The organism is Arthrobacter sp. CG_A4, assembly GCF_035985125.1.
Classification (GTDB): Bacteria; Actinomycetota; Actinomycetes; order Actinomycetales; family Micrococcaceae; genus Arthrobacter.
Genome location: NZ_JAXCID010000038.1, coordinates 1 through 41,939 on the forward strand (window position 1 = coordinate 1; position 41,939 = coordinate 41,939).

The following is a 41,939-nucleotide window of genomic DNA, read 5'->3' on the forward strand; positions in this document are numbered from 1 at the left end:
ACTGCTCCCTCTGGCGACGAAAACACCAACACCGCGCCCAGCAATGCCATTACAAGGCCCGCGGTCACGTCCCACAAACGCGACTGTAGTACTAGGCGACCGGTGCCGGGCCCCGGGACGGGTCAGGCCGGGGCGGGGTCAGTGCAGCTCGTCGTGGTGGATCCGCTCGCCTGAGCTGCCGCAGGGGTTCCCCGCTCCCGCTCCATTGTTTGGCGATGATCTCGGCGGCTATGGAGATGGCGGTTTCCTCGGGCGTACGGGCACCCAGGTCCAGCCCCACCGGACTATGCAGCCGGGACAGCTCATCGACGCCGAGTCCTGCCGCTCGCAGGCGGGCGATCCGGTCCTCGTGGGTCCGCCGGGATCCCATGGCCCCGATGAATGCCATGGGGCTGCCGCGCAGAGCTACTTCCAGCAACGGGATATCGAACTTCGGATCATGCGTCAGGACACACAGCACGGTCCGCTCGTCCACGAGACCCTTCTCGAACTGCCCGGACAGATAGCGGTGCGGCCACGCGTTGACGACGTCGGCCACGTCCGGGAAGCGCGCGGGAGTGGCGAAGATCGCCCTGGCATCGCACACCGTGACGCGGTAACCCAGGAACGTTCCCAGCCGGGCCAGTGCCGAGGCGAAGTCGATCGCCCCGAAGACCAGCATCCGCGGCGGCGGGGCGTAGCTGGCGAAGAAGACGCGCATCCCGGAGTCCGCCGGCGACGTGGTCCCTGACGGCGTCCAGTTCCGCGAAACTCTGCCGGGGGACCGGCTCGACGAAGATGTCGATGATCCCGCCGCAGGTCAAGCCGACGGCGTAGGCATCGTCGTCGCTGATCCCGTAGCGCACCAGGACCGGTGTGCCTTCCGCTTTGACCCGGGTGGCCAGCTCGAACACGGCGCCCTCAACGCAGCCGCCGGAAACCGAACCGACGGCTTCGCCCTCCGCGGTGACAACCATGGCTGCCCCGGGGAGCCGCGGGGCGGACATGAACGTGCTCACAACGGTGGCCAGGCCGGCGGTGCTGCCCTTCTGCCAGCCCGGCATTATTGCCGCGAGCACATCACGCACTGGCGGCCCTAAGCTTCCCGTACATTTTGATCACCCGGAAGGCCGACCGCCGGCCCGCCCAATAGGCCACGCAGGCCACCACCGCCACGATGGCCAGGACCTTCCCGGGGCTGGCGAGCTGGTCCGCGGCGATGCCTTTCGCGAGGCTCAGCGCGTCCAGGCTGCCGGCGGCGCCGGGTGCGGTGGACGGCGTCGTCGTGGTTGGCGTCGCGGAAGAGGCAGAGGCAGAGACGGGCTCAGCGGCGGCGGCCGCGGCCTCTGCAGCGGAAGCGGACGCCGCGACATCGGCAGGGGCGGGCGGGGATGCCGGCGCTGCCGCTGCCACCGGGGCCGGCTCCGCGAGCATGGCCTGCAGGTTGCTGGCGAAAAGTGCCATCATCTGTTCGGTGACGCTGCCGATCACGCCCTTGCCCATCGCGGCAGCCTTGCCGGAGAGCGCGATGTCGGCGTTGACCGTTCCCTTCGTGGTGCCGCCGGCCTCTTCGGCCAGGGACAGCGTCACCGTAGCCTCGGCGGTGCCCTGGCCGCGGGTCTCCTGCGCCTTCCCACCGAGGACGGCCCGGTGCTCGGCGGCGTTGCGCTCGACGACGTTCAGGAGGCCTTTGTACTGCATGTTCACCGGGCCCAGCTTCACGGTCATGCCGGCCTGATAGGCGTCGTCGGAGAGTTTGTTGAGGATCCGGGCGCCGGGCACGCAGCCCGCCACGCGTTCGAAGTCCATCAGGGTGTCCCAGACCTTGTCGATCGGTGCCACTACCGAGAATGTGCTGTCAATCTGCATTAGCCCGTCCTTTTCTCAAGTGCTATCTGGCCGTCGCCGCGGATTGCGGCTGCCACCTCCGTCAATGCCGAGTAGCTGTGTCCGCTCACGAAGGCATCGCAGTGCGGCAGCGCCGCCGCCATGCCGCCCACCAACGGCTCGTAGCCGGGAGCCGCCTTGCGCGGGTTCACCCAGACGATCCGGTATGCCAGACGCCGGAGCCGGGCCATCTGCGCCGCGACCTGGTCCGGATCCTCCTGGGCCCAGCCGTCCGAGAAGATCACCACCACCGCACCGCGCGCCAGTCCGCGGCGGCCGTGGTCGTCCACGAAGCGGCGGAGACTCTCGGCGATCCGGGTGCCTCCGGCCCAGTCGGGGGCGGCAGCGGCGGCCCGGGCCAGGGCCTCGTCCGGGTCGCGCAGCGACAGTTGCCGGGTGAGCCGGGTCAGGCGCGTGGAGAACACGAACGCCTCGGCTCCGGCAGTGGCCACCGCGCCCTGCACCAGCGACACGAAGATCCGTGCGTACGGTTCCATCGAGGCCGAGACGTCGCACAGCATCACCAGTTTGCGCCGTTGCTCACGACGTCGGGCGTACAGCAGCCGGGTGGTGCCGGAGCCGGAACGCCGGGCCGCCCGGACCGTGGCGCGGACGTCCAGCCGGGCGCTGCTGTGGGCAGACTTGCGGGTGCGGCGGCTCAGCCGTGTCGGCGTCGCGAGCAGCAGCCGGGAAGCCAGCCGCCTGACCGCGAGGACCTCCTCGGGGGAGAGTTCCGCGAAGGCCGTAGCGTGCAGGTGTTCCTCCGCCGAGGCCATGGCCAGCAGGGCTTCCCGCCCGGCCGGATCCCGGTCCCCGGAGCTGTCCGGCCCGGCCGAGGCAAGCGCCGGAAGGGGCTGCTGCCGGTCGGGGGCGGCCCGGGTAGCGCGGTTGTCGGCGGGGGAGGGCCTCGTGCGGGCTTCGCCGGGACCGGCCGGCGGCGCAGCAGCCGGCGCCCCGGGCCAGGGAAGCTGGGCGGGGGAGGGCCTCGTGCGGGCTTCGCCGGGACCGGCCGGCGGCGCAGCAGCCGGCGCCCCGGGCCAGGGAAGCTGGGCGGCGGGGTCGAAACCGCCGCTGAACACGGCGGAGAAGACGGCGTCGAACACCGGGAGCTGTTCGCGCGCGGACACCAGCACCACCCGGGACGTCCAGTAGAGCTTTTCGACGTCGCTCGGAGGGACTAGCCGGAGGGCCTCCGCCAGCCGGACCGCGCGGTCCGGCGAGCAGGAGAGCCCCGCGCGGCGCAGCGCGGTGATGAAGGCAGCAGAAAGGATGGCTGCCTCCACCGTCGGGAGCACTGTGGCCTCAGCCACCGGTGCCCGCCACGAGCCAGTCCGCCCCGCGGGTGCCCACCAGCTCCAGGTCATCCCTGTTCTTGACAATCGAGCCCCAGGTCCGCTCCGCCGTCGTAGCGTCGATGCGGTCGATGCCCAGCACGGCGAGGGCGGACACCCAGTCGATGGCCTCCGAGATTCCCGGGGGCTTGGCCAGGTCCAGGCCGCGCAGCTTCGTGATGACAGCCGCGGCCTGCAGCGCCAGCGGGCCGCTGCTGGCCGGCACCCGGCGGCGCACGATCTCTGCGATCCGGTCCTGTCCGGGGTAGTCGATCCAGTGGTACAGGCAGCGGCGGGTGAGGGCATCGTGCAGGTCCCGGGTCCGGTTGGAGGTCAGGATCACGATCGGCGGATGGGTGGCCCGGATGGTGCCGAGCTCCGGGATGCTGACCGCGGCCTCGGCCAGCAGCTCGAAGGTGAACGCTTCGAACTCGGCGTCGGCTCGGTCTATCTCATCCAGCAGCAGCACCGCCGGGCGTGGGCCGGGATGCTCGATCGCCTGGAGCAGCGGCCGGCGCAGCAGGTACTCCGGGCCGAACAGATCGGCTTCGGTGACGGAGGCGTCGTGAACCTCGGCCAGCCGGATCCCCAGGAGCTGCCGCTGGTGGTTCCACTCGTAGAGGGCCTCACCGGCGTCGATCCCCTCGTAACACTGCAGCCGAAACAGCGGCGTATCGAGGAGCCCTGCCAGGGCTTTCGCCGCCTCGGTTTTGCCGACGCCGGCCTCACCCTCCAACAGAATGGGCTGTGGCAGCCGGACGGCGAGGAACAGCGCGGTGGCCAGCCCGACGTCGGCGAGGTAGTCGTTCATGTCCAGCGCCGCCATCAGCGCAGGCACATCGGGAACCCTTTCCCGCACGTCCTCCGCCGCGCCGGTGCGCGCCGCCGTGTTCACGGCGCCGTCTCCAGCCCGGCCAGGATCCGGCGGTAGTCCTCTTCCGTATCGACGTCCGGAGGGACGGGGCCGGGCACGGTGAGCTCGACGACGTCGTCCGCCCGCTGCTCCAGCAGCTTCCAGACCGCCTTGTCGCCGTGCAAAGCCGACAGTTCGGGCAGGAACGCCTTGGAAAATGCCAGGGGATGGCCCAGGCCATTGTCGTAGCGGCACACGGCGATGCCCGGCCGGGCCGGCGCCGGCCCGGTGGAGAGCATCTCACGGAGCGCCCGCACGTTGGCGGTCCGGACCCCCGGCTGGTCCCCGAGCAGGAGGACCAGGGTATCGGTGTCCGGGTGCAGCACGGCCATTCCCGCGGCGATCGAGGAGGAACAGCCTTCGCCGAAGTCGGGGTTGACCACAATGTCGCAGCCGTCCGTGTCGACGGTGCGCCGCACCTCCGCGGCCGAGCCGCCCAGCGCCAGTACCGTCTGATCGAAGCCGCAGTCCCGGCGGTGGCAAGGACGGCGTCGAGCAGTACGCCCCGGCCGTAGGGCAGCAACTGCTTGGGCCGGCCGAGGCGACGGGATCCACCGGCCGCCAGGATCAGGCCGGCAGACCTCGGTATCGAGGGTGACCGCTCAGGTGCTGCGGGCATAGCGCTCCGGATCCTTGCGGAAAGCGGCACGGCAGCCGGGCGAACAGAAGTACACGGTGGTCCCGTTGTGCACAACGTGCAGCGAGGACTCCGTGGCGGCGACGGTCATCCCGCAGACCGGGTCGACCGCGGTGGCTGGGGCCGATTCAGCTGGGGCCGATTCAGCTGGGGCCGCTTCAGGCCGGGCAGCGGGTGCAGCGGGCGCAGCGGGTGGTGCGCCGTGCCGGGCCTTGGCCCGTTCCTGGATGAGTTGGGCGAGAATCGACAGCGCGATCTCGCCGGGGGACCGGGCCCCAAGCTGCAGCCCGGCCGGGGTGAAGACACGCGAGCGCTGTTCCGGGTCGATCTCGAGGGACTCCAGCACCGCTGCGCCCCGCGACTCGCTGGCCACCAGCGCAACATAGGGAACACCGGCCCGCAGGGCTGCCTCGAGGGCGACCTCCTCGGCCTTGCCATGGGAGGCAACGATCAGTGCCGCATCATCTGCCCGGGGCGACGCCGATTCCCCGTCGGTGAGTTCCACGGCCAGCCCGACGCCGGTACCGAGTGACTCGAGCGCCTGGGCTACCGGCGTCGTGCCGACCACCACGACCCGGGGCGCGGGGATGCGCGGCTGCAGGAAGATCTCGATCGCCCCGCCGCTGAGGCACGGGTTGGAGACCTCGACGGCGCCCTCCTCAACGTTGCGGGACGGTTCGCCCGGGACCACGCGCAGCAGGAGCGGCTCCCCGGACGCGAGCACCTGGCGGCTGTATTCCCGCACGGATGCTTCGACGCAGTTTCCGCCGACAAATCCCTGGATCTCACCGGAGGGCAGGACCAGGGCCGTATCCCCGGCATGGGCGCTGGTGGGCCGCTGGGCGCGGACCACAGTGGCGTGCACGAACGGCTCACGGCGGGAGGCGAGGTCAGTCGCCCGGGCCGTGAGGGACTCTGCGGTCGGCGTCATGTCAGATCGGCGGCCTGGCGCGGCCCTGCATGGCGGCCCAGACCCGGGCCGGGGTGCACGGCATGTCCATGTGCACCACCCCGTAGGGCGCCAGCGCGTCGACCACCGCGTTCACGATCGCCGGCGGCGAGCCGACTGTGGCGGACTCACCGATGCCTTTCGCGCCGATGGGGTGGTGCGGGGAGGGGGTGACGGTGAACCCGGTCTCCCAGTCCGGCACCTCCATGGCGGTAGGGATCAGGTAGTCCATGAACGACCCGCCGAGGCAGTTGCCGTCGGCGTCGAACTCGATGATCTCCATCAGGGCCATCCCGACGCCGTCGGTCAGCCCGCCGTGCACCTGGCCTTCGATGATCATCGGGTTGATGCGGGTGCCGCAGTCGTCCACCGCGATGAAGCGCCGCACCTTCACATGCCCGGTGCCGGGATCGATGTCGACCACACAGATATAGGCGCCGAACGGGAAGGTCAGGTTCGGTGGATCGTAGGTCACCTCGGCGTCGAGGTTCCCGTCGACCCCCTCGGGCAGGGCCACCGTGCCGTGCGCGCCAAAGGCGATCTCGGCGATGGTCTTCCCCACGCCGGGGTCGCCTTTGACGAACCAGCGGCCCTTCTCCCACTCGAGGTCCTCGGGCCGGGTCTCCAGCATGGCGGCCGCGATCAGCTTCGCCTTTTCGCGGATCTTCCGCGCCACGAGGGCGACGGCGCCGCCGCTGACAGGCGTCGAGCGGCTCCCGTAGGTGCCAAGCCCGAACGGTGTCTGGTCCGTGTCGCCGTGGACGACGTCGATGTCCTCCGGCGGGATGCCGAGCTCCTCGGCGACGATCTGGGCGAAGGTGGTCTCGTGGCCCTGGCCCTGGCTTTGCACCGAGAGCCTGACGACGGCCTTACCGGTGGGGTGGACGCGAAGCTCGGCGCCGTCGGCCATGCCGAGGCCTACGATGTCGAAGTGCTTGCGGGGCCCGGCGCCCACGGTCTCCGTGAAGAAGGCGACGCCGATCCCCATCAGCTCACCGCGCCCGCGCTTCTCTTTCTGTTCGCGCCGGAGCTCGTCGTAGCCGGCCATCTGCATGGACAGCCGCATGGCGGGCTCGTAGTTGCCCGAGTCGTAGACCCAGCCGGTCTTGTTGGCATAGGGGAACTGTTCCGGCTTGATGAAGTTCTTGAGCCTCAGTTCGGCCGGATCCATCTCCAGCTTGCGGGCCAGGATGTCCACCATCCGCTCCACGAGGTAGACGGCCTCGGTAACGCGGAAGGAACAGGCATAGGCGACGCCGCCCGGGGCCTTGTTCGTATAGACGCCCGTGACGCTGCAGTAGGCGGCCAACAAGTCATAGCTGCCGGTAAAGATGGAGAAGAAGCCGGCGGGGTTCTTGGTGGGCTGGGCCGTGGCGTTGAACGCGCCATGGTCGGCCAGCACATTGGTCCGTAACGCGAGGATTTTGCCATCCCTGGTGGCCGCGATCTCGCCCTGCATAATGTAGTCGCGGGCGAAGGACGTGGACATCAGGTTCTCCGAGCGGTCCTCCACCCACTTCACCGGCCGCCCGGTGACGATCGAGCCGACGACGGCGAGGATGTAACCGGGGTAGATGCCAACCTTGTTGCCGAAGCCGCCGCCGATATCGGGGGACACCACGCGGATCTTGTGCTCCGGGATCCCGGCGACGATCGCGAACAGGGTCCGGTGCGCGTGCGGGGCCTGGGTGGTTTCGTAGAGCGTCAGCTTCCCGTCGATCGGGTCGAAGTCCGCGATGGCCCCGCAGGTTTCCATCGGGGCCGGATGGACGCGGGGGTAGACGATCTCCTGGCTGACGACGACGTCGGCGCTCGCGAAGACGGCCTCGGTTTCGGCCTTGTCTCCCATTTCCCAGTCGAAGATGTGGTTGTCCGTCCGGCCCTCGATCTCGTCGCGGATCACGGGGGCGTCGGCGTCGAGAGCCCTGCGGGCATCAATCACCGGGGCCAGGACGTCGTATTCAACCTCGATCAGCTCCAGCGCGTCACGGGCGGCGTAGCGGTCCTCGGCCACGACGAACGCGACCTCCTGCCCCTGGAACCGGACCTTGTCCGTCACCAGCACGGCCTGGACATCCGCGGAGAGGGTGGGGGCCCAGGCGAGTTTGAGGCCAAGCAGGTCCTGTCCGGTGATGACGGCAAGGACTTTCGGATGCGCCAGGGCGTTGGTGGGGTCGATCGAGACGAGCCGGGCGTGCGCCACAGGAGCGCGCAGGATGGCGCCGTGCAGCATGCCGGGCAGGACGATGTCGTCCAGGTAGTGGCCCTTTCCGCGGACGAAACGCGGGTCTTCCTTGCGCTGGATCCGGCCGTAGCCGATGGGGCGGTCCTCGTCGCCGGCCGCCGGGTTGCTCGGCCGTTCATGGAGGACGGTCATGCCTTCACCTCTGCGCTCGCGGTGTCTGCGTCTTCTGTGCTGCCGCCGGCCGGGTGGTTCGCTGCCCACTGCACGGAGCGGACGATCGTGGCGTAGCCGGTGCACCGGCAGATCTGTCCCGAAATGGCCTGCCGGATCTCGGTGGTATCCGGATGCGGATTCTTGTCCAGCAGGGCGCGGGCGGTCAGCATCATGCCGGGGGTGCAGAAGCCGCATTGCAGCCCGTGTTCCTCCATAAAGCCTTGCTGGACGGGGTCCAGCGTTGCCCCGCTGGCGAGCCCTTCGACGGTGCGGATCTCGTGCCCGGCGGCCATGGCGGCGAGCACGGTGCAGGATTTCACCGGCTGCCCGTCCATCAGGACCACACAGATCCCGCAGTTGGTGGTGTCGCAGCCCCAGTGGGTGCCGGTCAGTCCGAGGACCTCGCGGATGCAGTGGACGAGGAGTACGCGGGGTTCAATATCGTTCGTCACATCGTTGCCGTTCACGGTCATACTGATCTGCATCCGCTTCAGCCTTCCTGCGTCTGGGCGGCGCGGATGCAGGCAAGCCGCAATACCCGCCGGGTGAGTTCGTCGGCGAGATGCCGTTTGTAGTCGATCGGGCCGCGCTGGTCGTCCACCGGATCGCAGGCCGCCGCCGCAAGCCGTCCGGCCTCAACGAACAGCTCCTCGGCGGGCCGGTGACCCCGGAGTACTCCGGCGGCCTCCGCAACGGTGTGGTCCAGGCCGAGGGCGGTGAGCCCGACGGCGGCGCCGGAAACCGTGCCGTCCCCGGCGAGGGTGACGGCGGCGCCGGCCGCGCCGACAGCCCAGTCGCCAACACGGCGTTCAACCTTCTCGTAAGCGCTGCCCGAGCGGGACTGGATGGGGAAGCGGAGCTCGCACAGCAGCTCGTCCTGACCAACCGCCGTCTCATAGGGGCCGCGGTGGAACTCGGCCATGGACAAGATGCGCTCGCCGCCTGCTCCGCGGATGACTGCCTCCGCCCCAAGGACGTCGCACACCGTGGACAGGTCCTCGGCCGGGTCAGCCTGGCACAGTGAGCCCTCGATCGTTCCGCGGTTGCGGACCACCGGATCCGCAATGACCTGTTCGGCGTCCCGGACGATGGGGAAGAGCCCGGCGACCTCGTCCGACTCCAGCAGTGTGGTGTGGCGGGTCATGGCACCGATCCGCAGCGTGTCGCCGTCGCGGAGGATGAAGTCAAGTTCATACAGGTCGTTGATGTCGATCAGCCACTCAGGCCGGGCGAGCCGGAGCTTCATCATCGGCAGGAGGCTGTGGCCGCCGGCGACGACCCTGGACTCCGCGCCATGGCGCGAAAGGAGTTCAAGCGCGTTGTCCACAGATGTGGCCCGCACATAGTCGAACGGAGCCGGAATCTGCATTGTCCCTACCTCACTCCAAGGCGCCGGCAACGTCGCGCAGCACCGATTTGACGCAAGTCTTGCGCCGCCTGATGCGGAGTGTCGACATCGTCATAAGCGAAAGGTTATGACGCCGTGTCAATGACACTGAGCCAGCTCCGTACGTTCGCACTGGTGGCCAGGCTGGGTTCTCTTCACGCGGCTGCGGAGGCGCTCGGCGTCAGTGAGCCGGCCGTGTCCTCCGCCCTGGCAGCGCTCCGGCTGGACCTCGGTGACCCGATCTTCGTCCGCGCCGCTGGCGGGATTGCCCTGACGCCCGGCGGCCGGGCCCTGGCCGTCTACGCCCAGGACATCGTCGGGCTGGCGGATCAGGCCCGCTCGGAGGTTGCCAACGCCAAGAACGACGCCGGGCAGCTCAAGATTGCCGCCACCCCGACCTTCGCCGAGCACGCTGCCGGCCGGCTGCTGGACCTCTTCACCACGCGGCTCCCCGGAGTTGTCGTTGACGTCGTCGTCGAGTCTCCGCAGGACCTCGCCTCCCTCCTGCATGAGCGCGCCTACGACATCGAACTGGGCGCGCGGCCGACGACGCCCGCCGGCACTGCCGTGACTGAGTTCCGCCTGGAATCCGCGGCGTTCCTGCGCTACCAGCGTGCTTTCGTCGCGGCGCCGGCCGATCCGCTGGGACGACTGCACGGACCGGTTGCTGTGACGCAACTGCTGGCCCGGCCGTGGTTTGCCGGGCCGGCCGGGATCCAGGACAGCACCGAGGAGGGCCGCTGGCTGGCGTCGATGGCGGTGGCGCCGGACATTATCCGGCTTAGCAGCGAGACCGATGCACTTGCCGCCGTGCGGGCGGGGGAGGGCATCATGCTGGCGCTCGGCCACATTGTCCGCGCAGAAATCCAGAGCGGTACCCTGGTCCGGCTCCCCGTCGTCGGGACACCTGTGTCAGGCCTGTGGTGGGCCAGCACACTGGACCACCGCCGCGCCGCCACAATGGCGCAGACGCTGAAGCGCTTCGTCGGTACCGCCGACGCGACTGCGGCCATGGTCGCCCCGGGAGGCTCGCGCGGACTCCAGCGCCGGGGCTCGAAGTTCCACGTCGCGCTGTGGAGCAAGTGAGGGTATCTGTTTCCTTCTGTCCCGCTGCCCGGTGCCGTGTTGTCCGGTGTCGCGTTGCAGAACGCCCGCGTCGGTGCTACCCCTAGAGTGATAGACGATCGAATAACGCCCCCTACGAAGAGGACTCGCTATGACTTTGCCCCGGGATGAAGACAGCTCGCTGCGGCTCTGGAGCAGCAGACTGATCCAGGCGTTGCAGATTCTTGATCTGGAAGTCGACCATGAGAAGATCGTCCAGGTCGCTGAGGAATCTGTTAAAGCTGTCGGGCCGCACGCGGATGCCATCAGCGCGTTCATCGTCGGCTACGCCGCAGGCACCGCCTCCACGAACGGCCGCAAGGGCACCAAGGAAGCCGTTCACGCCGCGTCCAACAAGGTCCTTGAGCTGTGCGAACACGGCGAATCCGGCGGCCCCGATGAAAAGGGCTGGGCCAAGAGGGCCCAGTAGCAGGCCACGCGGCGCCGGACCGGATCTCGCCGCCCGCAATCTCGCCGCCCGCACGTGGAACTCCGGGGGACATGTCCTGCCTGGGTCGCGGGGATGGACATGGTGGCACAATGTCCGCCGGCCGCGGCCGGGACGGGACATGTCCCCCCGGGGTCTGCGCAGCAATGTGCGCTACCGCAAGTGGGCCGCCCCTGAGGTTGCGGTCGCGGAGCTGTCCGGGGTCTGGTCCGGGCTGGCTTTCAGCCGGACAATGACCGCCTTGGAAACCGGGGTGTTGCTGCCTTCGGCCGTGTGGTTCAGCGGCACCAGCACGTTGGCCTCGGGGTAGTAGGCGGCCGCGCAGCCGCGGGCAGTCGGGTAGGAGACCACCCGGAACTTGCGGAGTACCCGCTCGACGCCGTCCTTGTACTCGCCGAGGATGTCCACGAACAAGCCGTCGGCCAGGCCCAGCTCTGCGATATCCTCCGGATTCACAAACACCACGTGGCGGCCCTTCTTGATGCCCCGGTAGCGGTCGTTGTGGCCGTAGATTGTCGTATTGAACTGGTCGTGGGAGCGCATGCTCTGCAGGATAAGCGTGCCCTCGGGCTTCTCTACATGCTCCAGTTCGTTGACGGTGAGTACGGCCTTGCCGGTGGGGGTCGGGAAAGTACGTGAATCCCGGGGACCGTTCGCCAGGATGAACCCGCCCTCCTGCCGGATCCGTTCGTTGTAGTTTTCACAGCCGCCCACAACCCGTGAGATGTGGTCCCTGATGAGGTCGTAGTTCTTCTCATAGCCGTCCCAATCGGCCTTGATCCTGTTCCCGACGACGGCCTTGCCGAGGCGGCTGACGATCGCCGGCTCGGACAGCAGTTGGTGCGAGACAGGCTCAACGGTGCCCCGGGAGGGGTGGACGGCGCAGACCGTGTCCTCCACGGAGACGAACTGCTCGCCCGACTCCTGGATATCGATCTCGGTCCGGCCCATCGTGGGCAGGATCAGGGCTTCCGTGCCGGTCACCGTGTGGGACCGGTTGAGCTTCGTGGAGATCTGGACGGACAACTCGGTGTTCGGCATCGCAGCCTCGGTGGCGTTGGTGTCCGAAACAGCGCCGACGAAGTTTCCGCCAAGCGCCACGAAGGCCTTGATCCCGCCGTCGCGCATTTTGTTGATGGTCTCCACCGCGTCGACGCCGTGTTCGCGGGGCGGCTCGAAGTCGAATTCCGCGCCGAGGGCCTCCATGAAGGACTGCGGCATCTGCTCCCAGATGCCCATGGTGCGGTCGCCCTGGACGTTGCTGTGGCCGCGGATGGGGGAGGCGCCCGCACCTGGCTTGCCGATGTTGCCGCGCAGCAGGAGCAGGTTGATGATCTCCTTGATGGTGGCCACGCCCTTTTTCTGCTGCGTAATGCCCATGGCCCAGGTGATGATCACCTTGTCGGCCTTAAGATAGCGGGCGGCGAGCTCATCGATGTCCTCGGCGCGCAGCCCCGTCGCTTTCAGCACTGCCTGTTCGTCCAGTTGGCTGAGGTGCTCCTTGAGCTCTGCCAGGCCCTCGCAGTGCTCGGCCAGAAAGGCGTGGTCCAGCACAGTCCCCGGGTTCCGGTCCTCGGCGTCGAGGACGCGCTTGGAGAGGGCCTGCAGCAGGGCCATGTCACCGCCGATGCGGATGTGCAGGAACTGATCTGCGATCTCCGTGCCGCGGCCGATGATGCCCTTGACTTTTTGCGGGTTTTTGTACCGGCGCAGGCCCGCCTCCGGGAGCGGATTGACGGCTACTATCTCGCCGCCGTTCTCTTTGCATGCCTCAAGCTCGGTGAGCATACGCGGGTGGTTGGTGCCGGGGTTCTGGCCCATGACAATAATCAGGTCAGCTTTGGCGTAGTCGTCAAAGGAGACGGTGGCCTTGCCGATGCCGATGGTCTGGCCCATCCCCCAGCCCGAGGATTCGTGGCACATATTGGAGCAGTCCGGGAGATTGTTGGTACCGTAGCCGCGGACCAGCAGCTGGTACAGGAAAGCGGCCTCGTTGGAGGTCCTGCCGCTCGTGTAGAAGGCTGCCTCGTCGGGGGAGTCCAGACCGGCGAGTTTGTCCGCGATGATGCGGATCGCCTCGTCCCAGCTGACCGGCTTGTAGTGGTCCCCGCCTGCGGGCTTGAAGACGGGCTCTGTGAGCCGGCCCTGCATGCCCAGCCAATACTCGGAGCGGGTGCGCAGTTCCGTGACCGAATGCTCCGCCCAGAAAGCCGCGGGGACGAGGACCGGCGTCGCTTCCCAGGTGACGGCCTTGGCTCCGTTCTCGCAGAACTCAAACGCCTTGCGGTGGTCCGGGTCCGGCCACGCACAGCTGGGGCAGTCGAAGCCGTCCTTCTGGTTCATCGCCAGGACGGTCTTGCGCGTGCGGTTCAAGCCCATGTGTTCGATCGCGGGCTTCATGGAGTGCAGGACACCCGGGATGCCGGCGGCCCAGTCCTTTGGGCCGTCTCCCACGACGAGGTCTCTTTCGTCGTTTTCCTCAACCTGCGGATTCTTACGGGTCACGTGAACTTCCCTTCTGCGGACACACGGGGGATGGATGGTGCGCCTATCTGCCACTACGCACTTTACCGTCAGGCCTGATACAGGCCTATCAGCTCCGCCGGAGTGCCGCAAGGAATCCGCCGTCAGCGCCGCCGCCGGACCGCCGTCCGCGTAGGCAGTCCCGGGGACGGCCCCGGGGGAGCGCCCGGCCCTTCAAGTTTTCCCGAAGTGCGTCCCTGCACTCTTGCACCATCATTCACTTCAAGAGGCAGGTGCGTTATGAGTGTGTTTTCATGCACAAAGGCGGAGGGCCAAAGACGTATCTTTAGAACTCCCACCCGCTTGGTCGCGGCAGGGACAGCAATGGCCCTGCTCAGTTTCCTAGGACTCACCACGACGGCGGTGACGGCCAGCGCCGTCGTGGCCCCGACGGGTGCGGGTTTCACCGTTACAGCGTCAGACCTGGCGTTCATCCTCAAGCAGATCAAGATCGCTGAGGCGCACGTTGCTAACACCACGTCCGCAACCGGACCGTGCGGGGCCCTCGTGGGTACCGGCCCCAACCAGATCGCCAGTCCCCTCGTCTCCCAGGGGTTACGGACGGTGGACGGGTCCTGCAACAACCTGCTGCCCGGGCAGGAGATGTTCGGTGCCGCGGACCAGACCTTCCCACGCCTCACCACTCCGGTTTTCAAGAGCGCCGAGAACTCACCTCCTGCGTTCGGCCCTTCCCGGCCGACGTCCTACGCGCAGAAGAAGGGGAGTGTTTTCGACTCCGAGCCCCGCGTCATCAGCAACCTGATCGTGGACCAGACCTCGACCAACCCGGCCGCAGTCGCGGCGGCCGGATTCCCTGTCCGGACGCAGGGCAACACGGGCGTCGTCCCGTGCACCACCGATCCGGATCCGCTGGCAACGCCGCCAGTGGACGCTGCTCCGGTGAACTGCACACCGTCGCACGAGACACTGTTCGTCCCGAACGTGACCACGGACGTCGGGCTCTCGCCGCCCTACAATTCGATGTTCACGCTGTTCGGCCAGTTCTTCGACCATGGCGTGGACCAGACCGTCAAGGGCGGCGGTACTGTGTTCGTTCCGCTAAAGGCCGACGACCCGCTCATCGCCGGTCCGGACCATGTCGTCGGCAACGCCGATGACCTGAACCCGAACCTGCGCTTTATGGTGCTGACCCGCGGCCAGAACCAGGCCGGCCCGGATGGTGTCGCAGGCGACAATCCGGCGACACCTGCAGACGAGAGCGCTGACGATATCCAGAATGCGACCAACACGGACTCACCCTTGGTCGACCAGAGCCAGACTTACACCTCGCACCCGTCACACCAGGTCTTTTTGCGGGAGTACATCAACAACTCCGACAGCAAGCCGGTTTCTACGGGCAAGCTGCTCGGTGGCGTGGCCGGCCCCTCGGCGAACGGCATGGCCACTTGGGCCACCGTCAAGTCCCAGGCCGCCATCTTCCTCGGCCTCAAGCTCGAGGACAAAGATGTCACCAACATCCCGATGATCGCCGCGGACCCTTACGGCAAGTTCATCCCCGGCCTCAACGGCCTACCTCAGTACGTCACCGCGACCGGCCTGGTGGAAGGCAACATTGCCGCCCCCGTGCCTGTGCCGGCCAACGTGCGGTACTTTGACACTCCGTTCCTGACGGACATTGCACACAATGCGGACCCGAGCCCGCAGGACACGGACAACAACCCGGGCACCCCACGGGTTGCTCCGCTTCCGGATGCTGACAACGCGGCCTCCGCCGACTTCGCCAACCAGCCCGCTGGTACGTACGACGACGAGATGCTCAACGTGCATTTCGCCGCAGGCGACGGGCGCGTCAACGAGAACATCGGGCTGACCGCCATCCATCAGGTCTTCCACTCCGAGCACGACCGCCTGATCGGCGACATGAAGAATGTACTGACCAGCGATACTTCCGCGAGCGGCACGGCAGCACTGGCCCAGTGGCAGTCGGCGGCCGGTGCCAACGGCTGGAACGGTGAGCGCCTTTTCCAGGCGGCACGGTTCATCACCGAGATGGAATACCAGCACCTCGTGTTCGAGGAGTTCGCCCGCAAGGTCCAGCCGGCGGTCAACCCCTTCGAGGCGTTTGCCTTCACTCAGACAGAGCTCAACCCGGCGGTCAAGGCTGAGTTTGCCCACGCCGTGTACCGGTTCGGTCACTCCATGCTGACCGATACAATCTCCCGCAGGAACGAGGACAGCCCCGGTCCCGACAGCGAGTTCGGCACCTCCGACGACATCAGGGGGAGCCAGAACGACATCTCCTTGCTCGAGGGGTTCCTCAACCCTCCGGAGTACACCGATGGTGGCCCTGCCGGTCCGCTCACCTCCGAAGAGGCTGCGGGCAGCGTCATCATGGGCATGTCCGACCAGGTCGGCAACGAGCTCGATGAGTTTGTGACCGAGACGCTGCGCAACAACCTGCTCGGCCTGCCGCTGGACCTGGCAACGATCAACATGACCCGGGCCCGGTCCGAGGGCGTCCCGCGGCTGAATGACCTTCGCCGGGAGCTGTTCAAGTCAACGAACGACGGCCAGCTGAAGCCCTACACCAACTGGATCGATTTCGGGGAGGGCATCAAGCACCCGAAGTCGCTCGTCAACTTCGTCGCGGCCTACGGTCAGCACCCGGCCATCCTCACAGACGCTGGTCCGGATGCCATAGTTGGTACTCCCGACGACGGACCGGCGACCCTCGCCTCCCGGCGGGCGGCTGCGCGGGCTATCGTCAGTCCCGACGTCATTGCCGGGGACGTTGCTCCCGCCGACGCTGCTGCGTTTATGAACAGCACGGACGCCTGGGCCGACAACGGCACCCAGTCGAAAACCGGCCTCGACAACGTTGACCTCTGGATCGGCGGGCTCGCGGAGCAGACGGTTGTGTTTGGCGGCCTGCTGGGCAGCACCTTCAACTACGTCTTCGAGAACCAGCTGACCGATCTGCAGAACGGTGACCGCCTCTACTACCTGGCACGCACCCCGGGCATGAACCTGAGGGCGCAGCTGGAGGGCAACTCATTCGCCGAACTGATGATGCGCAACACCAACGCCAGCAGTCTGAAGGCCGACTCATTTGCCACGGCGGATTGTAAATTCGAGCTGAAGAACCTGGCTGGCACCGCTGCCGGTTTCACGTCCTTCGGGAACACTGTCGCGGATGACGCAGCGTCGGAGTGCGACGAGCCGGCCGTGCTGATCCGTATGTCGGACGGCACGATCAAGTACCGTGCGCGGAACACTGTCGATCCGTCGGGGATCAACGGCCAGAGCGTCTACAACGGCACAGCCGGCGTCGACCGGATCTACGGCGGCAACGACAGCGACACCTTCTGGGGCGGTCTCGGCAACGATGTCATCGAAGGCGGTGACGGAGCCGACGTCGCGCTCGGCGGCGAAGGCAATGACATCATCACCGACCTTGCCGGCGACGACGTGCACAAGGGTGGTCCCGGTAACGATGCCATCGACGCCGGACCTGGCCTGGACATCATCATGGGTGGAGACGGCAAGGACTTCACCAACGGTGGGGCCAATGCCAACGAAACCTTCGGCGGAGTCGGTGACGACTTCATCAGCCTCGGTCAAGGCATCGATGCCGCCTTCGGCGACAGCGGCGACGACTGGGAAGAGGGCGGGGACCAGCCGGACCTCATGATCGGGGACAGCAGCAACCTGTTCTTCCTGGACGACTCCCAGAAACCCGGACACGACATTCTGATCGGCCAGGGCGGTGACGACGACTACGACATGGAGGGCGGAGATGACGTCGGTGTTGCCGGTCCCGGCGTGGAGAAGGTCGCCGGAGCCTCGGGTTACGACTGGGAGATCGGGCTTCGGGATCCACAGCCGCAGGACGCCGACCTGGCTCTTCCGATCCCGCCGCTTGACATCCTGACGGTCGGAGTCCGGGACAAGTTCAACGAAGTCGAGTCGCTGTCCGGGTGGGATCTGAACGATACGCTCCGTGGTGACAATGTGGTTCCCAGTGCCGTGGGCGGCGCAGGGTTCATCGGGTGCGACGTGCTGGACCAGGCAGGCCTTGACCGGGTTGCCGGCCTCGACGCTCTTGTGCCGCCGCTGAACACTCCGCTGGCTTCCGTAGTTGCAGCCTCGGCATCGAAGGACTGCCCGCTTCTGAGCGGTCCGAACGTCTGGGGCGATGGCAACATCCTCCTCGGCGGCGGTGGCAGCGACCTGATCGAAGGCCGAGGCGCCGACGACATCATTGACGGTGACGCCTACTTCAACGTCCGTCTGAGTGTCCGCTCCAACGCTGCTGACCCGTCGACGGAAATCGGCAGTGCCGCGGGAATGACTACGCAGTACCTTCGGGACGGCGCCGGAAACCTTACCGGACCGACACTTCAGGAAGCCGTCTTCGCCGGCAAGGTCGACCCCGGAAACATCGTGGCCGTCCGGGAGATCCTGACGGGCTCCGGCGGAACCGACCGGGCAGTCTTCTCCGATGTACAGGCGAACTACACGGTCACGACGACCGGTGGAGACGGCACACTGGGCTCGCCCGGATCCGTCACCACGGTGGTCCACAACGGAGCTGGCATCGATGGCACGGACACGCTCCGCAACATTGAATTTCTGAAGTTCTCCGACACCGTAGCCCCCAACGCACCGGTCATCGGCGTCGCAACGGCCGGCAACGCGCAGGCAACGGTCAACTTCGCGGCTCCGACTGTCGGTACCGCCAGCGGCTTCCTCGTGAAGGTGCTCGACGCGGCCGGCGCACAGGTGGGGGCACTGCGTCCCGCTCCTGCCGGTGCCACCAGCCTGGTGGTCACCGGCCTGGCCAACGGTTCCGCGTTCCGGTTCCAGGTCCAGGCGACCAGCGCCCTCGGAGACAGCCCGTTCTCGGCTGTTTCGAACGCTGTGACCCCGGCTCCGGCTCCGGTGCTGACCGCTCCGGGTGCCCCGACTATCGGTACGGCCACAGCCGGGGATGCTGCGGCAACCCTGACCTGGACCGCTCCCGCTTCCGACGGCGGATCGGCCATCACGGGTTACACCGTGCAGGCCTTCGCCGGGGCTACCCTGGCGCGTACCCAGGCGGTCACCGGAAACGTGGGAACCGTCGTCGTCACCGGGCTCACCAACGGGACTGCGTACACGTTCGACGTGGCCGCAATCAACGCGGTGGGTACGGGGGCAGCCTCGGCCCGCTCGGCTGCTGTGACCCCAGTAGCGTCTGACACCGTGGCTCCCACAGTCACGGCGCGGACACCCGCAACCGGGGCCTTCTCCGCCAGCCGCACCGCCAACCTGACGGCAACGCTCAGCGAAGCGGTAACCGGAGTGACCGGAACGAACTTCCAGCTCCGGCTCGGGACCGCCCCTGGCACCACAGTGGTACCCGCCGCAGTGTCGTACAACCCGCTCACCCGGGTAGCAACACTGAACCCGAACGGCAGCCTGACGGCCGACCGGCTGTACACGGTGACCCTCACGGGGATCAGTGACTCTGCGGGCAACACGATGGCGCCGACCACCTGGACGTTCACCACCGGCCCGAACCCGACCATCACCGCCCAGACTCCCGCCTCGGGAGCCACCGCGGTACGCCGGAACGCCAACGTCACCGCCAGGTTCAGCGAAGCCATCACCGGCTTCGCGGTGGTCGGCAAGGTCCGCATCCAGCGGGTCTCCACCGGAGCGGATATCAGTTCAGTGGAGTCGTTCAGCGCCGCCACCCGGGTGCTGACGATCAACCCCAGAGCCAGCCTCGCCCCGAACACCCAGTACCGGGTCACTATCACCGGTGGCACCACTGGGGTCCGGGACCTGGCCGGTAACCCGCTGACCACCCGTACGTGGACCTTCACCACGGGATCAGCTCTGTAACACCGTCACGACGGAAATGCCGGCTGGCGGGTCACACCAGGCCCGCCAGTCGGCTTTTTCCATCATCCCAAGGGTGTCATTCGGCACAATATCCAATCCCATCGCCCACTTTGGAGGGGCCATGACTACACGACGAGAAATTTTGAAGCTGGGCGCCGTCAGCGCCCTCGGACTGGCCGGGATGAAAAAGGGGGCCGACGACGTCCCGGCGGCGACGCCGCCACTCACATCCAGCCTGCTGGCTCCCGGGAACATGCCAGTCCCTTACGCCGCTGTCTTCCGCCGCCCACCGGAGCTGGTGCCGTTTGAGTCGGGCTTCGACGACGGCGACCCGACACGGCCATATGAGCGCTACGCACTCACCCAGCAACTCGGCCAGGCACAGTTCGTGCCGGGGCTGAGTACCACGGTGGCAGGCTACAACGGCATATTTCCCGGGCCCACCATCCGGGTCAGCCAGGGGACCCGGACCGAGGTACGGATTCGCAACGCCCTGCCCGCGACGTCATTTCTCCATCCGGGCGCCTTCAAGACGGTAACCCACCTTCATGGTTCGGCGTCGCTGCCACAGTACGACGGGTATGCCAATGACTCCACGAAACCTGGAGAGGTCAAGAATTACCATTACTCCAACTGGCAGCCGGCCCGGACGATGTGGTACCACGATCACAACCACCTCGTTACCGCCCAGGGGGTCTATTCAGGTCTGGCCGGAATATACCCGTTGTCCGACGCCTACGAGCGGGCCCAGCTGCCACAGGGGGAGTACGACGTGCCGCTGCTGATCTCGGATGCCATGTTCAACGCCGACGGCTCCCTGGGCTACAACGACAACGGCCACTCCGGGTTGTGGGGCGACATCATTATGGTCAACGGGGTGCCCTGGCCGACCATGAAAGTCAAGCCCCGGATCTACCGGTTCCGGGTCCTGATCGGTTCAATCTCGCGTTCCTACCGCCCCACGCTCTCCACGGGCGAGCCAATATACGTCGTGGGAACCGATGCCGGCATGGTGCCGGTGGTGCAACCGGTCAAGTCGTGGCGGCAAGGAACCGCCGAACGATGCGAAGTCCTGATCGACTTCCGAAAGTACCGGCCGGGGCAGAGTGTGGAGCTGCGCAACCTGAGCAATAAGAACAACGTGAGCTTTGCCAACACGAACAAAATCATGCGCTTCCAGGTCGTGGAGGATTCGGGTCCGGCAGCTACCTTCACCAGTATCCCCACTGCGCTGGACGACGGCGGAGCCCCAAACGCAGTCCGCGGCGGGATCCCCACCATGAAGCTGACAAGGGACATGGCGGTGGTGAAGCGAGACCTGAGGGTGATCCGCGAGAAAGGCGAATGGACCATCAACGGAGTCACCTGGGCGGACGTGGAAAAATCCGGCTTCACCCGGCTGTTTGGCAACCCCCAGCCCTACCAGGTCGAGGAATGGACCATTACGAACGCATCCGGAGGTTGGTTCCACCCTGTGCACGTCCACCTGATTGATGGCAAGATTATTGCCCGGAACACTAACGGGGGCAAGCCCTTCGCCTGGGAGACCGGGCCGAAAGATGTCTTCTACGCGGGTGAAAATGAGTCCATTACCGTGCTGATGCAATTTGATACCGGGGCCCACTCCGGCGGCAGATACATGGTCCATTGCCATAACCTCGTGCACGAAGATCACGACATGATGGTGCAGTTCTCCGTGGGCGACCTGAACAACAATGATCCCGTGACTTCTGACAGGCCCGTCCTGGACACGACACCCCTGGGATCCCATCCGCCGGCTTACAGGCCGGGCCTTGCGCCGGGGACCTGAGATGGGGCGCCTTGCCAGGACGACGGCTGCAAGCCTCCTGGTGCTGGCGCTGGGAGCATGCACGGGCGGGGTGCCGGACCCCGCGGCACAGGCTGCGGCACTTCCCGCCGGAGCCCAGTCCGCCACCGCGTCGGCCCCGCCATCCGCGGGCGAGGTGGTTGGCGGGGGGCCGCCTGCCCTCAAATCGGGGGCGGATGTGGGGAACGGCCGGCCGGTCAGCAGCCATGACGGGCTGATGGTGCGGCGGCGGACCGTCATCGTCGTCCATCCGGCCGGGGAGTCCGATCCGGCTGCCCTGCGCCGGCAGCTCGACGGGGCTGCCTCCCGGCAGGGCATCGAGCTGACCGACATCTCGCCGATGGTCCTTGATGCACTGCTCCTGGACCACCTCGTTCCGGAAGTCATCGTGGCACTGCCGGCAGGCCGGAGCCACGAGGACGCGGCCCGGCTCGCGGAACGGGCCGTCGGCAAGGAGGGCACTAACGCCGCGGTGGAACACCTGCACATCGGGGAAGTCCTGGTCCATGATCTGCAGTTCACGGTCGCTGCAGCGGATCCCGCCGCGCTGGCGGCATCAATTGCCGCGGAAGGGATCCTCTCCGACGCACTCGGCAACTATGAGGAAGTGCCCGACGGCGGGGCGCTGACGATCGGCTACACCGGACCGCTGCTCAGCGACGCGCTGGTGGAGTCCGTCCGCGACGCCATGGCCCGCAGCGCCGGAAAGCAGCCCGCCGACGTCGAGCTGGCGCCACGCTCAACGAGCGGAGAGGGAGTGGACCTATCCCGGGAACCGGCTCCCGACGTAGCGGAAAGCTTTGACGACTCGGGGCACGATGCGCCGGGATCTGACGACCCGGGGCACTGACCCGGGCATTGGCGGCGCCCGTAGCCAGCCTTTTTTGTTCGCCCCGCGGTCCGGCCCTACCGGCCGTCGATCAACGTGTCGCGAATTTCGCGGCGCAGGACCTTGCCGATCAGCGAGCGGGGCAGCGAATCGAGGACCACCACCCGGCGCGGTACCTTGTAAGCAGCCAGGTGTTTCCGCGCAAACACCTGGAGCGCGTCCGGATCGATGGTGGTCCCCGGAAGAGCGACGACGGCGGCGACCACATCCTCGCCGCCGCCCGGCCGGGGCAACCCGACCACGGAAACGTCGCTGATGCCGGGGAACGTCGCGAGAACGTCCTCGACTTCGCTGGGGGAGACGTTGAATCCGCCGGTGATGATCAGTTCCTTGATCCGGTCCCGGATGGTGACGAAGTGGTCGCTGTCCACCGAGACGATGTCCCCGGTGCGGAACCAGCCGCCTTCCAGCAGCGCATCCTCGGTCTCCTGCGGCCGGTTCCAGTAGCCGGAAAACACCTGCGGCCCGCGGATGAGGAGTTCGCCCTCTTCGCCCGCGGCCCGGTCGATCAGGACATCCCTGGGATCAACCACCCTGATGTCGGTCAGCGGAAACGGCACCCCCACGGTGCCCGGCTTGCGGCTGGGTCCGAAGGGGTTTCCTATGGCGATGGGGGAGGTCTCCGTCAGTCCGTAGCCCTCGATCAGGTACCCGCCGGTCGCCTTCTCCCACGTCTCCACGGTGGCCGTCGGCAGGTTCATTGCCCCGGAGATGGAGAAACGGATGCTCTCCAGTCCGATCCCGCGTTCCGCCGCCGCGGCGGCGATCCGGTCGTAGATCGGCGGGACGGCCGGCAGGAAGGTGGCCGGTGACTTCTTGAGCGCCTTCAGCACCAGATCGACGTCGAACTTGGGGAACAGCACCAGCTTTGCGCCGATGCTCAGGGCGAAGGTCATGCACAACGTCAGCCCGTAGGCGTGGAACATGGGCAGCACCGCGTACACGGTTTCCCGGCCCTCCTTGAGCCCCGGCACCCAGGCGCGGCCCTGGGCGGCGTTGGCCTGCAGATTGGCGTGGGTGAGCATGGCGCCCTTGGGCAGCCCCGTGGTGCCGGATGTGTACTGCAGGACGGCGAGGTCCTGCGCGGCAGGACGGGGGTGCTTCTTCTTCAGTTCCCCTGACTCGAGGAGCTCCCGCCACGGCCGCACAGTGCGGCGGGCAGGCGCCGTGTGGGCCCGGTGCCCGTGCTTGCCGGCGGACAGGGCCGCGCGTGCCGTGCGGGCCGCGGGCACCGGCAGCCGCAGCGCGATCCGCTGGAGCAGCGGCATGGCCGGGATCAGCTCCACCGAGACGAGGTGGCGCAGACCGACGTCGGCGGGCAGTTGGCGGACCTGCTCCGCCACCTTGTCCCAGACGACCGCCACCGTGGCGCCGTGGTCCTCGAACTGGTGGCGCAGTTCCCGGTCGGTGTACAAGGGGTTGTGTTCCACCACGACGGCGCCGAGGCGCAGCACGGCATGGAACGCAATGATGTGCTGCGGGCAGTTCGGCAGCACCAGCGCCACCCGGTCACCGGCCTTGACGCCCAGCCTCTGGAGCCCGGCGGCAGCCCGGCTGATGAGCATGCCCAGGTCCCGGTAGCTGGTGCGGGCCCCGAAGAACTCCAGTGCGGTCCTGGACCCGTAGCGCCGGACGGATGACTCCACGAGATCCACGAGAGTCCCGTCCGGCAACTTCAGGTCCGCAGGGACTCCCGGTCCGTAGGCGGCCGTCCACGGCCGGGCCGGGGCCTGAACTTTACCTTTGGCCGTCCGCTGGAATTTCTTGTTCATCGTCTGTCCTTGCCACTGGAATGCGCCGAGCACGGTTCGCGTGCTAAGAAGCCTGCAGGAAAAATCCTACCGGTGCGGCAGCGGGAATTTCTGCGAGGGGCTTAAGGCCCTAACCGGCGTACGGCGGACAGACCACACTGAACTGTCAGCTGCGGACCAACGGTCTGCGGACCATTGGTGCGGCTGGTCGGATCGCTCGGTGCCGAGCCGGTCACACCACGCAGAAGAACAGGGTTCAGCATGAACAAACCAATCGTCGTCGGATTCAACGGCTCTGCCGGCAGTGCGGCCGCACTGACATGGGCGCTGCAGCGGGCGTCCAGGCAGAAGCTCCCGGTGATAGTCATCCATGCGGTTGATGACCGCTGGATGTCCCCGGATTTTGAGTACCACGAACTCATCAGGGAATCGGGGATGGAGATGGTCGGGAAGGCGCAGGCCAGTGCCGGCGAGCAGGCGCCCGATGTTGAGGTCGAGGCGCGGCTCCAGCACGGCAGCGCGGGGCGGGCCCTTCGCGAGGCCTCTAAGGAAGCGTCGATGGTGGTCGTCGGCGCCCATGACAAGCACTGGCTCGACGGCGGCCCCCTCACAGACCGGGCCCTCCAGATTGTCACCGCCTCGGACTGCCCGGCCGCCATCGTCCCGGAAAAGCAGGGAACGTCGGGCCGCGGCGTGGTGGTCGGCGTGGACGGCTCGGAGGAGTCGCTTCAAGCGGTCGCGGTCGCGGCCGCCGAAGCGGACCGGGGCGGGGACGAGTTGACCGTAGTACTGGCATTTCGGAGTCCGGCGCGGTGGGTCGAGAACCAGTTGCCGGCCAGCGGGCTCGCAGAAACCCTGGTCGAAGAGGACCGGATCGTGCTCGCCGAGTCGGTAGTCGGCCTCGGCGACAAATACCCGGACCTCGTGGTCCATCAGCGCCTCGAAACCGCTACCGAGCCGGCGAAGGCCCTTGTGGAAACTGCGGCAGGGGCCAGGCTGCTGGTGATCGGCAGCCGCGGACGCGGAGGCTTCTCCCGGGCTGTGCTCGGCTCCACGGCCCACGCCGTGCTGTTGAACGTGCCGTGCCCCACCATCGTCACCCGGGTGCATAAGGTCAAGCACAGCCAGGACTGACGCCAACAGCGCCGGGCCGGACAGCGCCGGGCCGGGGTGGATAGGGCCGGGCCGGGGTGGACAGGGCCGGGCCGGGCCTGGTCGGCCCGGAACTCCGGCAACGCCGCCACCCACCGGGGTGGGCATGTCGCTGCCGACCACGGGGTGGGAGGATGATGCCGTGGAGCCCTTCTTCGATTTCGTCAGACACTACTGGTGGCTCATCTTTCCGCTGAGCGGACTGTTCGGCGGCTGGGCGCGGTCATGGTCCAAAGCCTCCGAACGCCGGCACCGGCGGCGGGTGGAGCTCTACAAGCTGAAAAACGCCGCAGCGGACGTGGAGCAGGCCAGCCGCTCCGAGGTGCAGGCCCTGCTGGAGGGCCACGACGCCGTGAACCGGCGCTGACTGGACTTTGAACTGAGTCGGGCACCATGAGCCGCTTGCGCCAAAGAAAATGGGGATGGTCCGGCTGCGCCGGATTTGAAAGGTCGCCCCCGAATTCTCCCGGACACACTTCGTCACCGGCGCCCGAGGATCCGGGCCTAACAGCAGGACAGTAATAGTTCCATGACGTCCGGGAACGCAAGCCGGCAAGAGTCCGGCCGCTCGCTATCATGTGCTTCGGTCTGTGCGGTATCGCCGTGATGTCCGGGCTGTACCTGATCATTCCCTACGTCAGCAAGTAACGTCAGCACAGCCCGGACCGGGGAGCCTCGGCCGGGCAGCCCGCGGGTGGGCAGCCCGGTGCGGATTGGCTAGGCTGGGCCCATGTCAAGCATCCAGTACTTCGTGGCATCTTCCCTGGACGGATTCATCGCCACTGCCGATGACAACCTGGACTGGCTGCTGCAGTTCGACGGCTTTGTTGGCGGCAAGGAAAGCTACGACGCCTTCATGGCCGACGTCGGCGCCATCGTGATGGGCGGCGAAACCTACGCCTGGCTGATGGAGCACGAACCCGGCAAGTGGCCCTACCCCAGTACGCCGTGCTGGGTCTTTACACACCACGAGCTCCCGGCGCCGAAGGGATCCGATGTGACCTTCGTGCGCGGGCCGGTGGGGGAATTCGCCCAGGACCTCAGGGACAACGCGGCCGGCCGGAACGTCTGGATTGTCGGCGGGGGAGTCCTGGCGGCCCAGTTCGCGGACGCGGGCCTGCTGGATGAGCTCATCATCTCCATCATTCCCGTGGTGCTGGGCAGCGGCAAAGCGGTGCTTCCGCTGGCACGCCCGACGGCGCCGCTGGAGTTAATCTCGTCCCACACCATGGGCCGCGGCATCTTGGAGCTGCGGTACCGTTTCGCCGCCAAACGCGCCTGACGCAGACTGCTGCCGCCGCAGGTGCCGGCCGCTACTCGGCCGCGTTCTCGCGGATCAGGTTGGTAATGCGTGCGGTCGAAAGCCGGCGGCCCTGCCCGTCCGTCATCACGATTTCATGCGTGGTGAGGGTCCGGCCCAGGTGGATCGCCGTGCAGGTGCCCGTCACAGTGCCCCCGGAGATCGCCCGGTGATGCGTCGCCCCGACCTCGATGCCGAGGGCCTGGCGCCCGGGGCCGGCATGCATCCCGGCGGCGAAGGATCCCAGCGTTTCGGCGAGGACCACGTGCGCCCCGCCGTGCAGGATGCCCGCCACCTGGGTATTGCCTTCCACCGGCATGGTGGCCACCGTGCGTTCCGGGCTCATCTCCAGGAACCGGATGCCCATCTTCACCACCAGGGCGCCCACGCCGTAGCGGCCGAGCCAATCATGCATTTCCTCGGGCACACCGGCAGCCACCAGTTCGGCCGCGAACGGGCCGGGCGTGAAATTGTCCATCATGGGAACTAGGCTGGCACCTGTGAGCGAAACTACCAAACCGGCCCTTGCCCCCTCTGCAGCGGATTCTACGGCAGACATCTTCCCGGCACCTGACACCGGATCCGGCACTGCGGCCGCGCCCGCCCGGAGCTCCAGCCGGGCCGCGGAGGCGGTTTCCGCCACCGGGGCCCCCGTGATTGCAAGCACCGGCCAGCCCCGGCTGATGGTCCTGGACGGCCACTCCATGGCGTTCCGCGCGTTCTTCGCTTTGCCGGCGGACAAGTTCTCCACCGCCACGGGGCAGCACACCAACGCCGTGCACGGCTTCACGTCCATGCTGATCAACCTCATCAAGGAACAGAAGCCCACCCACGTTGCCGTGGCCTTCGACGTCTCGGATGACACCACCCACCGGAAAGCCGAATACAGCGACTACAAGGGCGGACGCAACGAGACTCCCCGGGAAATGAGCGGCCAGATCGACCTGATCGACAAGGTCATGGGCGCATGGGGCATTAAGACCATCAAGATGCCAGGCTATGAAGCAGATGACATCCTGGCCACCCTCGCCACCATGGGAGACAAAGCCGGGTTCGAGGTACTCCTGGTCTCGGGTGACCGTGATGCCTTCCAGCTGATCACGGACAACGTGTTTGTGCTCTATCCCAAGAAAGGCGTCAGCGACATTCCCCGGCTGGACGCCGCAGCCATCCAGGCGAAGTACTTCGTCAGTCCCGCGCAGTATTCGGACCTCGCCGCCCTCGTGGGGGAGACCGCGGACAACCTTCCCGGGGTCCCCGGCGTCGGGCCCAAAACGGCTGCCAAGTGGATCAACCTCTACGGCGGGCTGGAGGGGGTTCTGGCCAACCTCGACACGATCGGCGGGAAGGTGGGGGACGCCCTCCGCGAAAATGTTGAGGGTGTCCTGCGCAACCGGCGGTTGAACAGGCTCCACACCGACCTTGACCTCCCGGTAACGCTGGACGAGCTGGCGGAACCGCGGCCGGACCAGGCGGCCCTAGAGGAACTGTTCGACACCCTCGAATTCAAGACCATCCGCACCCGGCTCTTCGCCCTCTACGGCAGTTCGGTCGCTGAAACGGAGCGGGAAAGCCTCGAAACCCCGGACTTCGTGATTCCGGCCGGAGCGGCCGAGCTGGGCGCCTTCCTTGCGGCGGGTGCCGGCAAGCGGTCAGCCGTCGCCGTCGAGCTTGTGCCGGGCCGGATCGGCGAGGATGCCGCCGCCGTGGCGATTGTCCGCGATGATGCCGCGGCCTACATCGACCTGGCAAGCCAGGACGCCGACGCCGAAAACGTCCTGGCAGGGTGGCTGCGGGACGCCCACTCAGCGAAGGTGATGCACGGTTTCAAGGCTGCCCTGAAAGCGCTGAGCGGCCGCGGGTTGGAACTGGACGGCGTGGTCGACGACACCTCGATTTCCGGCTACCTCATTCAGCCCGACCGCCGCAGCTACGAAATCGCGGAGTTGGCGCAGCATCACCTCAACATCGCCGTCTCGACCGATGCCGCCAAGGCCGGCCAGCTTGAGCTGGCGTTCGACGGCGACGATGCCGCCGCCGCGGGGGCGCTGGTCCACGTTGCCGCCGTCGTCCAGGCCCTCAGCAGGTACTTTGAAACGGAACTGACGGAGCGCAAAGCCCAGGACCTGCTCACCACCCTCGAGCTGCCTGTCAGCCGGGTCCTCGCGGACATGGAACTCGCGGGAATCGCCATTGACCTGCCCCGCATGGACGAGCAGCTGGCGGACCTGGCCAAGGTGATCGAGAACGCCCAGGAGCTTGCCTTTGCCGCGATCGGCCACGAGGTCAACCTGGGATCCCCCAAGCAGCTGCAGACCGTGCTGTTCGAGGACCTGGGGCTGCCGAAGACCAAGAAGATCAAGTCCGGCTACACCACCGACGCCGCGTCGCTCAAGAACCTGCTGGAAAAGACCGGACACGAATTCCTGGTCCAGCTCATGGCGCACCGCGAATCCTCGAAGCTGCGCCAGATGCTGGAGTCGCTCAAGAAGTCCGTCACGGACGACGGCCGGATCCACACCACCTACGCGCAGAATGTCGCAGCCACGGGCCGGATTTCCTCCAACAATCCCAACCTGCAGAACATCCCGATCCGCAGCGAGGAAGGCCGGCGCGTCCGTGGCATCTTCGTGGTCAGCAAAGGCTACGACTGCCTGCTCTCCGCGGACTACTCGCAGATCGAAATGCGCATCATGGCCCACCTTTCCGGGGACGACGGCCTGATCCAGGCGTACAAGGACGGCGAAGACCTCCACCGGTTCGTGGGCTCCAACATCTTCCACGTGCCCACAGACCAGGTCACTAGCGCTATGCGCTCCAAGGTGAAGGCGATGTCCTACGGCCTGGCGTACGGTCTGACCTCGTTCGGGCTCTCCAAGCAGCTGGAGATCTCCGTTGACGAGGCCCGGACCCTCATGAAGGACTACTTCGACCGGTTCGGCGCCGTCCGCGACTACCTCCGCGGCGTGGTGGAGCAGGCCCGGATCGACGGGTACACCGCGACCATCGAGGGGCGCCGCCGGTACCTCCCGGACCTCACCAGCACCGACCGACAGTTGCGCGAGAACGCGGAACGCGTCGCGCTGAACTCTCCCATCCAGGGATCGGCGGCTGACATCATCAAACGCGCCATGCTGGGCGTCTCCGGCGCGATTGCGGAACAGGGCCTCAAATCGCGGATGCTGCTGCAGGTCCATGACGAACTTGTTCTGGAGGTCGCCGCCGGGGAGCGCGAGGCCGTGGAGAAACTTGTGACGGAGCAGATGGGAGCGGCCGCAGAGCTGACCGTTCCGCTCGATGTGCAGATCGGCATCGGTTCCAGCTGGTACGAGGCCGGGCACTAGCTATTCGGCGCCAGCACTTCGGCACTGAGTTCGATTCGGCACTAAATTTTCGGATTCCGGGGCCGCCGGGACCGCAGCGATTCAGGGGGAGAAACACGTGGCAGAGAACTACCAGATCCGGCGGTTCCGGGCGGCCGGGAAGGGCGAGCCCGACTACGCGCTGGGGGCCGCCTGGCTGCGCGGTGTGGGCGTCGGTTTCTACGACGAGCGGCACAAGGACGAGTTCGTGGACAAGGTCATGGCCACGTACCGCGCGGACGACCGCGAGCTGACGGGGGCTTACCAGACCGGCACCGTTGCCGCCCACTCCCTGCCGGCGGATATCCCGGTGGCAACCTTCGGGACCCTGCGCAAGGAGCTGAACATCGGCTACGGCCGGCAGCTCGAAACACAGCTGATTACCGCCGTGACTGTCCGCGGAACCCACCGGCGGCAGGGTCTCCTGCGCCGGATGATGACCGAGGACCTCAGCGCGTCCAGGGCCGACGGCCTGGCGATGGCTGCCCTGACGGCGTCGGAAGCCTCGATTTACGGGCGGTTCGGCTTCGGCGTCGCCACCTTCGAACGCAGCATCAAGGTGGACACCGGACCGCGGTTCCGCGTGCGGCACGTGCCCGGCGGGACGGTGGAAATCGCTGACCGGAAGGTCCTGCTGGATTTGGCTCCGGCCGTGTTCGACCGTGTCCACCGGGCCACGCCGGGATCGCTGGTGCGGCAGGACGCGTACCGGCAGCGCAGCTCGGGAACCCTCGGGAAGGACGGCGCGGAGGACGACGCGATCAGGTGCGCCCTGCACTATGACGCTGCCGGGACCGTGGACGGCTATGTCGCCTACAAGTTCTCCGGCTGGGACACCAAACCCCATGCCATGGAGATCGTTGATCTCGTGGCGGCGACGGAGTCCGGCTACCTGGAGCTGTGGCAGTTCCTGGGCAGCATGGACCTGATCCAGCGGGTGAGCTGGAGTGAAGCGCCGGTTGAGGACCCATTGGTGTGGGCGCTCGAGGACCCGCGCTGCATCGACTCCGCCGATCACGGCGACATGCTCTGGCTCCGGGTGCTGGACACGGCTGCCGCCCTCGGCGCGCGGCGCTACTCCGCCGACGGAACCCTGGTCCTGGGCATAACCGACCCCCTGGGCCTCGCGGACGGTACGTTTGCGCTCACCATCAGCGGCGGCGAAGCCACCGTCACGGACGCTCCGGCGGGTACTGCGCCGGAGCTCGTGCTCGACGTCGCCGAGCTCGGTTCGATCTACCTGGGCGGCGTCTGCCCCGTGACGCTGACTGCGGCAGGGCGGATCGCCGAGCACAGCCCGGGGGCGGCGCTGAAAGCGCGGCTGATGTTCGCCGTCGAACGCGCCCCGCACTGCCTCACGCACTTTTAGCGGAAAAGCGGCCGCAACCCGGGCCTCATCAGCCCGGTTGCGCTTTGACCGGCGTTGCCGTAAACGACTAGACTAGACGGGCGCGTACAACGTGCGCGCATCTACAATCCACAAATCAGGATGACCCGGCTGATCGAAGTTGAGACGCCGAGGTCTTCGCGTGCATTCCATAGTGCGGGCGAAGCGGTTTGCCTGACCGACTCACTATCCACAACGGAGCCCCTACTACATGACCATCACCTCCACCGAGAAGCCCGGTACCCCCGTAGTCGCCATTAACGACATCGGTACCGCTGAGGACTTCCTCGCAGCAGTCGACGCCACCATCAAGTACTTCAACGACGGGGACCTCGTCGAAGGTACCGTCGTCAAGGTCGACCGCGACGAAGTTCTGCTCGACATCGGTTACAAGACCGAAGGTGTCATTCCCTCCCGCGAGCTGTCCATCAAGCACGACGTCGATCCCTCGGAAGTTGTTTCCGTCGGCGATCTCGTCGAAGCTCTGGTACTCACCAAGGAAGACAAAGAAGGCCGCCTGATCCTCTCCAAGAAGCGCGCTCAGTACGAGCGTGCCTGGGGTGACATCGAGAAGGTCAAGGAAGAAGACGGTGTCGTCACCGGTACCGTCATCGAGGTTGTCAAGGGTGGTCTTATCCTCGACATCGGTCTGCGCGGCTTCCTGCCCGCATCCCTCGTCGAGATGCGCCGTGTGCGCGACCTTGCTCCGTACATCGGTCAGAAGATCGAAGCCAAAATCATCGAGCTGGACAAGAACCGCAACAACGTTGTGCTCTCCCGCCGTGCCTGGCTCGAGCAGACCCAGTCCGAGGTCCGCTCCACGTTCCTCAACAAGCTGGAAAAGGGCCAGGTCCGTCCCGGCGTCGTTTCCTCCATCGTCAACTTCGGTGCCTTCGTGGACCTGGGCGGCGTAGACGGCCTTGTTCACGTATCCGAGCTGTCCTGGAAGCACATTGACCACCCGTCCGAGGTTGTCGAGGTCGGCCAGGAAGTCACCGTCGAGGTTCTCGAAGTCGACCTGGACCGCGAGCGTGTTTCCCTGTCGCTCAAGGCCACGCAGGAAGATCCGTGGCAGACCTTCGCCCGCACGCACGCCCTCGGGCAGGTTGTGCCGGGTAAGGTCACTAAGCTGGTTCCGTTCGGCGCGTTTGTTCGCGTGGAAGACGGCATTGAAGGCCTGGTCCACATCTCCGAGCTCGCCGTCCGCCACGTAGAGCTGGCCGAGCAGGTTGTCTCCGTGGGTGACGAACTGTTCGTCAAGGTCATCGACATTGACCTCGAGCGTCGCCGCATCTCCCTCTCCCTCAAGCAGGCGAATGAGGGCGTCGACGCCGAGAGCACCGAATTCGATCCGGCTCTTTACGGCATGGCCGCTGAGTACGACGAAGAGGGCAACTACAAGTACCCGGAGGGCTTCGATCCGGAGTCCAACGAGTGGCTTGAAGGCTACGAGACGCAGCGCGCCGCCTGGGAGCAGCAGTACGCTGACGCCCAGACCCGCTGGGAAGCCCACAAGAAGCAGGTTGTCCAGCACGCTGCCGACGACGCTGCAGCCGCAACGTCCGGCGAGAGCGACTCGGGCACCACCAGCTACTCCTCCGAGCCGGCTGCGGCCGAGACCAACACCGGTGGCGGCACGCTTGCTTCCGACGAGGCTCTTGCAGCACTGCGTGAGAAGCTGACCGGCAACTAATTGCCTTTGTATCTCCGGGAGCCCGCTCCCTGGGACCAGGCGGTTAGTAGCTGGAAGTAACACCGTGAAGGTGGCCGTCCCTGCGGGGGCGGCCACCTTTCGTTAGGGGACATGTCCAGTCCTGGGCCCGGGGTATGCGCACAGTGGCACTATGTCCGGTGGCCGCGGGGAAGGTGGGGCATGTCCCGCGGCGGGAATCAGTGCAGTGCGATCCTGGCCTTGACCGGGACCGCGCCCGGGACCCCGGCCGTCGCTGCTCCCGCCCCGGTCTCCAGCTCTGCCCCCGCCGACCGCAGGAGCGCCAGGGCACCGTGGTTGCCGGCCGTGGTGTCGGCCTCGAGTACCGTCGCCCCCGACTCGGCCGCGTGGGCCTTCACCAGCCGCAGCGCCTCGCGGCCCACACCCCGGCCACGGAAGTCCCGGGCCAGCCAGATCCCCGTTTCGAGGGTGCCCGGGCCCAGCCGCTTGAGCCGGATGGACCCGGCCAGCTCACCGTCGCAGCTGATGGCCCAGCTCCGCTGCCGTGCCGGCCCGTCCAGTCCGGCCGTGGCGGCGTGGTGGTAGTCGCGTAACCAGCTGACCCGCTCGGGGTTCCAGCCCGTCACGCTGCCAAGGGGCGGAGTGACCTCGTCGGCATCGGCGCCCCGGATCGCCACGGTGAGAAGCTGCTCCAGGACGTCCCCGTTCACGTCGAGCAGCGCCACCACGCCATAAGCCTCAACTGATGGGGACATCGGTCCACTCCGTTTCTCCGGGCAGCAGCACGGCATGTCCGGCCGACAGGGCGGCGAGCCGCTCCGCCGCCTCGGCCAGCCCGGCCGGATCATCCGGCAGGGCAAGCCTGAGGACAGTGGTTTGCGCCTCGTAGCTGGTTGCAGCCATCACATAGCCCGCGGCGCGCAGGTCATTTTCCAGCCGGCCTGCCGCCGTATGCGGCACATTGACGGCGCAAATCCGCAGCCGGCGCCGCTGCACCAGCGGCGCGTGGTCCAGGGCGCCGGAGACGGATTCGGAGTACGCCCGGACCAGCCCGCCCGCGCCCAGCAGGATGCCGCCGAAATAGCGGACGACGACGGCGGTCAGGTCACTGAGGTCCGTCACTCCGGGCGCAGTCTCGCGTTTCAGCAGCGCCTCGAGCATCGGAGTCCCGGCCGTGCCGGCGGGTTCGCCGTCGTCGTTGGAGCGCTGCACCTCCCGGTCCGGGCTCAGGACGAAGGCGGAACAGTGGTGCCGGGCGTCGTGGAATTCCTTGCGCAGCCATGCGAGCACGGCACGGGCGCTGTCCTCATCCCCGGTGCGGTGCAGCACGGTGATGAACCGGGAGCGTTTGACCTCGAGTTCGTGCCGGAACGCCGGCCCCGCGGAAAGCGTCGTATAGACGGTGGCCCTGCTCTCCGGGGAAACCGCGTCTTCTGCCACCGGATCAGTTTAGTCTGGTGGGATGCTGAAGATCGGGTTGACGGGCGGCATCGCCGCAGGGAAGTCAGTGGTTGCTGCGCGGCTGCGAGAGCTCGGCGCTGTGGTGATCGACGCCGACGCCCTGGCCCGTGAGGTGGTGGAGCCGGGAACGCCCGGACTGGCCAAGGTGGTGGAGGCCTTCAGCAAGGCTGTCCTGGCGTCCGACGGGGCCCTGGACCGGCCGAAGCTCGGCGCCCTCGTGTTCGGCAACCCGGAACGCCGGGCCGTGCTGAACGGCATCATCCACCCGCTCGTCCGGGAGCGTGCCGCCGCGCTGGCCGTTGCGGCGCCGAAGGACGGCGTCATAGTGCAGGACATCCCGCTTTTAGTCGAGACGGGACAGGGTGCCAATTTCCACCTCGTGGTGGTGGTGGACGCCATGGACGCCGTCCGGCTCCAGCGCATGATGCAACACCGGCAGATGAGCGAGGAGGACGCCCGCGCCCGGATGGCTGCCCAGGCCACGCGGGAGGAGCGGCTGGCGGCGGCCGACGTCGTGCTGGACAACTCCGGTTCCACGGCCGAGCTCCGCGACGCAGTGGACCGGCTCTGGAAGTTCCGGCTGGCGCCCTTCGCGGAGAACCTGGCCAGGCACCGCCTCGCACCGCGGACCGGCGGGCCGGTGCTGACGGATCCCAACCCGGACTGGCCCGCGCAGGCCGCCCGGCTCGTCGCGCGCCTGCGGGCGTCCGCAGCGCAGGACGACCTGACACAGGACATCCTGGCGCTGGACCATGTCGGGTCCACCGCCGTCCCAGGACTCGCCGCGAAGGACGTGCTGGACCTCCAGCTCGGCGTTGCGGACATGGCCGCCGCGGGCCGGATCGCGCCGCTGCTGGCCGAGGCGGGCTTCCCCGGCTGGCCCGGCATCGTCACCGACACCCCCAAGCCCTCGCACCCGGACCCGGCGGACTGGCTAAAGCGCCTGCACGGCAACGCGGACCCCGGGCGGGCGGTCAACCTCCACATCCGGGCCGTGGGGTCCCCGGGCTGGCGGTTCGCGCTGTGCTTCCGGGACTGGCTGCGCGAGGACGCGGACGCCCGGGCCGACTACCTGGCCGAGAAACGCCGGGTCGCCACGCTGCACGGAGTGGACAAATCCACCGCGGGCTACGCCGCCGATAAAGAGGCCTGGTTCACCGGGCATGCTGCAGCGCCGATGGAGGCGTGGGTACAGCGCACCGGCTGGCGGCCGCCGTCGTACCCGGAACGGGGACAGGAAACGGAGCCGGACCGTACCGCCGAAAGCTGAATCGGGTCAACCCGTCGGTGCCCGGCAGTAGATTAGATGCATGAGTCTTGCCCAGGAGATAAACCGTGTTGTGGCGCCCTTCGAGGTCATCAGCGATTTCCAGCCGGCGGGAGACCAGCCGGCCGCGATCGCCGACCTGACCGAGCGTGTCAACAACGGCGAGAAGGACGTGGTGCTGCTCGGTGCCACCGGTACCGGTAAAAGCGCGACGACGGCCTGGCTGATCGAGCAGGTCCAGCGGCCCACGCTGGTGATGGTGCAGAACAAGACCCTGGCCGCGCAACTGGCCAACGAATTCCGCGAACTGCTCCCGAACAACGCGGTGGAGTACTTCGTCTCCTACTACGACTACTACCAGCCCGAGGCCTACGTGGCGCAGACGGACACCTTCATCGAGAAGGACTCGTCCGTCAACGAGGAGGTGGAACGGCTCCGGCACTCCGCCACCAACGCGCTGCTGACGCGCCGCGACGTGATCGTGGTGGCTACCGTCTCCTGCATCTACGGCCTCGGCACGCCGGAAGAGTACATTGCCGGCATGGTCACGCTCCGCAGGGGTGCCGAGATGAACCGCGATGATCTGCTCCGCAAATTCGTTTCCATGCAGTACACCCGCAACGACATGGACTTTCACCGCGGCACGTTCCGCGTCCGCGGCGATACCGTGGAAATCATCCCGATGTACGAGGAGCTTGCGATCCGGATCGAGTTCTTCGGCGACGAGATCGAGAACATCCAGACTCTCCATCCGCTGACCGGAGAAGTGCTCCGGGACGAGACCGAGATGTACGTCTTCCCTGCCTCGCACTACGTGGCCGGTCCGGAACGTATGGGCCGGGCGATCAAGAGAATCGAAGACGAACTGGCCGAGCGTCTCGCGGTGCTGGAAGGCCAGAACAAACTGGTCGAGGCCCAGCGGCTCCGGATGCGCACCACCTATGACCTGGAAATGATGCAGCAGATGGGCTTCTGCAACGGCATCGAGAACTACTCTTCGCACATTGACGGCCGCGCCCGTGGGACCGCGCCGCACTGCCTCATCGACTACTTCCCGGACGACTTCCTCCTGGTGATTGATGAATCCCACGTCACCGTGCCGCAGATCGGCGCCATGTACGAGGGGGACATGTCACGCAAGCGGAACCTCGTGGACCACGGCTTCCGGCTGCCGTCCGCGATGGATAACCGCCCGCTCAAGTGGGACGAGTTTCAGGACCGGGTGGGCCAGACGGTTTACTTGTCCGCGACCCCGGGCAAGTTTGAGCTCGGCAAATCCGACGGATTCGTCCAGCAGATCATCCGTCCCACCGGCCTGATCGACCCTGAGGTGATCGTCAAGCCCACCAAGGGCCAGATCGATGACCTCCTCGGTGAGATCCGGACCCGCACCGAAAAGAACGAACGCGTCCTGGTCACCACCTTGACCAAGCGGATGGCCGAGGACCTCACCGACTATCTGCTGGGCCACGGCGTCAAGGTGGAATACCTGCACTCCGACGTCGACACCCTCCGCCGGGTGGAGCTGCTCCGCGAACTCCGGATGGGCGTCTTCGACGTGCTGGTGGGCATCAACCTGCTCCGTGAAGGGCTGGACCTGCCGGAGGTTTCGCTGGTGAGCATCCTGGACGCGGACAAGGAAGGCTTCCTTCGCTCGGCCACCTCGCTGATCCAGACCATCGGCCGTGCCGCCCGGAACGTCTCCGGCGAGGTCCACATGTACGCGGACCGCATCACCGATTCCATGGCCAAGGCCATCGACGAGACCAACCGGCGCCGCGAAATCCAGGTCGCGTACAACACCGAACGAGGGATCGATCCGCAGCCGCTGCGGAAGAAGATCGCGGACATCACGGACCAGATCGCCAAGGAAGACGCGGACACCCGCGAGCTGCTCGCCAATGCGGGGAAGGCGCGCGGCAAGGGCAAGGGCGCGTCGAGGATCCGGGCCGACGGGCTGGCCGCCGCTCCGGCGGAGGATCTCGTCGGGCTGATCGAACAATTGACCGAACAGATGCACGCGGCCGCCGCGGAGCTCCACTTCGAGCTTGCCGCGAGGCTCCGCGACGAGGTGGGGGAGTTGAAGAAGGAACTTCGCCAGATGCAGGCCGCCGGGCACGCCTAGGCTAAGTCGGTGAGCGCAGCCAAGCTGGACGCCCCGGCTCGAAGCGGACTCCCGCAGGAGCCTGAGCGGCGCGGGGCAGCCCTGCGGTTCGGTTAGGCTCGGACCGTGAAAACCTTTGGCGCTGCCGCAGCGGAGAGTCCGGCGCTGGATCCCCGCCGGGTCCAGCGTCGGACCGTTTCCGTGCTCAGTGCCGCCCAGCTCCTCAGCGGCGTGGGCAGCGGCGCCAGTCTCTCCGTCGGATCCCTGCTGGCGGTCCAGCTCTCCGGCTCGAACGCCTGGGCCGGCTCGGTCACCACCACCATGACCCTCGGCGCCGCGGCGGCCGCCCTGCCGCTCGCAGGACTGGCCGGACGACGAGGCCGGCGGGCCGCCCTGGTGACCGGCCTGCTCTCCGCCATGGCCGGGGCACTGCTGGTGATCGTCGCCACGGTGACGGGCAGCTTCCCGGTGCTGCTGCTGGCCGCGGCCCTGCTGGGACTCGGCACGGCCGCCAATCTGCAGGCCCGTTTCGCCGCCGTCGACCTCGCCGAGCCGGAACACCGCGGCCGTTCCCTTGCGATCGTGGTCTGGGCCGTGACCATCGGCGCCGTAGCCGGTCCCAACCTGATCCGTCCCGGCGCCCTCGTGGGGGAGGCCCTTGGCCTGCCGGCACTGGCCGGTCCGTTCGTGTTCTCCACGGCGGGGCTGGCGCTGGCCGCGCTGCTGCTGATCCTTGGTCTGCGGCCGGATCCGCTGCTACTGGCCGCCCGGCTCCGTTCCGCCGGCAGCCCGCCCGCCGCCGCCGGCACCGCCGCCAGCAGAGGCGCCGCCGCCGCCGGAGCCACCAACGCTGCCCGACGGCGGCACGGCCTCCGTCATGGTATGCGCGCCATCCGGGCCTCACCACGGGCCCGGCTGGCCCTCCTCGCGGTCATCGCGGCGCACGGCTGTATGGCCGCCGTGATGTCGATGACGCCCCTGCACCTGCAATTGCTGACCGAGGGGCCCCTTGCCGATATGCCGGCCGGCCACGCCCACGCCGCCAGCACCGATGTACTGGTCCTGATCGGATTCACCATCTCGCTGCACATCGCCGGGATGTACGCACTCTCTCCGGTGATGGGCTGGCTGACGGACAAGTCAGGCCGGCTCCCGGTCATCATCCTGGGCCACGGACTGATCCTGCTCTCGGTCCTTGTGGCCGGCTTCGGCCAGGCACAGCCGGTCCTGGTGACGGTGGGCCTGGTGCTGCTTGGGCTGGGCTGGTCCGCGGCCACCATCGCCGGGTCCACCCTGCTCGCCGAAAGCGTCGGCGCCGACGACCGGGTCCTTGTCCAGGGCGTCTCGGACACCATGATGGGGGTGGCCGGCGCCGTCGGGGCAGGGTTTTCCGGACTCGTGATGAGCGGGGTCGGTTATCAGGGCCTCAACCTGGCGGCGGCCGCCGTCGCCGCGGTGGTGTTGGGGGCGGTCCGGAAAACAGAAAAAAGACCAGGCTGAGTCGTGGCCGGGGGTCGTAGTGACCCGAATTGCCTGAGCCGATCCACTACGAACCAGGCGGACTGGCTACGAGCCGCCGGCCGCACCCAGCCCTGGCGCGCCGGCACGGGGCGTTCGCAGCGTTCTAACCGTCGCCAGAAGCCAACCCAATATTCCGAGGATGACCGCGGCAACGATGCCGATGGGGATCATGATGCCCCACGCTGCCGGTTCGCGGAGTGCCGTCTGCACAAACGGCGTGATCAGAATTGGCAGGGAGGTCAGGAGGAGAAAGACGAGGAAGGCCGCCGTGATGGGGTAGGCGAACGCGCGCCGTTGCAGTTGCCTGATACCGGCGCCGAGTGCGGCCGGGAGAAAAAAGGCATAGTCGAGGACGTGGACGGGGTTGGTCGGCAGGTCCATGTCAACCACACTTTGTGGTCTGCTGCCGTTGAACAGGGCGGGTACGTCCTCGGAAAGCCAGAGCAGGCCGAACATCCCGGCAACTACCAGGAGAGTCCAAGCGGCGACTGTGACGGCGCGATTGCTTGTAAAGCGCTCTGCGGTCCTCTCCCTATCGATAGACGTCAACCCGCCGATCAGGGCGAAGAGGCTGAGGCCGAGAACTGCGACCCATAGCGGGAAAACCGCACCGAACGGGACGGAGAAGGTGTAGATCACATAGCTGTACACCGTAAACGCGACCGCTCCCAACCAGATCAGATAGGCGCGGTACGATCCGCGCAGTGCCAGAACAGCGCAGAGCACGACCAGCGGGGCGGCCACCACCGCATTGACAATGTCCTGGGCCAGCGCCTGGAACAGAAAAGCGGATGTCAGACTGTCATAGATACCGTTGACGGTGAGCCCGATTATGCTGCCGATGAAGGCCAGGACGGCGGCGGCGATCGAGAGGCGCAGCCATGGCTTGGCCCTGCTGCCCGCGCGTCGTTGATCGACGTCGATGGACAAAATTTCCCTGTTCATTGCTCATCCTTTGTTGTTTTGCTACCGATGGTTCTGTTCATCAGGAGACGAACGGCCCCTCACCAACTCCGGGCGACCCAGGGCTCGAGCTCAGCTGATCCAGCTCAAGCGCCAACAGCAGGTGTAAGCGGTCCAGGTCCGGGCACGTGTCGGGATCCGCGACAAGGGTGATCGTGAGCTTGCCCCGATAGGAGAACACAGCGAAGGACACGGTCACGTTCCCGATGACAACGGTGAGCGGAACAATGTCTACGACGGGAAATCCCCCAATCGTCACCATCGATTGCGGCCCGATGAGGTTGGTCACGAAGGTGTGGATTACCCGCTGATGGTCGACGAAGCGTTGAAGGAGTCCAATGGTCGCCAGCAGGCGGAAGAGGGGACCAAGCACCGCGGTGGAACTGCCGGGCGGGGAAGCTCTTGCCGCCTTGGTGATGCCGGCGATGGCCCGGAGCCGTTCTCCGGGTTCTTCGGTTGCGGGGAGCCGAAGGGGGATGGCGCCGCTCCGGTTACCCAACAATCTCGCCGTCGTGCGATCTCGGGAGGAGAACGGGATCGAGGCAATGATGTCGTCCGTTTTCTCACTTCGTTCCGCGAGGAGGTGGTGAAGCGACCCGGTAATGGCGGTCAGGACGACGTCGTTGACCGTTGCGTTATGGCTGTGAGCCACCTCGCGGATGACTGACAGGTCGCGGCTGAGTATCTTGAAGCGCTGCCGGGTGCCGGTGGGGCGATTCAGCGAGGTCCGGCTCGCCTGACCGCCAATTGACGAACGCAGCTGGCGAAGTGCCTGGCCGACCCGCGCGATCGTTCGGGGGAGATTTCTTGCCGTGCCCAGACCACGTGTGGCAGCATCACGGGCGAGTTGAGTTCGGGTCGGTGCAGGGCGTGGGAACCCCGCGTCGCTGGATCCCGCCCCTTCCCCCGCGAGTTCGCCCAGGATAGCGAGGCCCGCGACACCGTCCGCGAGCACGTGGTGGAACACAACGACCAGGGCTGACGTGCCCTCGTCAACCCCCGTCACGATCGAGGCCGACCAGAGAGGGCGACCGCGGGGAAGGCGAACTCTCACCAGTCCGGCTGCAACCGACAGCACCCCGTCCATCCCTCCCGGTCCGGGGCACGCCACGACAGAAACATGATCGGTGATCGTGAAGTTAGCTGAGTCCACCCAGATCGGCCGCCCGCATCCGATCGGTACCTTCACGAGGAGTTGACGAAGCCGCGGGATGCCCGGCAGACGCCTGCCGATGGCGGCGACAAGAAGTGTCGGGTCGAGGCCCGCGCTGGTGTCCAACAGGAGCACGACGCCCACCTGCATCGGTGAAGTTCCGTGGTCGCTGGCCAGGGACATAAGGTCATCAGTGCTCACGCGCTCGATCGGCGGGCCATCATCCGGAAACCGGCTTCCGCCGCCAAACTGGTGCCGTAGCGGCGCCGTCGGAGCAGGGCTGTCGTTGCCGCCAGTTGGGTTCCACCGGCGACGTGAGATCGGTAATCGTGGGTGCTTCATGGACTACGAGACCCGTCCCGTGATCAGGGCCGGAGTTCTCCCCAGGGTGCCGCTGGCGCCGAGTCCGAGAGCAACGACGGCGAGTAGCGGGCTCGCGATGCTCCACCAGGTAAGGAGTGCGAAGGGCACGGCGCCCAGGATGATCAGCGTCATTCTGGGCAGCGTAGGGGAAACCCAGGGGGCAACGACCACGGCGAGGCTGCCAACGATGCCTATTGCGGCAATCCACCCCACACCCGTGCCCGCAGCCAGCATCAATTCGAGCAGTCCGAGAATGCTCACTAGTCCCAATGCCGTTCGGTTAAGGGCTGGGGGCGGGTGTCAAGATCCTCGTGCTGAGTGTCGCCGGGTACGTGCGGCGGTCGATATCGCGTTCCTTGG

29 protein-coding genes and 2 pseudogenes are annotated in these 41,939 nt (G+C 67.0%); 14 read left to right on the forward strand and 17 right to left on the reverse strand.

The window, feature by feature from the left end:
* Nucleotides 1-138 precede the first annotated feature (138 nt).
* From RCH07_RS14790 to RCH07_RS14830, 9 genes and pseudogenes are all read right to left on the reverse strand, one after another.
* Nucleotides 139-1,067, reverse strand: a pseudogene (locus RCH07_RS14790) (XdhC family protein).
* Entirely contained in the window at nucleotides 1,060-1,848 is a 789-nt protein-coding gene (locus RCH07_RS14795) for an SRPBCC family protein (RefSeq protein ID WP_326968244.1), read from the reverse strand. Before RCH07_RS14795 ends, RCH07_RS14790 begins: the two are co-directional and overlap by 8 nt.
* On the reverse strand, nucleotides 1,848-3,176 hold the full coding sequence (locus RCH07_RS14800; RefSeq protein ID WP_326968245.1) for a vWA domain-containing protein: 1,329 nt from the start codon (nucleotides 3,174-3,176) through the stop codon (nucleotides 1,848-1,850). The genes RCH07_RS14795 and RCH07_RS14800 overlap by 1 nt, the downstream gene beginning before the upstream one ends.
* Nucleotides 3,169-4,092: an AAA family ATPase gene (locus RCH07_RS14805; protein ID WP_326968246.1), complete on the reverse strand. Its 924-nt coding sequence runs from the start codon at nucleotides 4,090-4,092 to the stop codon at nucleotides 3,169-3,171. The genes RCH07_RS14800 and RCH07_RS14805 overlap by 8 nt, the downstream gene beginning before the upstream one ends.
* Nucleotides 4,089-4,729, reverse strand: a pseudogene (locus RCH07_RS14810) (nucleotidyltransferase family protein). The gene RCH07_RS14805 and the pseudogene RCH07_RS14810 overlap by 4 nt, the downstream one beginning before the upstream one ends.
* A complete protein-coding gene (locus RCH07_RS14815; RefSeq protein WP_326968248.1) occupies nucleotides 4,713-5,678 on the reverse strand; it encodes an XdhC family protein in 966 nt (321 codons plus the stop codon). Before RCH07_RS14815 ends, RCH07_RS14810 begins: the two are co-directional and overlap by 17 nt.
* 1 nt (nucleotide 5,679) lies before the next feature.
* On the reverse strand, nucleotides 5,680-8,073 hold the full coding sequence (locus RCH07_RS14820) for an aerobic carbon-monoxide dehydrogenase large subunit (protein WP_326968249.1): 2,394 nt from the start codon (nucleotides 8,071-8,073) through the stop codon (nucleotides 5,680-5,682).
* The gene (locus RCH07_RS14825) at nucleotides 8,070-8,579 is read right to left on the reverse strand and encodes a (2Fe-2S)-binding protein (RefSeq protein ID WP_326968250.1); all 510 of its coding nucleotides are present in this window, start codon (nucleotides 8,577-8,579) and stop codon (nucleotides 8,070-8,072) included. Before RCH07_RS14825 ends, RCH07_RS14820 begins: the two co-directional genes overlap by 4 nt.
* A 5-nt stretch (nucleotides 8,580-8,584) precedes the next feature.
* Nucleotides 8,585-9,463, reverse strand: a complete 879-nt coding sequence (locus RCH07_RS14830) for an FAD binding domain-containing protein (RefSeq protein WP_326968251.1) — start codon at nucleotides 9,461-9,463, stop codon at nucleotides 8,585-8,587.
* Nucleotides 9,464-9,583: 120 nt separating this feature from the next.
* Here RCH07_RS14830 and RCH07_RS14835 point away from each other — a divergent pair, with 120 nt between their 5' ends.
* Together RCH07_RS14835 and RCH07_RS14840 are read left to right on the forward strand one after the other, a co-directional pair.
* Nucleotides 9,584-10,567 carry a LysR family transcriptional regulator gene (locus RCH07_RS14835; RefSeq protein WP_326968272.1) on the forward strand — a complete coding sequence of 328 codons (984 nt, stop codon included), beginning with the start codon at nucleotides 9,584-9,586 and terminating at the stop codon, nucleotides 10,565-10,567.
* A 130-nt stretch (nucleotides 10,568-10,697) separates the two neighbouring features.
* A complete protein-coding gene (locus RCH07_RS14840; protein ID WP_326968252.1) occupies nucleotides 10,698-11,015 on the forward strand; it encodes a DUF6457 domain-containing protein in 318 nt (105 codons plus the stop codon).
* Nucleotides 11,016-11,186: 171 nt separating this feature from the next.
* Here RCH07_RS14840 and RCH07_RS14845 read toward each other — a convergent pair whose 3' ends face one another.
* Nucleotides 11,187-13,538, reverse strand: a complete 2,352-nt coding sequence (locus tag RCH07_RS14845; RefSeq protein WP_326968253.1) for an FdhF/YdeP family oxidoreductase — start codon at nucleotides 13,536-13,538, stop codon at nucleotides 11,187-11,189.
* A gap of 342 nt (nucleotides 13,539-13,880) precedes the next feature.
* On the opposite strand from RCH07_RS14845, the gene RCH07_RS14850 reads away from it, so the two are divergent.
* The 3 genes from RCH07_RS14850 to RCH07_RS14860 all read left to right on the forward strand — a co-directional run bounded on the left by RCH07_RS14850 (nucleotide 13,881) and on the right by RCH07_RS14860 (nucleotide 22,084).
* Nucleotides 13,881-19,406: a peroxidase family protein gene (locus RCH07_RS14850; RefSeq protein WP_326968254.1), complete on the forward strand. Its 5,526-nt coding sequence runs from the start codon at nucleotides 13,881-13,883 to the stop codon at nucleotides 19,404-19,406.
* Nucleotides 19,407-19,527: 121 nt separating this feature from the next.
* Complete coding sequence (locus tag RCH07_RS14855) at nucleotides 19,528-21,216, forward strand: multicopper oxidase family protein (protein ID WP_326968255.1); 1,689 nt, start codon at nucleotides 19,528-19,530, stop codon at nucleotides 21,214-21,216.
* Between the two features lies 1 nt (nucleotide 21,217).
* On the forward strand, nucleotides 21,218-22,084 hold the full coding sequence (locus RCH07_RS14860; RefSeq protein ID WP_326968256.1) for a hypothetical protein: 867 nt from the start codon (nucleotides 21,218-21,220) through the stop codon (nucleotides 22,082-22,084).
* 56 nt (nucleotides 22,085-22,140) lie between these two features.
* Here the strand turns inward: RCH07_RS14860 and RCH07_RS14865 are convergent, their stop codons facing one another.
* On the reverse strand, nucleotides 22,141-23,895 hold the full coding sequence (locus RCH07_RS14865) for a long-chain-fatty-acid--CoA ligase (protein ID WP_326968257.1): 1,755 nt from the start codon (nucleotides 23,893-23,895) through the stop codon (nucleotides 22,141-22,143).
* Nucleotides 23,896-24,135: 240 nt separating this feature from the next.
* Here RCH07_RS14865 and RCH07_RS14870 point away from each other — a divergent pair, with 240 nt between their 5' ends.
* From RCH07_RS14870 to RCH07_RS14880, 3 genes are all read left to right on the forward strand, one after another.
* Nucleotides 24,136-25,008, forward strand: coding sequence for a universal stress protein (locus RCH07_RS14870; RefSeq protein WP_326968258.1), 873 nt, complete (start codon nucleotides 24,136-24,138; stop codon nucleotides 25,006-25,008).
* Nucleotides 25,009-25,168: 160 nt separating this feature from the next.
* Nucleotides 25,169-25,393 carry a hypothetical protein gene (locus RCH07_RS14875; protein WP_326968259.1) on the forward strand — a complete coding sequence of 75 codons (225 nt, stop codon included), beginning with the start codon at nucleotides 25,169-25,171 and terminating at the stop codon, nucleotides 25,391-25,393.
* A 363-nt stretch (nucleotides 25,394-25,756) separates the two neighbouring features.
* Nucleotides 25,757-26,308 carry a dihydrofolate reductase family protein gene (locus RCH07_RS14880; protein ID WP_326968260.1) on the forward strand — a complete coding sequence of 184 codons (552 nt, stop codon included), beginning with the start codon at nucleotides 25,757-25,759 and terminating at the stop codon, nucleotides 26,306-26,308.
* Between the two features lie 31 nt (nucleotides 26,309-26,339).
* On the opposite strand, the gene RCH07_RS14885 is transcribed toward RCH07_RS14880, so the two are convergent.
* Nucleotides 26,340-26,807, reverse strand: a complete 468-nt coding sequence (locus tag RCH07_RS14885) for a hotdog fold thioesterase (protein WP_326968261.1) — start codon at nucleotides 26,805-26,807, stop codon at nucleotides 26,340-26,342.
* A gap of 223 nt (nucleotides 26,808-27,030) precedes the next feature.
* On the opposite strand from RCH07_RS14885, the gene polA reads away from it, so the two are divergent.
* The 3 genes from polA to rpsA all read left to right on the forward strand — a co-directional run bounded on the left by polA (nucleotide 27,031) and on the right by rpsA (nucleotide 32,768).
* Nucleotides 27,031-29,670 (forward strand): DNA polymerase I, encoded by a 2,640-nt coding sequence (gene polA / locus RCH07_RS14890; protein ID WP_326968273.1) that lies wholly within the window; start codon nucleotides 27,031-27,033, stop codon nucleotides 29,668-29,670.
* 97 nt (nucleotides 29,671-29,767) lie between these two features.
* Nucleotides 29,768-31,057, forward strand: coding sequence for a GNAT family N-acetyltransferase (locus tag RCH07_RS14895; protein WP_326968262.1), 1,290 nt, complete (start codon nucleotides 29,768-29,770; stop codon nucleotides 31,055-31,057).
* 229 nt (nucleotides 31,058-31,286) lie between these two features.
* Nucleotides 31,287-32,768, forward strand: a complete 1,482-nt coding sequence (rpsA, locus tag RCH07_RS14900) for a 30S ribosomal protein S1 (protein ID WP_326968263.1) — start codon at nucleotides 31,287-31,289, stop codon at nucleotides 32,766-32,768.
* A gap of 197 nt (nucleotides 32,769-32,965) precedes the next feature.
* Here the strand turns inward: rpsA and RCH07_RS14905 are convergent, their stop codons facing one another.
* Together RCH07_RS14905 and RCH07_RS14910 are read right to left on the reverse strand one after the other, a co-directional pair.
* Nucleotides 32,966-33,502, reverse strand: a complete 537-nt coding sequence (locus RCH07_RS14905; RefSeq protein WP_326968264.1) for a GNAT family N-acetyltransferase — start codon at nucleotides 33,500-33,502, stop codon at nucleotides 32,966-32,968.
* The gene (locus RCH07_RS14910) at nucleotides 33,486-34,187 is read right to left on the reverse strand and encodes an IMPACT family protein (RefSeq protein WP_326968265.1); all 702 of its coding nucleotides are present in this window, start codon (nucleotides 34,185-34,187) and stop codon (nucleotides 33,486-33,488) included. The genes RCH07_RS14905 and RCH07_RS14910 overlap by 17 nt, the downstream gene beginning before the upstream one ends.
* A 22-nt stretch (nucleotides 34,188-34,209) precedes the next feature.
* On the opposite strand from RCH07_RS14910, the gene coaE reads away from it, so the two are divergent.
* The 3 genes from coaE to RCH07_RS14925 all read left to right on the forward strand — a co-directional run bounded on the left by coaE (nucleotide 34,210) and on the right by RCH07_RS14925 (nucleotide 39,079).
* Nucleotides 34,210-35,478: a dephospho-CoA kinase gene (gene coaE / locus RCH07_RS14915; protein ID WP_326968266.1), complete on the forward strand. Its 1,269-nt coding sequence runs from the start codon at nucleotides 34,210-34,212 to the stop codon at nucleotides 35,476-35,478.
* 40 nt (nucleotides 35,479-35,518) lie between these two features.
* Nucleotides 35,519-37,600 carry an excinuclease ABC subunit UvrB gene (gene uvrB / locus RCH07_RS14920; protein WP_326968267.1) on the forward strand — a complete coding sequence of 694 codons (2,082 nt, stop codon included), beginning with the start codon at nucleotides 35,519-35,521 and terminating at the stop codon, nucleotides 37,598-37,600.
* Nucleotides 37,601-37,705: 105 nt separating this feature from the next.
* On the forward strand, nucleotides 37,706-39,079 hold the full coding sequence (locus tag RCH07_RS14925) for an MFS transporter (protein ID WP_326968268.1): 1,374 nt from the start codon (nucleotides 37,706-37,708) through the stop codon (nucleotides 39,077-39,079).
* Nucleotides 39,080-39,145: 66 nt separating this feature from the next.
* Here RCH07_RS14925 and RCH07_RS14930 read toward each other — a convergent pair whose 3' ends face one another.
* The 3 genes from RCH07_RS14930 to RCH07_RS14940 form a co-directional block, all read right to left on the reverse strand.
* Entirely contained in the window at nucleotides 39,146-40,030 is an 885-nt protein-coding gene (locus RCH07_RS14930) for a hypothetical protein (RefSeq protein WP_326968269.1), read from the reverse strand.
* A 55-nt stretch (nucleotides 40,031-40,085) separates the two neighbouring features.
* Nucleotides 40,086-41,417, reverse strand: a complete 1,332-nt coding sequence (locus RCH07_RS14935; protein ID WP_326968270.1) for a wax ester/triacylglycerol synthase domain-containing protein — start codon at nucleotides 41,415-41,417, stop codon at nucleotides 40,086-40,088.
* Nucleotides 41,418-41,561: 144 nt separating this feature from the next.
* On the reverse strand, nucleotides 41,562-41,840 hold the full coding sequence (locus RCH07_RS14940; protein WP_326968271.1) for a hypothetical protein: 279 nt from the start codon (nucleotides 41,838-41,840) through the stop codon (nucleotides 41,562-41,564).
* Nucleotides 41,841-41,939 lie beyond the last annotated feature (99 nt).

Coding starts and splice junctions, on each gene's coding strand:
- RCH07_RS14815 (WP_326968248.1), bottom strand. CDS start 5,678: ATGACGCCGACCGCAGAGTCCCTCACGGCCCGGGCGACTGACCTCGCC.
- RCH07_RS14850 (WP_326968254.1), top strand. CDS start 13,881: ATGGCCCTGCTCAGTTTCCTAGGACTCACCACGACGGCGGTGACGGCC.
- rpsA (WP_326968263.1), top strand. CDS start 31,287: ATGACCATCACCTCCACCGAGAAGCCCGGTACCCCCGTAGTCGCCATT.
- RCH07_RS14865 (WP_326968257.1), bottom strand. CDS start 23,895: ATGAACAAGAAATTCCAGCGGACGGCCAAAGGTAAAGTTCAGGCCCCG.
- RCH07_RS14885 (WP_326968261.1), bottom strand. CDS start 26,807: ATGATGGACAATTTCACGCCCGGCCCGTTCGCGGCCGAACTGGTGGCT.
- RCH07_RS14795 (WP_326968244.1), bottom strand. CDS start 1,848: ATGCAGATTGACAGCACATTCTCGGTAGTGGCACCGATCGACAAGGTC.
- RCH07_RS14855 (WP_326968255.1), top strand. CDS start 19,528: ATGACTACACGACGAGAAATTTTGAAGCTGGGCGCCGTCAGCGCCCTC.
- coaE (WP_326968266.1), top strand. CDS start 34,210: ATGCTGAAGATCGGGTTGACGGGCGGCATCGCCGCAGGGAAGTCAGTG.
- polA (WP_326968273.1), top strand. CDS start 27,031: ATGGCGTTCCGCGCGTTCTTCGCTTTGCCGGCGGACAAGTTCTCCACC.
- RCH07_RS14830 (WP_326968251.1), bottom strand. CDS start 9,463: ATGCAGATTCCGGCTCCGTTCGACTATGTGCGGGCCACATCTGTGGAC.
- RCH07_RS14870 (WP_326968258.1), top strand. CDS start 24,136: ATGAACAAACCAATCGTCGTCGGATTCAACGGCTCTGCCGGCAGTGCG.
- RCH07_RS14860 (WP_326968256.1), top strand. CDS start 21,218: ATGGGGCGCCTTGCCAGGACGACGGCTGCAAGCCTCCTGGTGCTGGCG.
- RCH07_RS14905 (WP_326968264.1), bottom strand. CDS start 33,502: ATGTCCCCATCAGTTGAGGCTTATGGCGTGGTGGCGCTGCTCGACGTG.
- RCH07_RS14880 (WP_326968260.1), top strand. CDS start 25,757: ATGTCAAGCATCCAGTACTTCGTGGCATCTTCCCTGGACGGATTCATC.
- uvrB (WP_326968267.1), top strand. CDS start 35,519: ATGAGTCTTGCCCAGGAGATAAACCGTGTTGTGGCGCCCTTCGAGGTC.
- RCH07_RS14825 (WP_326968250.1), bottom strand. CDS start 8,579: ATGCAGATCAGTATGACCGTGAACGGCAACGATGTGACGAACGATATT.
- RCH07_RS14820 (WP_326968249.1), bottom strand. CDS start 8,073: ATGACCGTCCTCCATGAACGGCCGAGCAACCCGGCGGCCGGCGACGAG.
- RCH07_RS14835 (WP_326968272.1), top strand. CDS start 9,584: ATGACACTGAGCCAGCTCCGTACGTTCGCACTGGTGGCCAGGCTGGGT.
- RCH07_RS14840 (WP_326968252.1), top strand. CDS start 10,698: ATGACTTTGCCCCGGGATGAAGACAGCTCGCTGCGGCTCTGGAGCAGC.